We start from the raw sequence: 57,671 nt of genomic DNA on the forward strand, positions 1-57,671 counted from the left end.
GCCGCAGGTTCAAATCCTGCCCCCGCAACCAAAATCAACAAAATACCATTCAAACCCCGTAGAAAATCTACGGGGTTTTTTGACGTCTATAGCCAAAAATACAAATCAAGCCAGATCCCTACCCGGAAAAGCAATTCCGCGCGGATGGCCATTTCCAATCACGGATTTCGGGCATGTCTTCACCATGTTCGTGCACGTAGCGCTTGTGAAGCGCTAGTTTCTCCTCGAAATCGGCAATGAGAGGAGCGGCAACATCATTGCTGAGCGGCAACCGCCTGATTGCAGCGATTGCAAGATGAAAGCGGTCCAATCCATTCAACACGGTCATGTCAAAAGGCGTTGTTGTTGTTCCTCGTTCGATGAAACCGTGTACGTGGAAGTTCGGGTGATTGGCACGTTTATAGACAAGCCGGTGAATGAGGTAAGGATAGCCATGATAAGCGAAAATCACTGGTCGGTTGGTTGTGAAAATCTGGTCGAATTGGGTGTCGGCAATACCGTGCGAGTGATGTTGCTGTGATTGGAGAACCATCAGGTCCACGACATTGACTACCCGGATACGCAAATGTGGCAAGGATTGGCGCAGAAGATCGACCGCAGCAAGCGTTTCCATCGTCGGAACATCACCCGCACAGGCCATGACGATGTCGGGTTCCAGACCGTCCTCGGTTCCCGCCCACCGCCATATGCCGAGACCGGCTTCGCAGTGCTGTATGGCTTCATCCATCGTTAGCCACTGGGGTGCTGGTTGCTTTCCGGCAACGATAACGTTGATGCGGTTCCAGGTTTTCAGACAGTGGTCGCCAACCCACAGCAACGTATTGGCATCAGGCGGGAAATAGACACGGATGATATCGGCGCTCTTATTGGCGACAAGGTCGACAAAGCCGGGGTCCTGGTGGGAAAAGCCGTTGTGGTCCTGACGCCAGACGTGAGAAGTCAGGAGATAGTTGAGGGATGAGACAGGCTTGCGCCATTCCAGCCCACGCGCAACCTGTAGCCATTTCGCATGTTGGTTGAACATGGAATCAACGATGTGGATGAACGCTTCATAGCAGGAAAAGAAGCCATGTCTCCCGGTCAGGAGGTATCCTTCCAACCAGCCCTGGCATAGGTTTTCACTCAGTACTTCCATAACTCGTCCATCGGCTGAAAGATGATCGTCTATGTCTAGGGTTCTGGCCATCCAGACCCGGTCACTGGCTTCAAAGATCGCGCTGAGACGGTTCGAGGCGGTCTCATCTGGACCGAACACGCGAAAATTTGCCTCCGCCTCATTCAGCTTGAGTATGTCGCGGAGGTATTCGCCAAGTATTTTGGTGGACTGTGCGTCGGTTCCCCCTGGCTCAGTCACATCGACCGCATATTGACGAAAGTCGGGCGTATGCAATTCCTTGCGCAGCAATCCCCCATTTGCATGCGGATTGGCGCCCATGCGCGCTACACCTTTCGGCGCAAGCGCGCGTAGTTCAGGCTTCAGTGCACCTTTCTCGTCAAACAGGTCCTCTGGATCATAGCTTCTCATCCAGTCTTCGAGGATTCTGCGATGTGCATCATTCTCTCGACAATTCGCGACTGGGACCTGATGCGAGCGCCAGTAATTCTCGACGACGAGACCATCGACTTCTCTTGGACCGGTCCAGCCCTTTGGGCTGCGAAGAATGATCATTGGCCAACGGGGGCGTGCCGGCGATTTGACGTCGGCATTTGTTTTTATCTTCTCAATCTGCGTGAAGATCGTATCAAGTGTAGCAGCCATTTTCTGATGCATGGATTCAGGCTCGCTGCCCTCTACGAAGAATGGTTCATAGCCGTAACCTTTGAACAGGCTGGCCAGATCGTCGTCGGAAAGACGCGCAAGGACAGTGGGATTCGCGATCTTATATCCGTTCAGATGCAAGATCGGCAGCACGGCGCCATCGCGCGCAGGATTGAGAAACTTGTTGGAATGCCAAGAAGTTGCCAGCGTTCCCGTTTCCGCTTCACCATCGCCGACCACGCAAGCGACCACCAGATCGGGATTGTCGAACGCCGCGCCATAGGCATGGACCAGCGCGTAGCCCAGCTCACCGCCTTCATGGATGGAGCCCGGCGTTTCCGGTGCGACATGACTTGGTATGCCGCCCGGAAAGGAAAACTGCCGAAACAGTTTGCGTATGCCCGCTTCGTCCTCGCTGATGGCCGGATAAATCTCGGAGTAGGAGCCTTCGAGATAGGTGTTTGCCACCATGCCCGGACCGCCGTGACCAGGTCCGCATATGTAGATCACGTTGGCGTTTCTTTCCTGGATAATGCGATTAAGGTGCGCATAAATGAAGTTGAGACCGGGCGTCGTGCCCCAATGGCCCAGCAATCTTGGCTTGATGTGCTCAGGTTCCAAAGGTTTGCGCAGCAAGGGATTGTCCATCAGGTAAATCTGCCCCACGGAGAGATAGTTTGCGGCTCTCCAGTAACCATTGATCAGTGCAAGTTGCTGCGGCGACAAGGGGCCTTTGGCGATTTCGATACTCATGCTCTGTGTCCTTCGCTGCTGGTTGAACAGTCATGATGGGCATAGTTGACTGCGGTGTTCTGAATGGCTTCCAGTGTCTCCAAGGCAATGATCTGCTCTTCATCCGTGGCCAGCACAAATGCTGCGGGCGAACGAGATCGTTTCGTGATCTGAAAGGCATTGCCATTATTGGCGAAGGCGTCGACTTCAAAGCCGAGCCATCCGAGACGTTTGCATATAGCTTCACGGATCGCGGGTTGGTGTTCGCCGATACCTGCTGTGAAGATGAGCGCGTCGAGGCCGCCGAGCGTCGCAGCAAGCCGGCAGATTTCGCCAGCAATGCGCAACGTAAAGATGTTGAGAGCTTCCTGAGCCCGGACGTTGTCACTTGTCAGAAGATCACGCGTATCGCCGCTCGACCCGGACAGCCCAAGAAGCCCCGAGCGATGATAAAGCAGATCGGAGAGCTCACCCGCTCGCATGTCTTCCTGTTGCAGCAGATGAAGAAGCACACCAGGATCGAGGGCTCCACAACGGGTGGCCATTGGAATGCCGTCGAGCGTTGAAAAGCTCATGCTGGTGTCGACGCTTTTACCGTCGTCCATGGCGCATAGACTAGCTCCGCTTCCCAGATGAGCCGCAATGACCTTTCCACGGGCAAGCTCCGGCTCCTGCCGGGAGAAACTGGCAACAATCGATTTGTAGGACAAACCGTGGAAGCCATACCGCTTTATTCCGCGTTCGTGGAGATTGCGGGGAATTGCAAAGCGCCGGACCGTATCCGATATGCTCTGATGAAAAGCAGTATCGAAGGAAGCTGTTTGGGCGAGATGCGGAAAGAGCTTTCCGACTGCTTTGATCAGCATCACACTTTTAGGCTGGTGAAGCGGAGCGAAAATGGACAAGCGATCGATGGCATCGATGTGTTTGTCGTCCAGCAATACTGGCCCGGCGAATTGATCGCCGCCAAAGACAATACGATGGCCGACAGCGAGAATGTCAGCGGGATTGATCTGGGTAGAGAGTTTCGCAAACAGTTCTTCCAGAATGGTCACGATATTGTCGGTGCCCTTGGATGCCAAGGCAATGTCCAGCTTCCCGTTCTCGCCGCGCAATCGAAATGTCAAAGGCGATCCGTTCAGATCGATTTCGCCCCGCGACAGTTTTCGGATGTGCTGCCCGTCACAAGTGAACATGCCGATCTTCACAGTCGAAGAACCGGCATTGAACGTAACAAGCTGCTTTTCCACGCGACAACTCCCTTGCTCGTGGCCGATGCGGTACAAGATAGGGGAATGTTTGGGGTTGACGATATGTCTTGACGAGATCGTCAGACATATCTTTACACTGGATCTTGGGCCGGGAATTTCCGACGATAACGCGTCAAGGTTGGAAGAAACTTCTAATCTGCATCTTTATAGGGAACAAAATGGCTTTGGATTCATTTATTTCGAGCGTTTGTCTGGGAATCACCGGATGATTTGCTGTGTCCAAGTTTCCGGTTGTCGCAAACCGGCAGTTTTGGGGGCATATCGATTTTCAACGATTGGAGTTTATTATGGGGATTTTCGACAAGATTAAGAGCGCCATTTGGGGAGAGGCACAAGCGGCAACTCCTGCGACGGAAACGGCTGCACAGTCTGCGCCGGCACCGACCGCTTCATCTGCGGCGGCTGCTCCGGCGCCATCAGCATCTACTTCCGCTTCCTCGGACGCTGTCGACGTGGGTGCCATTCTGGACGCGGCCGTCGCCAAAAGCGGCCAGAAGCTCAATTGGAAGACTTCAATTGTCGATCTGATGAAAGCTCTTGGCCTCGACAGCAGCCTGGAACACCGCAAGGAACTTGCCAAGGAGCTAGGCTATACCGGCGATACGGGTGATTCAGCGACCATGAATATCTGGCTGCACAAGCAGGTAATTCAGAAGCTCAAGGATAGTGGCGGTAAAGTACCCGCCGGATTGTAATCAGGAGGGTTCCCGATGGGAAGCGCAGGAATAGGCTGGATTGCGGCAATTATCATCGGCGGTCTGGCCGGTTGGATTGCCTCCAATTTCATGAACAGCAATACCGGGATTTTTATGAATGTCATTCTCGGTATCATCGGCGCAGCCGTAGCGAGTTTTATCTTCGGATTTCTCGGTGTTTCGTTCGGCGGCTGGCTGGGCTATCTGATCGCGGGTTTTATCGGTGCTTGCATATTGATATGGTTAGGCCGATTGATAAGTTAGAAAAAGGCGCCGCGAGGCGCCTTTTTCTTCGCCGGGTTTAATTCCGTCCCGACGCTCTGCGCTGCCATGTGGCGCTTCCGATGTGGCTTCAAAAGCTAGAGGCGGCATGACGCCGCCCGGAAAGAAAATTTTCCCTTCCGAGATTGGCAGTGTTCCATTTCCACGAACCGCGCGGAAAACAGCATCCATCGAACCTGCGACCACAATCCAGATATGAGGCGGAATCGGTTGACGGGAATGCATTAATTGTTCAGTTTTTATTGACGTGGTATATAATGCAAAACCGAACAAAGCGATCCCGTACGGAGACCATATGGCGACTGAAGGACTTGGACAAACACTGGGGCCTGCTGTGGTTCTGCTCGCGGCTGGTGTTGTGGCGGTGCCGCTGTTTCGGAAACTGGGTCTCGGTTCGGTTCTGGGATATTTCGCTGCGGGTGCTCTGGTCGGGCCGTCCATTCTCGGGCTTTTCACCGATCCCGCAACGATCCTGCATTTTTCCGAACTTGGCGTGGTCATGTTCCTGTTCGTCATCGGACTTGAGATGCGCCCCGGTAAGCTATGGGCAATGCGCCAGCAGATATTCGGTTTGGGTCTTGCGCAGGTTCTGGGTTGCATTGCCCTTCTCACTGGCGCGGGCATTCTTCTGGGCCTGCCGCCGATAACAGCTCTGATTGCTGGCTCCGGTTTCGTGCTGTCCTCCACGGCCGTCATCATGTCAATTTTGCAGGAGCGGGGGGACATCGCTACGTCGGACGGCCAGAAGGCTGTCTCCATTCTTCTGCTCGAAGATCTGATGATTGTGCCGCTGCTGGCACTTGTCGCTTTCCTTTCGCCCTCTCAGCACGAATCGGGCGGAATCCAGGGTGTTGTGATAGCCTTGGGCGCAATTTGTCTGCTCATTGTTGTCGGACGTTGGCTGCTCGATCCCTTCTTCTCCCTGCTTGCCCGTGCAAGAGCACGTGAAGTCCTGACGGCTGGCGCGCTGATCGTGGTGCTTGGCGCGGCCCTGCTTATGGAAGCGAGTGGTCTTTCCATGGCGATGGGCGCCTTTCTGGCCGGTGTTATGCTGTCCGGTTCCAGTTACCGGCATCAGATCGAAAGCGATATTGAGCCGTTCAAGGGGCTCTTGATGGGGCTGTTCTTTCTGGCTGTTGGCATGTCGCTTGATCTTGGCGTGGTCGCATCGGACTGGCACTCGGTTCTCATTCTCCTTGTCGCCTACGTGGTTGCAAAGGCAATTGGTATTTATATCGTTGCCCGTATTTTTGGTTCCAGTCACCGTTCGGCGCTCGAACGGACGCTGCTTTTTGCTCAGGGCGGCGAGTTTGCCTTTGTGCTCTATACATCAGCGTTCGGGAACGGACTGATTTCGGCGCGTGACAATGCTTTGTTTTCAACCGTCATCATTCTGTCGATGGCTGTTACGCCATTCGTCCTTATTCTGGGTTCCCGGCTTCTGCGGGACGAAGCGCCATCCCTCGAAGGCATTGAATCGGCGCATAATCTCAAAGGCCGGGTGCTGATGATCGGCTTCGGACGTTTCGGGCAAATCGCATCGCAATTGCTGCTCGCGCAAAGATCGGATGTTTCTATTATCGAAGCCGACCCCAACCGTATCCGTGAAGCCGGGCGGTTCGGTTTCAAGATATTCTATGGCGATGGATCGCGGCTCGACATCTTGCATCATTCGGGTGCCGATGAGGCGGAAGTCATCATGGTTTGCGTGGACGACCGGAAGACAGCCAATCGCATCGTCGAGCTGGTCAAATCCCATTTTCCGGCAGCAAAGCTTATGGTGCGTTCGTATGATCGCACGCATTCCATCGAATTGTTGAAGGCGGGGGTGGATTTCGAGCTACGCGAAACATTCGAATCCGCGCTGCTTTTCGGAAAGGAAGCGCTTTGCGAGCTTGGGCTGGACGAGGTGGTTGCAGAGGATACGCTACGCGATATTCGCATGCGTGATGCCGAGCGGCTCACGGCACAGGTGCAGGGTGACATCTATTCCGGTGCCGATCAGCTACTGACCGGTGTTCCAGTTCCTGAACCTCTAACACCTCCCGGCAAGATTGCGAAAATCGCCCAGGACGAAAGTTCGGGCTGAATAATACTGGATCAAAGAATGCCCGGTTGCCTGTTTTCCAGTCGCCGGGCTGCAAAGGCTTTCGCGTCTCTTTTGGCATGTCTTTATCCCAAAACCGGTCGCCCTTTTTGGGAGACATGCTCTAGCCGAACTCGCGACTTCTAGCCGTTTTCCGGGTGCTGGAGGTCTCACTTGCACGCAGGATGAGGTTTGCCCCAACCAGAATTTTAACAGGCGGCTGAGGTTCCGCAGTGTTGATCAAGTCGTCGAGCACGGTGACTGCCAGATTTCCGATCTTCCGTTTGGATACGTCAACGGTTGTGAGACCCGGTTCCATGGTCGCGCTTTGAGGCAGATTATCGAAGCCAATCACTGAGACGTCGTCAGGAATACGAAGACCTTTGCCCTTCAATGCCCGAATGAAGCCATAGGCGATAATGTCGTTCGTGCAGAAATAACACTCAGCCAGATCAAGCCCTGAATGCAGCATTGCGCATGTATCGCGATGGGCGCCTTCATAGGTCGATTCAACCGAGAGAACGTCACGCTCCTGAACTTTCAGGTCCAGACGCCGCATATTCTTGAAAAATGCATCGCGGCGAAGACGGAAATTTGTGGTCTCCGTATGGCTGGCTACGAAGCCGATCCGCGAGAAGCCAAGCTGCTTGAAACGCGACAGAACCTTGTAGACGGCGTCCTCATTGTTCATATCGACGAAATTCGCTTCGATGACCTCATAAAACGTATCGATAAAGACGGTAGGCAAGCCAAGGCCTTGTATCATGTGTATATCAGCCGCCGAAAGCTCTGTGCCAAGAGCAATCACGCCGCGCACCGGCGACCCGGCAAGCGATTCTGCTACTGCACTGATTGGTTGACCGTCGAAGCTCACCACTTCCAGCGTATAGTTACGGCGCGTCGCTTCCGAGGACATGCCGTCAATATAGTCCGAGACAAAAACGCTGTGATCGCGATTGACCGTTTCTCCATGCTTGGCAATCTTCAGAAAGCGGATCGTCTCGCCGGTGCTTGGCGCGGTCTTTGATGCACGCGGAATATAATTCAGCCTGGAAACGGCCTCGAGGACGCGTGCGCGCGTTTCACCCGAAATTTCACCCTTGCCGTTGAGCACAAGAGAAACCGTTGCCGGAGAAACGCCGGCAGTCTCTGCGATGTCTCTGATCGTAAAAGACTTTTTCTTTTTCATATGCTCCGCACGATTACAGGAATTCGGTTGAGGACGCAGGCTCCGTGAACGAGAACATCTGCCAGTTGTATGGCATTTGCCCCCAGAAACTTCAAATCCGCAAGTCGCACCAGATTCAATATGTTGCCGGTTTAATTCTCAAATCAAGAACGAACCGGCCTCATTTTACCAACGTCATAAGGTTCATTTTATATGCCGATTTCTATCATATGTTTAGTAAACAATATGGTCGAGTATTAAACCGATTAAGATAAAATCGATCCACAGGCAACGGAATTTTGCCGACAATGCGCTTGACAGCCACACGGCTTCTCGTCAAATATTTAGTGAATAAGAATTTTGTTTACTAAACATGGCAGGAGGAGACCATGCAGAAAACAAGCAATCAGCTTGCTATGCTTGTTGTCATCAATCTCGGATTGTTCGTGCTTGGCGCGTATATTTCGGGTGGGTCATTTCTCTCCCTGTTTAATTTGCAGTCCATGGCAGGTCAGGTGCCTGAAATCGGACTTCTGGCAATTGGCGTGATGCTGGCAATGTGCGCTGGCAATGGCGGGATCGATCTTTCAGGTATCGCACTGGCCAATCTGGCCGGTGTGCTTTCCGCGGTTGTCGTCTCCATGTTCATTTCCAGCGCCGAGAATGAGCTCGGCTTCAGCCTCGCCTTCATCGGTCTGGCTTTGGTGATCGGCATTGCGGGCGGCATCATAAATGGCGTGCTGATTGCGCGTTTCAATATTACTCCGATCCTCTGCACGCTCGGCACGCAGATGGCGTTTACAGGACTTGCGGTTGTTGTTTCCGGCGGACGCGCGGTCATGGTCGGTAGCCCCGATCTTCTTTCGCGCATCGGCAACGACATGCTCTGGGCTGTTCCGATCAGCTTTCTCATCTTCATTGCCATAGCGGCGCTTATCGCTGCGGTCGTGCGCTTCACGCCCTATGGCTATTGGCTGATGCTGATGGGAACCAATCCGAAAGCCGCCGTTTTCGCCGGTTTCCCGCGCAACGGTGTTCTGATTGCCACATATGCGACCAGCGGTCTTTTGGCAGGGCTTGCAGGCGTCATCATTGCAGCACGCAACGTCAACGTGAAGTTCGACTATGGCAGCTCATATCTTCTGGTCGCCATTCTCATCGCCGTCATGGCCGGTGTTAAGCCGGAAGGTGGCTACGGCCGCGTGATCTGCGTGGTTCTGAGCGCTATCGCGTTGCAGCTTATGTCCAGCCTGCTCAACTTCGGCGGCCTATCCAACTTCGTCCGCGATTTTGCGTGGGGTCTGCTGCTGCTCGCCTTCCTCGCAGTCGGAAAATACGACATTGCGGGCTTCTTTACCCTTGGTAATCGCCAAAAGGGAAACATCGGTGCTCAACCCTCAGGCACCCGAACATAGACATTGGGGGAATGTTAGCGTGGAGGAAATCATGAAATCAGTAACGAAGAGACTGCTCGCTGGAACTGTTATTGGCGCAGCAATCGTCGCTGGCAGCGCAAGCGCGCTCGTCGCTCAGGAAAAGCCGGTTATCGCAACTGTCGTCAAGATCAGCGGTATTCCTTGGTTCGACCGCATGAACACTGGCGTTGAAGCCTATCAGAAGGCAAATCCTGACGTGGTTGCAACCCAGAGCGGACCGGCAACGGCAGATGCCGCGCAGCAGCTCCAGATTGTTCAGGATCTCGTAGCCAAGGGAGTCAACGCTCTCGCCGTCGTTCCGATGGACCCGGCAGTTCTCGAAGGCACCTTCAAGCGGGCCATGGAACGCGGTATCGTTGTTGTGACCCATGAGGCTGACAATCAGGTCAATACCATGGCTGACGTCGAAGCCTTCGATAATGCCGATTACGGCACGGCTCTCAATGAACGCCTGGCCGAATGCATGGGCAAGAGCGGCAAGTGGACGACTTTCGTTGGCTCGCTCGGCAGCCGCACGCATATGCAGTGGGTTGGCTCGGCTGAAGAAAATGCCAAAAAATACGCTGACATGCAGCTCGTCGATCCAAACAATGAATCCTTCGACGATGCTAATGGCACCTATGAAAAAGCCAAGGAAATCCTGCGCAAGCATCCTGATCTGAAGGGCTTTCAGACCTCTGCCGGTAACGACGTTCTCGGCGTTGGTCGTGCAATCGATGAAGCCGGCTTGAGCGGCAAGGTCTGCCTCGTCGGCACAGGTTTGCCAAATCCATCGGCGGATCTGCTTGAATCGGGTGCGATCACCGCAATCGGCTTCTGGGATCCGCAGAAAGCTGGCATGGCGATGAATGCGGTTGCCAAGCTTCTTCTCGAAAAAAAGGAAGTTAAGGACGGCACCGATCTTGGCGTTGAAGGCTACAACAGCGTTCGCGTGAAGAAGGGTGCAGGTGAAGGCCTCCTCGTTATCGGTAACGGCATGGTTATCGCAGACAAGGCTACCTACAAGGAACACCTGTTCTAAGAGCACCACAGCAGGCTGACTGGCCATCGCGTGCGTACGTCGTTCAGTCGCATGCGATGGTGTCAACAGCCCGGATGCTTTGCTGGATCCGGGCGCCTGAACCGAACCAACCATCAAAAACCAAGACATTGGCGGGCGGCATTTACAGCCAACCGGTCCTACAGCCAGCCCGGTCGCTTTTGCGAGCGGTGCGGCGACAAAGGAATTCAACGTGTCAACTACCACGACGAATGGGACGAGTAACGACCGGTCTCCGGATCGCTATCTCGAACTGCGGAACATCCACAAGCGGTTTGGCGGCGTTCATGCGTTGCGCGGCATCGACCTGACAATTGATCTTGGCCAGGCTTATCACCTGCTGGGCGAGAATGGCTGCGGCAAGAGCACCGTCATCAAGATCATGTCCGGCGCCCATGCGCCCAGCGAAGGCGAGATCATTCTGGATGGCAAAACCTATGCCGCGCTCAACCCGATCCAATCGCTCGCAGCCGGCATTGAGACAGTCTATCAGGATTTGTCGCTTATTCCCAATCTGACTGTTGCCGAAAACGTAGCGCTGAATGAGCAGCTTGTTGAAGGCAATGGCCGACTTTTCCGCAGCGTCAAGCGTTCGCAACTTCGTGAGACCGCAGAGCGCGCATTGAGTACGGTTGGCCTGCCGACCGACAAGGCATTTCTGAACACGATCGTTTCCGAGCTGCCGCTTGCCATGCGCCAGCTGGTTGCCATTTCCCGCGCCATTGCAACGCGCGCCAAGCTTGTCATCATGGATGAGCCGACCACATCACTGACCCGTCGCGAAGTGGACAATCTGATTGAGGTCGTCGAACGGCTGCGCGCAGAACGCGTCGCTGTACTTTTCGTGACCCATAAGCTCGACGAATGCTATCGCATAGGCGGCAATGCGGTTGTCTTCCGCGACGGCCAGTGCGTGGCGCAGGGGCCGATCGAAAACTACACCAAAAAGCAGCTTTCCGAACTGATGATCGGCCGGGAAATCGACGCCGAGCGCTATCGCACGGGACAACCAAGTGAAGCAGAACTGCTGAAACTCGATAAGCTCACAGCATACGGCTTCAAGGATATCGATTTTACGCTGCGTAAAGGTGAAATCCTTGGCATCACCGGCCTTGCCGATTCCGGCCGCAACGAGCTTGCCATGGCAATAACCGGCGTGGAGCCCGCCAATTCAGGCTCAATCCGCCTGGAAGGTGCGCTAACCGAAGTCAACAGCCCGGCGGAAGCTATTCTGCGCGGCATCGGCTACGTGCCGGAAGACCGGCTTGCAGAAGGCCTTTTCCTCGACAAGTCGATCTTTGAAAACGAGATCGCCCTGATCTTCAGAAAGCTCTGCAACCGTCTTGGCATTGTCGACCAGAAGCAGGGCCGCAACATCGCCGCTTCGCTGATGCAAGAGATGCGGCTGAACACGACCAATCTTGATCTGCCGGTTGGCGCACTTTCGGGCGGCAATCAGCAGCGTGTTCTGATCGGTCGCTGGCTCAGCATCGGGCCGAAGCTTCTGGTGCTGCATGGTCCGACCGTCGGCGTGGATGTGGGATCAAAAGACACGATTTACCGTGCAATTCAGGCACTGGCCGAAGCTGGCATGGGCCTCATCATCGTCAGCGATGACCTACCGGAGCTTCTACAGAATGCAGACCGCATTCTTGTCATGAACGCAGGCCGCATCGTTGCCGAATTTGATGCAGCACAGGCCACAGAAGATCAGCTCTATCAAGCCATGATGTCGTCGCAGAAGGAATATGCCCAATGAGTGCGTCGCAGTATCAGCAGGACGTGGGCCAAAATAATTGGGGGCCCACCCGATCCTTCAAGCTGGGTGACTTCATTCGCAGACGCCCGGAATCGATCACTTTCTTCCTGCTCGTGGCAATCTGCACGATTGTCTCGATCATCAACCCGGCATTCCTGCAAGCCTCGACACTGATCGATATTGGCCGTGCCAGTGTCGTGATGGGCCTGTTTGCGCTTGGCGTCTTCATCATTCTCGCCGCTGGTGGCATTGATGTTTCCTTTACGGCAATTGCCGCCACGACAGTCTATTCGCTGACGCTTCTGGTGCAGGCCTATATGCCGGAACTGCCAATCATCTTCATCATTTTGATGGCAATTGCAGGTGGTATTTTCCTCGGCGTTCTCAACGGTCTTCTGGTGCATTACCTCAATGTTCCATCACTGATCGTCACTATCGGCACGCAATATCTCTTCCGTGGCTTTCTGCTGGCCTTTGTCGGCACGGTCTGGATCATGTCACTGCCGCCGACAATGGCCGCATTTGGTCGCCTGCCGCTGTTCCAGCTTGAATCGGCAACGGGTGCCACCATCACCATGCCATTCTATTTTCTGGTGCTGCCTGCCGCTGCAATCCTGACATGGTGGATATTGAACCGCACTTTGATGGGCCGCGCGATTTTTGCGATGGGCGGCAACAGCCAGATCGCCAGCCGTCTCGGCTATAATCTGCGCGCGATCCATATTTTCCTGTTTGGCTATGCAGGTGGTCTGGCAGGGCTTGCAGGCATCATCCATGTCTGCGCCAATCGCCAGTCGAGCCCCTTCGATTTCGTGGGCACCGAAATCAGCGTCATCGCGGCTGTGGTTCTCGGTGGTGCGCGCATAACCGGCGGCACCGGAACCGTCATCGGCACCCTTCTCGGTGTGCTGCTCATCACCGTCATCAACAGTGTTCTGGTGCTCGTGGGCATTCCCAGCACGTGGCAGCGTCTTGTCGTGGGCTGCTTCATCTTGTTGGCTGCCGCCTTCTTCGTCACCCGTCAGCGCAAGAAATAACCCGATATTCTCAAGAGGAAACCATGAAGAAATTCCTGAACGATCCCGTCAATTTCGTGGATGAGATGCTTGAAGGCATCTATCGGGCGCATCCCGCGCTTACCTTTGTTGACAATGACAAGCGTTGCATGGTCACAGCCAATCCCAAAACCGGCAAGGTCGGCATTGCAACAGGCGGCGGCTCCGGCCATCTGCCATTATTCCTCGGCTATATCGGCGAAGGCATGATTGATGGCGCGGCTGTCGGCGGTGTTTTCCAGTCGCCTAGTTCTGAGCAGATGTATCAGGTAACTAAAGCCATCGATCAAGGTGCTGGCGTTCTCTACATCTACGGCAATTACAGCGGTGACATCATCAATTTCGATATGGCTGCAGAACTTGCCGATCTTGATGGCATAACCGTCAAGCAGGTTGTCGGCAATGATGACGTGGCTTCCTCGGTCGTGGGTGAAGAACACAAGCGTCGCGGCGTGGCCGGCATCTTCTTTGTTTACAAGGCAGCCGGTGCAGCAGCCGCCAACGGTCTATCACTTGATGAAGTGACACGTCTTGCTGACAAGGCACGCCTGCGCACCCGCACAATGGGCGTTGCACTTTCAAGCTGCGTTGTGCCGGAAATCGGTCACGCCACCTTCTCGATTGGCGAAGATGAAATGGAAATCGGCATGGGTATCCATGGCGAACCCGGCATCAGCCGAAAGAAGCTGGCCAGTGCTGACGCCGTTATCGACGAGCTGATGGAGCGCATTTTCGCCGAACAGGCTTATGCCGCGGGCGATGAAGTGGCGGTGCTGGTCAATGGTCTTGGCGGCACGCCGCTGGAAGAGCTTTATATCATGTTCCGTCGCGTTTCGCAGCTCTTTGATGAGCGTGGCGTCAAGGTCAAGCACGTCTGGATCGGTGAGTTCGCCACTTCCATGGAAATGGCTGGCGCATCGGTTTCCGTATTGCACCTCGATGAAGAACTGGAACCATTGATCGCAGCTTCCGCAAACACGCCATTCTTCAAGCATTTTGCAGGCTGAGGTCCGATCATGAACGTCATTAAAGCATCAGACCTGATCGATCTTTTCGACAATTGGAAGCAGCTTTTTGCAGAGCAGCGCGAGTTTCTTATCGCGCTGGACGGCAAGGTTGGTGACAGCGATCTTGGCATCACCATGAGCAAGGCATTCGCGAGCGCGGCTGAAGCTGTCCATGCGGAAGGCGAAGCCGCAGGCATCGCCAAGCTTTTGCGCACGGCTGGCGCCACCATGGCGCGCGTTGCTCCATCGACCATGGGTACGCTGACCGCAACCGGCTTCTTGCGCGCAAGCAAGGCATGCGACGGCCTCGATGCGCTGGGCACAACGGAGATCTCCGCTTTCTGGCGCGCCTATCGCGATGGCATTGCCGAGCGCGGTAAAGCCAAGGTGGGCGACAAGACGCTGCTCGACGTGCTGGACCCGATTGCTGTCACGCTTGAGGCACAAGCTGCGGCGGGTGCTTCACTGACAGATGCGCTTGCCGCCGCAGCCAAAGCCGCAGAAGATGCGCTGGAAGCGACCAAGACCATGGTTGCCCAGCACGGTAAGGCCGCAGCCTTTCAGGAAAAGACCATCGGTCTTCAGGATGCAGGTGCGACGGTTGGCATGCTGTTGATCACCAGCATGTCGGCTTTCGTTTCCGCGGGCTGACATAACCAGACGAATATTCACACGACAGATAGACAAAAGCCCCGAGCTGGCAGCTTGGGGCTTTTGCAATTATGGGCTTAGGCTGGTCAAAATATGCTTTAGTGCGACTTGGCCGCTGGATCAGGGCGTTCCGACAGGGATCTGGTTCAATAATGCAAACAGGATGGCTGAGAGGATTGCCGCAGCGGGGACAGTTACCACCCAGGCAGCGGCAATCGTCAGTGCGTGCGATCGGCGAACCAGCTTACGACGACGACGCTCTTCAACTGGAATAGCTTCCAATGGCAAGGCCTGACGGGCCTTTTTCAATCGACGTTCTGTGTCCCATTCCCGAAAGAACCCAACGCCAAAGATCGCGCCGATGGCAATATGGGTCGAACTTACAGGTAGCCCTAGTCGACTGGCCAGAATGACGGTGATTGCGGCCGAAAGTGACACACAATAAGCCCGCATCGGGTTCAGCTTGGTGATCTGGTTCCCAACCATTCGAATGAGCTTGGGGCCAAACAGACATAAGCCGAATGAAATGCCAAAAGCTCCGATCAGCATAACCCAGAGCGGGATCACGATGCCGTCGCCTAACGCGCCGGTCCGCGATGTCTGGACGATTGCCGCAAGCGGCCCGACAGCATTTGCCACATCATTTGCACCATGAGCAAAGCTGAGCAGTGCCGCCGAAACAACGAGAGGAATGCTGAACAGGACCTTGAGCGACTTGTTGCGATTTTCCAGGCCGTATGACTGGCGGCGAATGACCGGGATCAAAATTAGCCAGCTTCCAACACCGACAGCCAATCCACAAATCAGGGCGACCCCAACCGATACGTCGATTAATTGTTTTAGCCCCTTCATGATCAGATATGTCGCAAAGGTTCCCGCCATGAGACCAACAAGGATCGGCACCCATATGCGAGCAGCCGCAATCTTATCTGCGCGATAGACGATACGGGCTTTGATCAACCACAGGAAGCCAGCCGCGATGATCGCACCCATCACAGGGGAAATAACCCAGCTTGCCGCGATGGCCGCCATTTGAGACCAATTCACCGCCCCGAAGCCAGCCGCAACGATGCCCGCACCCATGACACCTCCGACCACCGCATGCGTGGTCGAAACGGGAGCGCCGATCCATGTCGCAAGATTGACCCAAAGCGCAGAAGCGAGCAGCGCTGCCATCATGGCCCAGATGAACATGATCGGCGTTGCCAGCGTATTCGGGGCAATGATGCCAGTCGCGACTGTGGAGACCACGTCAGCTCCGGCAATGAGGGCGCCAGCACTTTCAAACACCGCGGCAATAGCAATTGCGCCGCCCATGCTGAGAGCGTTGGCTCCGACAGCCGGTCCCATATTATTGGCGACGTCGTTGGCACCAATGTTCAAAGCCATGTAGGCGCCAAAAACGGCTGCGGCCACAACGATGAGCGTCTGACTGGTCTGGCCCAGCAGAACGGCAGTGCCAAGCCCGGCAAGTATGATGAAAACAAGAGCGATGCCCGGTGCCACAAGCGGACGCGAGACATAACTCGCTGCTGTTTCCAACTTTACGAAGCGACCCAAGTCCCGATCCAGAGTCTCCAGATGACGAGCTTCGAGATCTTCGTTTGCCATAATCTACTCTTGATTTTTTAACGCAGCGTACTGGTCAATACGGTCGCTTGGGAATGACCCATTTCAGAACTTTGGCCGGTGTTTAAATGCGGTCATTTGGAAAAGTCAATGATTCGAGTCTGCGCAGATCGGTAAAAGCCGACACGAAGGTCGCTATTTTACAGTTATAATCATTATGGTGCAGGCGAAATAGAGTAATAATATCAATATATTATTTGGGTGTTATTCGGATAATTCATGCGTGGCCCCTTTGTGGCAGCCAAACGATCAAGACCGTCGATTTCCGGCAACATAATTAGCGGATTGACGATCAAGCTGTGTTTCCCGCCTCCTGTTTGATGACCTTTGAAATCCCTTCTGACTGGATCGCGTTGAGCATGTCACGCAGCGCGGAACCGAACGGCCCCCCTGTAAGGGCTGCTGGGAGCACGTCGGGGCACACAGACGCGACCTGGCGAATTATTGCCTCCGAGGTATCGGTATCTGTCAGTTTGGCTTCGAGTGTGGCTGCTTTGGGATCATTCAATGGAACCGGGCGGCCGTCGTCTCCTCTTCGCACCAGATAGGCCAGCCACGCAGCGAGAGCAAATACGAAAGGCCTGTACGCTTCGCCCGATGCCAGAGCTTCCAGTGCCGGGGTCGTGATGCGCTGAGGGAGCTTCTGTGTTCCATCCATTGCAATCTGTGCCGTGGAATGAGCGATGGCTGGGTTGGCAAATCTCTCAGCGAGAGCCCCAGCATAGGCGTCGAGGTCGATCGAAGATCCCTTTACAGTCGTTGCAGCCGCAGCAAGGTGCCGACGGACTAGGGCAGCGTGCTCAGGGTCTGTCATGACGTCGCGGACAAAACTTTTTCCTGAAAGTTGGGCGCTATAGGCGATCATCGAGTGTGTCCCGTTAAGCATCCGCAGTTTCATATTTTCATATGGGGCGACATCGTCGACGAAAAAGACTCCGGCACCTTCCCATTCTGGTCGTCCCGCACAGAACTTGTCCTCAATTACCCACTGGCTGAAAGGTTCGGTTTCAACTGCGGCGTGATCTTCTCGCCCCGTCAATTCGGCGGCGAGTTTGGCGGTCTGCGCATTGGAAGCCGGCGTGATGCGGTCCACCATGGTTGAGGGGAAAGTTACGTTGTCCGCAATCCAGCGAGAGAGCTTCTCGCCACGAGTGTCGCGGGCAAAGGCCAATACTGCGTTACGCAATTTCTGTCCGTTATGGGAGAGATTATCGCAACTCATTACAGTGAAGGGTGGTAACCCCGAAGTCATACGGCGAGAAAGTGCTGCAACGATAAGACCGATCGCGCTTGTCGGGGCTTCTGGATCAGCGAGGTCAACAGCGATAGCGGGATGCTCGCGATCCAGCCTGCCGTCGCTGGTGATGCCATATCCTTTTTCCGTTACGGTCAAACTGACGATGCGACATCCGGGGGATGTCATTGCATTCATGGCATCTTGTCCGACTGTTGGACCGGAGAGTACCCGATCCAGCGCACCAATCACATGCGCTTGCGTTACCGGGCCGCGGGTAATCAGGGTGTAGCGTCCGTTTTGCGGGTTTAAACTGTCCGCAACAGCGGTCCCGCGCAGCGACACCCCTATCACGCGCCAGTCACCCCCCTTCTGTGCCAGGACGCTATCAGTATAGGACAGGAGGTGGGCACGAGCAAAATTGCCGAGCCCGATATGAACTATGCCGACTCCATGGTTTTCTGGAATATAATCGGGCCAGGTGGCGGCCGCGGCCTCATTCACTACTGGTGACAGGCGCATCACGGGTCGATCCTGACATTTGCATGGGAGAGGGCGGTCATGATTCCACGCAATTCAGCCAAGCCTTTCAGGCGCCCAATGGATGGATAACCCGGTTGAGCGCGACGCTTCAGATCATCGAGAATGTCCTGACCATGATCGGGACGCATCGGGATGCGCCAGTCAGCACGCCCTTCGGCCTTGCGTCGATTTTCCTCTGCGATAATGGCGGCAATCATAGCCACCATGTCCGTATGGCCTTCAAGATGAGCAGCCTCATGGAACGATCCGCCAAGTTGGGGTTCTTCAAGTGCGACGTTGCGCAGATGCAGGAAATGCACACGTTCACCCAGCCGCTTCATCATTCCCGGCAGATCATTATCGGCGCGTGCGCCGAGTGATCCGGTGCAAAGTGTAATGCCGTTCGCTGGAATATTTACCGCATCCATAACCGCCTTGTAATCGGCTTCGGTGGACATGATCCGTGGTAATCCGAGCAGTGGGAACGGCGGATCGTCTGGATGGCAGCACAGACGGACGCCAAGTTCTTCTGCAAGTGGACTTACCTCTGCCAGAAAGTCTATTAAATGGCTGCGCAGGCGCTCTGGCGAAATATTATCGTAATGAGCGAGATGCGCTTTCACATCGTCCATCGACATGTGTTCTGCAGCGCCTGGCAAGCCGAAAACGACATTGCCAGAAAGTTCAAGCCTCCGTTCCTCTGTCATTTCTGCAAAACGCTTGCTTGCCGCTTCAATCAGCTCAGGCTGATAGCTATCCCGCGCGTCTTTGCGTTCGAGTAGAAACAAGTCGAAGACTGCGAAGTCGAGGGCGTCGTAGCGCATGCAAGTTGCTCCGTTGGCCAATCGGTAGGCCAGGTCGGTGCGTGTCCAGTCGAGGATAGGCATAAAGTTGTAGCAGATGATCTCGATGCCAGCGTCACGCAGGTTTCGCATCGATATCTTCCAATTTGAGATATGAGTTTTCCAGTCGCCTGTCTGGCGTTTTATATCTTCCGAAACCGGGAGGCTTTCGACGACTTCCCATTTCAGTCCAGAAGGGGCGCCATTCTTCATTCGGGCGATTTCGATCTGCCGTTTTTCGATTTCGGCGGGCGACCAGACTGTGCCGGTGGCGACATGATGCAGCGCGGTGACAACGCCTTCCACACCTGCCTGCAGCATATCGTCAACGGACACAACGTCCTTGGGGCCAAACCAGCGCCAGGTCTGTTTCATTTATTCGTCTTTCTGTTTTCGATGCCAAACTTAAGCGTCAGCGAAACTAATCTGCACCTTGACGGAGCGGGAACGGTCCGTGGCCGCCTGAAAAGCGGACAAGGCATCGGCCACGGGAAGTGTTTTGGTGATGATCGGTCGCGGATCGATGGCCATCGACCCAATAAGGCGCACGGCCTCGGCAAATTCCGTATCGAAACGCTGCGACCCGACGAACTGGATTTCTTTGCCCACCATGACGTTGAGAGGCAGGGCAGTCTGACCTGCGACACCAACCTGCACAAGCGTACCGAGCGGTCGCAGGCACGAAATTGCATTGCCGATAGCTGGTGCCGCAGCCGAGCATTCAAATACCAGATCGACTTTGCCCTTGCCTTCCTGCCAGCGAGCGAGGCCCGTGGGGTCAGTTGCAATATTGACCGTGTGGTTCGCGCCCATCCGCGCAGCGATGGCCAGCGTCGCGTCCTGAATGTCGGTCACTATGATTTCCGAAGCACCACGTTGACGTGCAACAGCCACGCAGAGGGCACCGATCGGGCCTGCACCTGTCACCATCACAACCTTGCCAGCAAGGTTACCTGCAATCGCTTCGCCGCGATTGGCCGCGTGAAGGCAAACTGCCAGGGGCTCAGCGCAGGCTGCAGCCCGGGGGTCGATCCCCTCCGGGACAGGCAAGCACTGATCTGCCGCAATTACAATCCTGTCGCGGAACATGCCTTGTTCGTGCGGAAGATACATTGCCGACCCCTTGAAACGCATCGCACCGCAATGGCGCGGCAGGTCCTGCTGGCAAAAACTGCAGGTGCCGCACGGCTCCGAAGGGTTCATGGCAACGAGCTGTCCCAACACCAGCCCCGTCACTCCCTCGCCGAGGGCCTTGATGCGTCCAGAGGCTTCGTGACCAAGAATGATAGGTTCCCGGACACGGATAGTTCCAATCCCGCCTTCCAGCCAGTAATGCAGATCCGATCCACAGATCCCGCCCGCTTCGACTGCAACCAGAACTTCCTCTGGTCCTGGTGTTCCGACAGGCCGGCTTTCAATTCTGAGATCGTCTTGCGCATGAAGGCAAATAACACGCGTGTGCGACAATTCAGTCATTTCTACCTCACGGCATCAGTGTAGTGGGCAGCCAGGTTGCCAGAGGCGGCAGATAGCTGACCAATAAAAGGATGATCAGATTGGTGATAATATAGGGAATGATTGCCCTGATCACCGGCGAGAGCGGCAGCCGTGCAATATTGGACGCGACAAACAGGCAGACGCCGACCGGTGGGGTTGTCAGGCCGATCATCAGGTTAAGGACCGCAAAACAGGCAAAATGAAGGGGATCGATGCCGACCGCCGTAGCCAGAGCTTGCAAGGGTACGAAAAGAATGATCAGAGCCGCAATTGTCTCCATGAACATGCCGACGAATAGAAGCAGAATGTTGATCAACAAGATAACAAGAAACTTGTTGTCGGTGATCGAGAGAACAGCGTCGGCCAATGTCTGCGGGATACGCTCGGCCACGAGAATCCAGCCGAACACATTGGCAATGCCCACCAGAACGAGAATGCCAGCGGAACTGATCGCACTATCCACGATGATCTTGGGGATCCGGCTGACCGGCAGTTCTCTGTAGATGAATAGCCCCACTACGGCCGCATAGAGGCAAGCGACCACAGCCGTTTCTGTGGGCGTCGTGACGCCAATCAGCAGGCCGCCCACGATCAGTGCGGTCATTGCAATAGCCCAGATCGCGCCCGTGAACGACGACAGCAATTCCCGGGCACCCTTCCATTTCTCGCGGGGAAAGTTTTTCTTCCTGGCGATGAAATAGGTCGTCACCATCATGGCCAACCCCATCAGAAGCCCGGGAATGGCACCAGCCAGAAACAGTTTGCCAACCGAAAGGCCAGAGAGTGAGCCTACGATAATCATCGGTACGCTCGGTGGAATCATCGGGCCGACCGTCGATGAGGCGGCCGTGACGGCTGCAGAGAAATCGGCTGGATAACCGACCTTCTTCATGCCGGGGATCATCATGCCGCCAACGGACGCTACATCGGCAACGGCTGTTCCCGAAATGCCACCGAATAGCATCGAAGCCGCGATATTGGCTTGGGCCAGCCCGCCGCGCATCCAACCCACAAGGGCATTTGCAAAGCGAATGATCCGCTCCGTAATGCCGCCGGAATTCATAAGGTTTCCCGCCAGAATAAATCCCGGAATGCAGAGCAGCACAAAGCTATCCATTCCAGCATACATTTTCTGAGGAATGACCACCAACGGGATGTCGGCAAACAGAAGATAGGTCATCGAAGAAAGGCCCAACGTCACGGCTACAGGCAAGCCGATGGCAAGGCCCAGCACAAACGTGCCAAGAAGTAGGGTCAGACCCATCAGTTTTCCTCCGAGCTGGGGATAGGGCGCCCGTCATGATGGCCCGATAGCATTTCAATGATGCGCATCACGGCCCAGAGACCCAACGCGGCCAGAAGAACAAGCTGCGTTGCGTGGACGAAATCCATACGCCAGCCAAGAGAAGGGGCGGTCTGGCGGCTCCCGATCATAGTGTAGTCCCACGCGGCGGGCAGAAGAATAACTGCAAAAACCACTGTCAATGCAGCACTGGCAAGCCGCAATAGCCAAGGCATACGCCCAGGAAGGCTTTCGCAAAGAAGATCGACATTGACCATGTCGCCACTACGCAGCGCGAGACCTGCACCGAGCGCACCGATATAGAGAAGGCAAAATCTGGTGAGCTCCTCAGTCCAGACCGGAGCACTACTCAAGAACGTGCGGGCATAAACCTGTAACAGCACTGTGCCCATCAAAATGAGAAATGCTGCCAGTATCAGAAGGCGATATATGCCTTCCAACCCTTTGAACAGTTTTGTCATGGTATCCTCGACCTGCTGGCTGCCAGATTGACGTTGGGAGCCCTATTAGTCAGTCGTTGAAGACCTGCTCGACCAGTGGACGGATTTCCTGCGACACGGAGTTTATTACAGCGTCGCGCGCCTTGTCGGCGAAAGCGGCCTGATCCACTTCGACAAACTTCACGCCCCGGCCTTCGAGATCGGCCACGAGTGCTTTTTCGTCTTCTATGAACAGTTTGCGTTCATATGCCTGCGTAACTTGAGCAGCTTCCTTTAATGCAGTTTGATCGGCTTCAGAAAGCTTGCCCCAGCTCCGTTCTGATACTGCCAGATAAATCCATGAACGAACGTGCTCCGTCTTGTTGATGACTTTCTGCACTTCATAGAAGCCGCCGGATTTGAAAAGCGCGAGCGGGTTTTCCTGACCTTCGATGGTACCGTTCTGGAGCGAAGTGAAAACCTCGGAAAAGGCCATCGGGGTCGGGTTCGCACCTAGTGACTGCCACGCAGCGACAAAGATCGGCACATTCGGGACGCGGATCTTGAAACCTTTCAGGTCTTCCGGCTTTGTTATCTCGCGATTGGCTGAAAGGTTGCGCGGTCCGCGCGCGAAATAGGTCAGAGGGCGAATACCTGCCTTTTCGATGATTTCCGCCTCAATCTGCTTGCCGATCTCGCCAGATGCTATCTTGTCCATATGTTCAAGTGATTTGTATGCGTATGGCAGAGCGAGCAGAGCTGCTTTCGGTGCCCAGTTCTGCAGGCTTTCACCGGTGATGGTCATATCAGCAGTGCCGAGTTGCATTCCGTTGATGAGGTCGATTTCCTTGCCGAGCGATTCATTCGGGTAGACTTCGACTGCGACGCGTCCTTCGGTACGAGATTTGACCTCTTCTGCGAATTTCAGTGCAGCCTTGTGCCAGATATTCTCTTCATTAGCGAGATGGCCGAGTTTGAGCGTCACTTCTTGCGCTAGTGATGTCCCTCCCATAACGGCGAGAACGGCACAGGTTGCCGCCAGACGTGTAAGTTTCTGAAATTTCATTGTTTCCTCCTCTAGATGATGGCTTTTCTGTTGCTTCGCCCTATAGAAAATATTCGGGCCGTTCCTGTTCGATGACAGGCAGATCTTCCAGAATTCCTCGAAGATGCATACGTATTGATTGCTCGGCCTGGAGGGCATCACCTTTCGCAATCCCGTCGACTACCGCGCGATGCTGCGCGATGAGACGATCAACCGGGAAATGCATGCTGGAAAGAAACCGTACCCGGTCCATCTGGGCCTTCATCTCAACGACGACGCGCCAGGCTTTTCCTTTGTCGGCTCCCTCTGCAAGAGTTCGATGGAATATTTCGTCCGCCTCCATGAAATCCCGTGCAGATCCGCCGACAAGCTTTTCCTGACGAACGAGCTGGGCTCGCAGCTCGGTAACCAGCGTCTGATCTGAAGATTGGGCCAGGAGCTTAACGATGTCGGCTTCAACTGCTTCCCGAACGAAGCGCGCGTCCATTACAGCCTGAAGTGAAATTTTCGCTACAAAAGTGCCCCTCTGAGGTCGAACTTCGAGCAGCCCCTCATTGGCGAGCTTGATGAAGGCTTCGCGTACAGGCTGACGGCTGACCCCGTATTGCTTGGCCACGTCAGCCTCGGAAATGCGAACGCCAGGCGACAGCGCATTGTCAATAATGCCGGCCCGCAACGTGGCATAGAGCTGATCGACCACACTGACATGCTTCGGCTGCAATAACGGGTTTTGCATATTCTCACTCCTCCCAGATTTGATATACCATACTACCATACCAGTCAATGTCGGTACGTGTTCAGCATTAGTCGAAGCACATCTCGTCTGAAAACTGCTTCACACTTTTCGGGATGCGCTCTAAATTTAAGATGGTGCTTCGTGGGGTTTTCTTATCGACAGCCGCTGCTCATATCGGGCAATCTCCGGTCTTATTCGCGGTTACCGAGAAGGGAGTTTCTGTTTCGATTGAATCATCGAAAAGTACCCTATCTCTTTGTTTCTACGTCTGTCTTTATCCCAAAACCGATTTCCATTTTGGGAAGACGTAATTTAGCGGCATGGCGCAATATGAATTGGCTTTTCTTCCGCTCGCCCCAGTTCCATACATTTTTGATCGGAACAAAGCGTCCAGCCTCCGACCGTTTTGCCGGAGGCCGCTAGGACAATTTCACGACGCGGGGGAATCTGTGGGTGATAGACATACCAACCATTCTTAAGAACGGCATCCGCAGGTGGGTCCATCCCCGCGCCAGATCCTTTGATGCGGGCCTCTGACAAGACAAGACCTTGAGACGTGACATTCCAGTATTCCTGCCATGGCACTTTCTCAACGCTGTGCGTCCACGAGAGAACGAAACTCGTAGCGGCGACTTTCATAACGCCGCTAGCCGTTGCAATGCAGATCGCCATCAACCTGGTGTCGCGACTGCGGAAGGCCGCGATCTCCAGAAATGCCATGCAAGGAAAGTCGCACAGGCAGCAAAGCCTAACTCATCGCTATAGGGATACGTCGCGAGCATCAGCGCAATAGCGGCAAAAGCCCATATGCGCTCCCACCTGTTCAGCGGAGTTCGCAGATGCCCGATGGCTGCCGCGCCCCAAAGCAGGATGCTGAGCAACGCCTTGACCACCATATAGGCAAAGGCAGGCCAGAAACCGATGCTTTCGGAAAGAGGACCTCCCTCCTGAAGCATGATAACTGGCTCATAAACCGCAATGAAAGGTACAGCAAACCCCGCCACCGCAATGCGGATCGCTTGTATGCCGATCTTCATACCTGTCTCCCGCGCGATCGGTGCCGCCGCGAAAGCTGCAAGGGCGACGGGCGGAGTAAGATCAGCCATGATGCCGAAATAAAAGACGAACATGTGGGACACCAGAAGTGGCACTTCCAGATGCAACAGTGCGGGACCGGCAATTGACGATGTGATGATATAGTTTGGAATGGTCGGAATACCCATGCCGAGCACCAGACAGGCTAGCATGGTCAGTATCAGTGAGAAGAATAGCGAGTTTTCCCCAACACTGACGATTACGCGAGCGAAAGTCGAACCGGCTCCAGTGAGTGCAAGAATGCCGATGATGATGCCGACCAGAGCACAGGCAACGCCCACGGGAAGTGCATTTTTCGCGCCTTCGGCAAGGCTTTGAAGGCAAAGGCTTAGCGTTTCACTCCCGCCACGTACCAAAAAGTTTATCGCGACCAAAAGTGCAACGAGAGCGATAATGAGGGTAATCCCACGCAGGGCGTAACCAAAGATATTGAAGGTCGTGCCAAATGCTGCGGCGGACATGATACCGAGCGCCACCCAAAACAAGATTCGCAAAGGCATCGACATGCTACCGGATACCGGTACGCCGAGAATGATGAGAGCGGTCAGGCTGAGGCCCACCGTACCCGCAAAAAGTGGCGTATAGCCGGAGAACAGAAGCCATACCAACGCGACAAGGGGCAAAACCAGAAACCAACGCTTTCTGATTGCTTCAATCGCACTCGGCATTTCGCTTTTGTCGAGGCCTTTCATCTTGAGGCGACGGGCCTCAAGGTCGACCATAACGAAGACCGTTACGAAATAAAGAATAGCGGGCACGATTGCCGCTTTGAGAATCTCGACATAAGGCAGACCGAGCGTTTCAGCCATGATAAAGGCAACTGCGCCCATGACCGGCGGCATGATTTGACCACCCATCGAAGCCACCGCTTCGACGCCGCCAGCAAAAGCCGGGCGGAAACCGGAGCGTTTCATAAGCGGAATGGTGAAAGCGCCCGTGGTCACGACATTGGCCACACCAGAACCGTTGATCGTTCCCATCAGGGCAGAGGAAATCACCGAAACTTTTGCAGGGCCACCGCGGGATGCGCCCACCGTTCCCATCGCTATGTCGTTGAAGAGCTGGATCATGCCCGCACGTTCGAGAAATGCTCCGAATAGGATGAAAAGGAAGATATAGCTCGAAGAAACATAGATCGGCGTGCCGTAAATTCCTTCTGTTCCAAGGAACAGAACCTCAACAACCTGCTCGAAATCATATCCTCGGTGATTGAATGGCTGTGGCAAATATTGCCCGAACAAACCGTAAGCCAAAAAGACCGCGCAGATGAGCGGCAAGGTCCAGCCCATCATTTTTGTTCCCGCCCAGAAGACGAGAGCGACCATGAGAATGCCGATCACAATATCAAGGGTATTGGGTTCTCCCGCCCGTATCACAAGGTCTTCATAGAAAACCCAATGATAAAGACTGAGTACGAATGTAACGACAGCCACCAGCCAAAAAGCCGCTCGTTTGGCTGGTACCGTACTCGCGTTAGCGTAAAGACCGAAGAGAAGCAGAAGCAGAAATCCGACGTGAACGGAGCGGACAACCTGACTTGGCAAGGGGGAATAGGCGGAGGTCCAAAGCTGGAAAACTGAAAAAGCCACAGCGATGGCAAACAGGATTTTTGCGCCTGCGCCAGCACCCCAAGCGGGAATATGTTCAACCGATTCTGCGGCGCTGCTCTCGCTCTGCGTCATGAACAAACCTTCATAAGATCATGCTTTTTGAAACTAAAAGTCACGGCAACGACGTCGTCTGTGAGAACAAAGCGCCGTTTGCCAGAAAAAGGGCAGTACCCGAAAGTGTAAACCCGGGTTACTGCCCGTCGGGCTGAATGGCGTCAGCTTATTCGATGCCTTTTTCCTTGTAATAACGCAGCGCGCCCGGATGCACCGGCACAGGTGATACGATGGTGCCTTTGTCGAGCTTGATTGCCTTCGCCGAGGAGTGGGCGGCCGCTAGCTGGTCGAGATTCTCGAAGAGCCCCTTGGTCATCTGATATACCAGCTCATCATTCATATCGGGGCGGACAATCAGATAGTTGATGACGGAAGCCGTCACTACATCCTTATCCTGTCCCTTGTAGGTATTCGCCGGGATCGTGTTGACCTGATAAGGTGCTCCGATCTTTTCGATGACGTCTGCCGGAACTTCCACAACGTTGATGTCTACAGAGTTAGCAAGATCGCGTAGCGAGGCGACCCCAAGCCCGGAAGATTGCAAAGTTGCATCCAATTGGCGGTTTTTCATGAGTTCGACGGATTCTGCAAAGGGCAGATATTCGATCTTACCGAGATCGTCATAGGATAATCCGGCGGCTCCCAGAATAGTGCGGGCATTCAGCTCGGTCCCGGATTTCGGCGCGCCGACGGAAAGGCGCTTTCCCTTTAGATCGGCCAAGGTCTTGATGCCGGATTCCTTGGACGCGACGATCTGAACATAATTCGGATAAATCGCAGCAAGAGTGCTCAGGTTGGTGAGCTTCTTCTTGAAGCCTGCAGCCTCGTTGCCTTCATAGGCATCACGCAAGGAGTCGCCCAGCGTGAACGCCACTTCGCCGCGGCCGCTATTGATAAGATTGATATTCTCAATGGATGCTTTCGTGGCCTGAACGGAGGGACGCACATCTGGAATGTTCGAATAGATTTTTTCCATCGCAACGCCGAGCGGGTAATAGACACCGCTGGTGCCACCAGTCAGAATGTTTACAAACTCCTCTGCCTTGGCTTGCGCTACGGTGAAGACAAGCCCCAGTGCGGCAGCAACCGAAACTGTCGTTTTCCGATTAAAGATCTGCATATTTCCTCCTCAGTTCAATCCACTGCATTTCATTACGTCCTCCCACGGAATTGCGAAACGCTAACGCATTCTGGAGAAAATCCCAAACGTTTTTGGTCATGATTTCTCAGCTGGCTTCTCGAATATCTGTTTAGAACCAGAACCCCTAAGGCCAGGATTTACAGCGCAACGTGGCGCGTATTGTTCAGAATGGGCGTAAAGTCGGACTATCGCTGAATCGGCGGCCAGTGCTGATAGCTTCACAGTCATTCAGAGAAATCGAGGTCGTGCTCTTCCGGCCCCGGATAGCCGCTCAGCACGGGAAAAGGTTCAAGGCGAAACCGCATAGTAGATCTCGATGACTGACGTTGAGCAAACGCGCTGTTCGATATCTATCCCCATGTGCGATCAACTGTCTGAGCCTGGTCGATTGCCGAAACCTCTTTAACCAGCCAGTCACGGAAGAGCTGCAACGCCGGATTGGAGGCAATGTTCTCGTGACTGCATATAAACTTGTAGGATTCCCTAGGTTCGAAATATCGCTCGGACACGATTGCGAGGCTACCGTGCTGCACGTCGTTTTCGACCAGTGGGCGATGAGAAAAACCAATGCCCTGTCCAGAACGGGCGGCCGCCAACAGTGTATGCTGATCGTCAAAAAAGAGGTTTGAATTGGCGGTTAAATCACCAAGTCCGTGACGGGATAGCCATCTTTTCCAGTCATTTACGTCCCGATAATGCAGCCGGGGAACGTCAGGGGTTATCAGAAGATCTTCCGGGTTCATCACGTTGTCCAAAAGCGATGGACTGCAGACCGGAACCAATCTTTCTTTCAACAATTCGATGCTGTACATGCCCGCAGGCGGGTGCAGGCAATATTTTATCTGCGCATCTTCTCTATCCTGCGCGAGGGAATCTATATCGAGATTGTTCAGGTGAAGCTGGATGCCCGGGTTTTTCTTTAAGAAACCGGCAATCCTGCTCGCTATCACTTCCATTGCAAAGAAGGGGCCGGCACGAACCCTGAGAATTTGGGCCTTGTTGTCCTGTGCAATCAGTGTCGTAACCGCACTGATTTCATCGAAGGCTCGTGCACAGACTTCGGAAAGCAGAGCCCCTTCCGCAGTGACAGAGACGCCGCGTGGCCCACGAACAAGCAACTGGCAACCCAAAGCCTCCTCCAGAAGCTTGACTTGATGGCTCACGGCACCCTGGCTCACAGCAAGCTCTTCTGCGGCGGCCGTGAAGCTTTGGCAATGTGAAACCGCTTCAAAAGCTCGCAATGCTCTAAGACCGGGGAGTCGTCTTCGTCTAGACCGTGCAGTCATGTCGCTATGAATTTTTCTAATGGCATTGAATAGATCTTTTGCATTGATCGACTCTTAGCACAAGCATAATCGTGAACTAACAAAAACCGCCCCTGCGTATCTTTACTCAGATTCCGAACACTGGCGACAGTGCGTCGGTAGTGAACAGACAAGGGCGCATAAAAGGAGAACGAAAACGTGTTCAAGCAAGCAAGAATGGGAATTGTTGCCGCTTTTATCGCCGCGTGCGGTACCCTTGCAGCCCATGCCGAGGAAATTCGCATGGGAGCGGAAGGTGCATATGCTCCTTTCAACTATCTGGACCCGAACGGGCAGCTAAAGGGCTTTGATATCGACGTTGGCAACGCAATCTGTGAAAAACTGAAAGCTGATTGTGTATGGAGCGCCAACGAATGGAGCGGGATTATTCCTGCACTTCAGTCAAAGAAATTCGACATTATGGCCTCGTCGATGGCGATCACTGAATCGCGTATGCAACAGGTCAACTTTTCCGATCCCTATTACTACAACACCATGCGGTTTGTTGCCTTGAAGGAGCTTGGCCTGAAAGATGTGACGCCGGAGAGTGCCAAGGGCAAGGTAATCGGTACGCAGAGTGGTTCAATCGCAGTCGATGCTTTGCAGCGCTTTTTCCCGGATAATGATGTGAAGCTCTATCCAACACTGGAAGAAGCATTCTTGGATATCGAGAACGGCCGGATAGATCTTTTGCTTGAATCCAAGTTCGCGCTCAGTGATTGGATCAAGAAGGGCGCGGATTGCTGTGAATTTGTCGGCAACGAGTTTCTTCTGGACGGAACCCTTGGTGCCGGAATGGCCTTCCGCAAGGATGACGAAGAACTGCGTGCACGCGTCAACAAGGCACTGGCAGAGATTATCCAGGACGGCAGCTACGACAAGATCAGCGCCAAGTACTTTGATTTTGACATCAGAGAAAAGCCGAAGTTCGCGAGCGAAATCTTCGCGAAGTAGCCGCTTCCACCTCGGCTAAAGAGTACCTGATTTGAGGCACCACATCAGATCAGGTACTCACTGCGCGTGGGTGACCCGCCCCCGTCAATTCGCTTCAATTAATCCAGACTTATTATCGCCGACAAAGAAAGGTCGATCTGTGTCCTATCGTGTTGCGATCATCGAATTCATCAATGAAAGTAATACTTTCACGCACAATCGCACGAGTATGAGCGATTTTAGGGCGTCGCACTTTTTCATAGGCGATGAGATTCCGGCCAATTTCCGAGATACAGGCTCCGAGATCGGTGGCGCGATAAAGGTCGCGGATGAGAAAGGCTGGACGCCCGTCTACCTCACCGCAGCCCATGCGGAACCGAACGGACCGGTGCTTGAATCTGCGCGTAAAGAAATCACTGGCGAGTGCCTGCGGCGGCTGAAGGAAGCCGGGCCTGTTGACGGCATATTTGTAGCTCTGCACGGTGCCATGGTAACGGAGACGGATCAGGACGGTGACTGCCAGTTCCTGCGGGAAATTCGGTCCGTGATCGGATATCAAGTCCCCATTGCAGTCACTCTCGACCTTCACGCGAATATTTTCGACGAACTGGCTGATCTGGCGCAGATTGCTGTTTCATTCCGAACCTATCCCCATATCGATATGCACGAGGTCGGAGTCGAAGCCTGTTCGTTGTTGGATCAGGCGATGAAAGGGGAAATTGAACCCGCCTTGGCCATTGCACGTCCACCGATGCTTATTGGCTGTGATGACGGTCGCACAACAGATAACGGTCCGATGTGCCGCCTTCTGGAAAGTGCGGCGCATGAGATGCAGAAACCGGGTATACTGAATGTGGCGATCAATGCCGGGTTTACCGATGCTGATGTATGGGCCGCCGGGCCAAGCGTCATAATAACTTTCGATGGTAAGACCGCCGACCGTCAAACCGCCAGCGATGTCGCGGGCAAGATATGTGATGAAATCTGGGCCTATAAGGACCAGTGGGCCAAGCCGACACCTCTTGATGAATGCATCCGGCAATTGAAAGAGGCTCGAAGCACTGAAGGCACGATCGTCGTTGCTGATTTCTCTGACAATCCTGGCTCCGGCGCCTACAGCGATTGCACCGCGCTCATCTCGGCGATGCTTGAGGCCGGTGTAACCAATGCCGCCGCAGGAGCGCTTCTCGACCCTGAAGCCGTGGCTGAGATTGCAACCAAGGCGATTGGCGAGACTATTACAGTGACGATTGGCGGCAAGTCCGATCCAACGATCGGGGGCGGTCCTTTGACTGTAACCGGCAAAGTCATGTCTGTCAGCGATGGCACTTTTGTTTTTGAAGGCCCGATGTTTACAGGCTTGCCGGGAACAACCGGGAAGGCGGTGTGTCTGCGTGTGGACGGAATCGATATCATGATCGTATCGGAACGCATGCAGATGCTCGATCAGAACATTTTTCGTATCGTCGGCATTGAACCGAAGGAAAAATCCGTTCTAGCGGTGAAATCAATGCAGCATTTCAAAGGCGCGTTTGGTCCGATCGCAAGCCATACTATCGTTACCGATGCTGGCGGTTTGAGTTCGCCGGATCTGTCGAGGCGGACTTATTCCCGTTTGCGGCGGCCTGTTTTCCCATTGGACATGTTTGCGGATCAGCATCAGTAAAAGCGCTGACGATTCCATTGGACTTTTGACAGCGAACAGGGAATTTAATTCGGTCGAGGGGACAATCTGGATGACGTTGGGTCATCGGCAAACTCTTGCACCAGTTGGATCAATTGAGCTCAAGGATGGAGTAAACGATGCGCGCAGCGCCAATTTTCGCCGGGTTGAAAATCGAAGCGGCTGAAATACGCATGATACGCCTGCCGCTTCTCGTTCCGTTCGTGATCTCAACCGGCACGATGACCGAAAAAATCATTCCGATCCTCACTCTGCGAGCCGAAGGGCTGGAGGGCTATGCCGAAGGCGTGATGGATCCGTTGCCGGATTATCTGGAGGAAACCATCTCCGGTTCGCTGTCATTCCTTCGCGATGTCCTACTGCCGCAGATCGTGGGAAAACGCTTTACTGGTCCGGCGGATCTGTGCGCAATCCTTGATCCGTGGCGCGGACATAAAATGAGCAAGGCCATGGTGGAAATGGCCGTCTGGGACCTATGGGCGAAAGCGCTTAACCTTCCGTTGAGTGTTGCGCTTGGAGGCGTTCGAGATTCTATAGACGTGGGCGTCAGCCTTGGCATTGCCGATATTCCAACCACGGTTGATCGCGTCGCGGCTTCCCTCGATGCCGGTTACAAGCGCGTTAAGCTGAAGATCAAGCGCGGTCATGATCTCGACATGATTCAGGCGGTACGTGAGCGTTTTCCAGAAGCCAAGCTGACGGTAGACGCCAATACCGATTACCGGCTCTCCGACCTGCCGCTTTTGAAGGCGATGGATGCTTTTGCGCTGGATTATATCGAGCAACCGCTTGCATTCGACGACATTACTGATCACGTACGTGTGCAGGAAAAGCTGCTGACTGCGATTTGCCTGGATGAAAGCATCCGATCTGCGGTGGATGCACGCAAGGCGCTTGTCGCGGGTGCATGCCGCGTCATCAACATCAAGGTGGGGCGTGTCGGCGGGCACAGCGCGTCGCGCGCAATTCATGATGTCTGCGCGGCCTTTGATGTGCCAGTATGGTGTGGCGGGATGCTGGAAGCTGGCATCGGTCGGGCGCATAATATTCACCTGTCAGCATTGCCGAATTTCACAAAACCGGGGGACACATCGTCTGCCAGCCGCTATTTCCCGCGTGATATCGTCAACGAGCCGCTAGAAGCGGCCAATGGCCAAATGGCCGTTCCCAAGAATGGTCCGGGCATCGGTGTGACCCTTGACCACGCATTTCTCGATACGGTCACCAGCCATCGCGAGGATTTCGTCGCATGAGCGAAATATTGATCCGTGAACTCGCGTCGTTAGCCGAGATGAAGAGTTCGGAGGAGGTGCAGCGGTTGGTATGGGGAGAAGATGATCCTGTCGATGCCTCAGACTTGTTGCTTGCGATCCAACACGAAGGGGGTCTTGTCGCCGGGGCGTTTGATGGCGCGAAGATGATTGGCTTCATCTTCGGCTTCCCGAGCGCCACGCCGGGTATTCAGCACTCTCACCGTCTGGCTGTTCTGCCTGAAGCCAGAGGATTGAGGCTCGGCGCGCGAATGAAGTGGTTCCAGCGCGATTGGTGTCTTGCGAGAGGCATCACCCATGTTCGCTGGACCTATGATCCGATCCGGGCGGTCAATGCCAGTCTGAACATTGCAAGCCTCGGCGCAACGTCGTCTACCTATCATGTCAACTATTACGGGCCTATGGTCGGCATTAACTCCGGCTTGCCTTCGGACAGAATCGTGGCTGACTGGCAATTGGACGATCCAGATGTAGAAGCTCGATCTCAAGGCCAGAAACCTGAGCTCAGGGCTGATGCTCAAAGCGTGAAAATACCGGCTGACATCGATCATCTGCTTGCAACTGATCCGGCAGCGGCGATGCATGCGCGGTTGTCACTGCGCGAAAAGCTTGTGACTGCCTTCGACCAAGGTAAGCGTATTGTTGGCTTTGACCTCCAGGCCACTGCATACTTGTTGGTGTAAGCCGCTGGCTGAAACTGGAAGCAAATTAGTCCTTGGGAAGCTGTCTTCTGGTCCATTCAGCTTCAGGAATGGCGCTTCCGATATTATAGCTGAAAGCATCGATCACCATCGTTTCTGCATTAGCCTTGCAAATGAAGTCGATTGCATACCATTTGCGCTGGCTGCGGAATGCACCGTCGCTGACCGTCAGGCCAGTCGCTGAAACAGAGCCGCCTTCACGCGCCAGCATGTCTGGAAAGGCGCCGGGTTTATGGCGGCGCACTTGTTCAAGCGCCTCGATACCGCAAATCTGGATTATCCGGTCTTTCGGTGCAAGCTTTCCCAGCGCCTGTTTCACGCGAGGATCCGAAATGGCATCCTTCGAATAGATTTCGCGTGCTCGCGTCAGTCTTTTGGCCGGCCTCGCCGGTTTGGAAGCATCAGTCTTTGGCTCGTGCTTTTCTATCGCGATTTGCCCGGTCAGTTCCGTCTTCTCTGTGGAAGAATTTCCGTTAGCCTGCTCAACGCCCGTCTCCAGATGAGCATCGGAAGCCTTCTCCGCTTTCTTTGTTTCTTCAGGTGTGGTGGGTGGTCGCTCCTGCGCCGGCGGCGTCTTCACGTCCTGCTTCGCAGTCGCGGATTCAAACGCCTGCGGTTGCGGCGAAGGGGGCGCTAGTTCCGGCGTCTTCGGAGCCTCTGGCTGTGGCGTCTTTTCTGGACGCGGTGGTCGTACCAGCTCCACATTGACGCTTTGTTCCGACGCTGGCGATGGAAGATTTGGAAGGCGAAACAGAAGAAGCAATGCCAGCATCAGATGCAGGGCCACCGATGCTGGTAAACCCCAACCGGGCTCTTGCAAAACTCTTCTGGTGAACTGCAACATGGCTCCAACGATCAGAGACTCGAAGGCTGCAATCTAGAGGCCGATGTTCGGCCTGTCGATAATTTCACGCAGGGCAAAACTGGAATTGATCTTTACGACATGCGGCAGGGCCGAGAGCCAATCGCGATGGATACGCTCGTAATCCTCAAGATCGCGCGCCGCAACGCGCAGAATATAGTCATACTCACCCGACATCAGATAACAGACCAGAACATTGGGGCAACGCTTCACAGCTGCCTCAAACTCGGCCAGCGTCTTGGCGAATTGTCCCGAAAGCGAAATGTGGACAATCGCAATCATCCGGTATTCGAGCGCCTTCTGTGACAGGCGGGCATGATAGCCCGCAATCACACCGCTCTTTTCCAGAATGTCGAGGCGGCGCGAACAGGCTGAAGGCGACAGCCCAACCTTCTCCGCAAGCTCCGCATTGGTGATGCGCGCAGTTGCCTGCAATGTCCTGAGAATTGCAAGATCGATAGGATCAAGATTGCTCATTCGAAGAACCTTCGACAAAGAGGGCAACATGCACAATAATTCACTAAAAAACCCAGACAGGCAAATCTTCTTTGCAAGGACATTGCAAGCGGCAGATGTTCTCATTTTCGGATCGACAACGACCCACGGCAAGTGGGCAAAAAATGAGAGGAACGCGTATGCGTGTCGGTTGCCCGAAGGAAATCAAGAACCATGAATATCGTGTCGGATTAACTCCCGCTGCAGTTCGTGAATATGTGGCTCATGGTCACGAAGTCTGGATTGAAACAAAGGCAGGTGCCGGTATTGGTGCTGATGATGCGAGTTACATCGCCGCTGGCGCTAAAATTGCCGCTTCCGCAACAGAAATTTTCGAGAAGTGCGACATGATCGTTAAGGTCAAGGAGCCGCAGCCTACCGAATGGGTGCAGCTTCGCGAAGGTCAGCTTCTCTACACTTATCTCCATCTTGCCCCTGACCCGGATCAGACCAAGGGGCTCCTTGCGTCTGGCGTGACGGCAATTGCCTACGAAACCGTAACGGATGATCGCGGTGGACTGCCGTTGCTTGCTCCGATGTCGGAAGTGGCTGGCCGTCTGTCTATACAGGCTGGTGCGACGGCGTTGCAAAAAGCAAATGGCGGTCTCGGCATTCTGCTGGGTGGTGTTCCGGGTGTGCTTCCGGCAAAAGTAACGATCATCGGCGGTGGCGTTGTAGGACTTCATGCCGCGAGGATGGCGGCGGGCCTCGGCGCCGATGTATCCATTCTGGATCGCTCGCTGCCGCGTCTGCGCCAGCTCGACGATATATTCAACGGCCGTGTTCATACTCGCTATTCTAGCATTCAGGCGCTCGAAGATGAGGTTTTCTCTGCAGATCTCGTCATCGGCGCGGTGTTAATCCCCGGTGCGGCAGCTCCAAAACTCGTTACCCATGAAATGTTGTCCGGCATGAAAAATGGGGCGGTTATTGTCGACGTGGCCATCGATCAGGGCGGCTGTTTCGAGACCTCCCACGCAACGACGCATTCCGATCCCACTTACGAAGTGGACGGGATCGTCCATTACTGCGTTGCCAATATGCCAGGCGCGGTTCCGGTGACCTCTGCGCATGCCCTCAACAACGCGACCCTTTATTACGGTCTGGCGCTTGCCGACCGGGGTTTGAGGGCAATTGCCGAAGACAAGCATCTTCGCAATGGTCTGAATGTTCACAAGGGCCGCATCACCAACAAACCAGTTGCGGAAGCGCTGGGCTATGAAGCTTTCCCCCCGGAAAGCGTTTTGAACGTGGCGTGAAACTTTGCAAGGCGGTAGCGGGCAGCCGCAGCCGCCTTCGCTGCTTTCAGGATGGGGGGCTGTGGACAAGCAGCGGCGGTACGGATTGACAAGCTGTCCAGACAGTCTATAACCATAAATGCAGACTGAAGATTTAAGACCATCTGCAAGGGTGGTCTTATTGCGTCTGGAATCCGGATAAGTCCTCTTGCAGATGTCATAGCGACGTTGGGAGGACGCCGTAATGCACGGAAGCAAAATAGCCCTAAGGGGCGTGCCGGATATAATTTCCTATATCGATGCGAATGACGGTATCCGAGGCCGCGCCGGTATCATCTGGTGGCTTGCCCTCGGAGGGCTTTTCCTTGATGCCTTCGCCAATTCGGCGTTGAGCGCCGGGCTTGGGCCGATGACACGCGATCTGGGGCTGGATGCCGCACAGGTCGCGCTGATGACATCCTTCGCCTCTTGGGTATCGATTGCGTTCAACCCGATCGGCGGCTGGATCGCTGACCGTTGGGGCCGTATGCGCCCGCTGGTCTTCGCAAAGTTCATCGCGCTTATCGGTGCGGTGCTGGTAATGACGGCTCATTCCTATGAAGTCATTCTTCTGGGGCGCTTCTTCGTGGGCGCTGCCTACGGTATTGATTTTGCCATCGCCATGGCTGTGCTTGCCGAATTTACGCCTGCGCGTCTGCGTAGCCGTCTCAACACTTGGCAAGGTATCTGGTACACTGCCGTTTGTACAAACGTACTGCTAGCCATGCTGTTCTACAGCTGGGACGTGGGGGACTCGATCTGGCGCTATTCTGTCGCAGCTACCGGTATCTTCGCCTTCGCGATCATGCTGCTGCAGATGGTGTTCATGGTTGAAAGCCCGATCTGGCTTGCCCGCAAGGAAAGGCTTGAAGAGGCCGCGCGCGCGATGACCCGTATCTATCATCGTGATTTCGTTGCAGCTCTGCCGGAAGATCGCTTGCCGGTTCTTAATCAGGCCCGCCGTGGCATTGCCAATGTTGCGCTGATTTTCCGCGGGATCTATCTGCCGCGCACCATTCTTGCCGCAACCGTACAGATCGGGCAGTCGATCCAGTATTTCGCCGTGGGCTGGTACCTACCGCTCATCAGTGCGGCGCTCTTTGGCAAGGATTTCCTCTATGCGATGATGGGCACGCTGGTGTTTAACGTATTCGGCATCATTGGCGGCTTTTCTTCGCCGGTCATCGGGCGCGTACTTGGCTTGCGCAAGGCTTCCGCCATCGGTTTTGGTGCGGTCTTCGTAATGCTGGTCATCATGGGCCTATTCCATGACACCATGCCGACCTGGCTTGCGGTGATCGTGCCTTCTCTGTTCATCCTCTTCCATTCCGGTGGCCCGGGTGCAAACGGCAAGAGCCTGTCATCGCTCTCGTTCCGCAGCGAACTGCGTGCAGGCGCCAACGGCATCATCGGCGCGCTTGGTGCTATGGGGGCGGCCCTCGGCCTGCTCGTGTTCCCGATCTTCCGTGAGACCTACGGCCTCGGCACGACATTCCTGATCCTGTCGGTCGTACCTCTGGTTGCCTGCATCATCTGCTCAGTCATTCAGTGGGACCCGACCCGTACCAAGGTCAGCCCGGACGACGAGCCGAATGCACCGCAATTCGAAGGCGACCGCTGATAACGGAGGATAATGTGAACGGACGCAGACAGGCCATTCTGGCCATTGATGAAGGAACGTCCGGAACCCGGGCCGCGCTTGTCGCGGCCGACGGTTCGGTCTCTTCGGTCAATTACACCACGCTTGCAGTCTCTTCTCCGCGTCATAACGTGGTGGAACAGGACGCCGATGTTCTTTTGCAAAAGACCATCGAAGTATGCGCCAAGACGATTACCGCAGCGCGCGATGCTGGCGTGGAGATCGCCGCGATGGCAATCGCTACCCAACGCGCGACTGGTGTACTGTGGGATACTCAAACCGGACGCGCGCTCGTTCCGGCCATGGTCTGGCAGGATTCGCGCTATGCTGAAGAGTTGAAGCCGCTCGGGACCATCTGGGACGCAAAACTCGTGTCGCTCGCAGGGCGTCCGGTTGGAGGGCGGGCAATCTATCTATGGGCCGCGCGCCATATGCAGGATACTCCTGCCGTGCGCGAGGCATGGAGGGCGAAAAGGCTTGCCTTTGGCACGGTCGACACCTGGTTGCTCTGGAATCTTTCCGAAGAGCGCAAAGCGGTCACTACGCCGACCAATGCTACCTCCGCCGGTGCCTATATACTCGCTGAACACCGCTATTTCACCGACTGGGTGGAGGCGCAGGATTTTCCCCTCGAACTGTTACCCGAACTGAAACAGGACGCCGACGATTTTGGTTATACGCGGCAGGACATTCTGGGTATCCGTGTGCCGATCAAGGCGTCATGCGGCGATCAGCTTGGCGGTCTGGTCGGTCTTGGTTGTCACGATGCGGGGCAGGCCATGTGCGTGCATGGTACGGGCAGCTTCGTCGATCTTGTGATCGGAAAGCAGACGCCGAAAAATCCCGGCCTCTATGAAGCAACATTCACCATGACAGCTTGGCGCAGCGAGAATCTCTCGCATTTCGCGGTAGAAACCTACGCCGCCACAACAGGATCGGCGCTCAATTGGCTCTGCAATGAAATGCGCTGGTTCGAGAATGCGAAGGAGATCAGCGAACTCGCTGCAACAGTGCCGTTTTCTAATGGTCTGTTCTTCATGCCGACCCTGACGGGACTGCGGCAGCCGAGCATCGTCCCAGATGGGCGGGCCTCATTGACAGGGCTCTCAATGGCACACAGCCGCGCCCATCTTGCTCATGCCATATTGGAGGGCATCGCCCATTCGGTCGTTTCTTGTGCGGAGGCGAGTGCGGAAGTGGCGGGTGTACCGGTGCGGGAAGTGGTTGCAGGTGGAGGGCTTTCGTCCAGCGATACGCTGCTTCAGCTCCAGGCCGATCTCAGTGGTGTGCCGGTGCGGCGCATGGCGGATCAGGATCGCGCGAGCCTGCGGGGTACTGCCTTTTTGGCAGGTAGTGACGGCTTGCTCTGGAGCAACCTTGCGGAAGCTCGCGCAACGCTGCCCGAAGGCAATCTTTTTATCCCGAAGATCAGCGATGCGGAACGGCAGGATCGTAGAGCGCGATGGCACTCCCTCACGGATGAAGAAGTCGCACGCGTTCGGTCGGGTCACTATTATTAAACAGGAGTTGAAATGCTGAATCTGCGCTCCCGGCGCGCGGACAAGGATCGCGCCCGGATGATCCGCACCGAGCCGCTGCGGCTGAACCGGTCGGAACAGGAAGACCGCCTTGCTACTGAAACTTACGACATTCTGATCGTTGGCGGTGGCGTGACCGGTGCTTACTGCGCCTTCGATGCAAGTCTGCGCGGCTTTCGCGTGGCGCTGGTCGAGAAGGATGATTTTGCATCCGGCACGTCATCGAAATCCTCGAAGATGGTGCATGGTGGCTTGCGTTATATTGAACAGGGCAACCTTGGCCTTGTCCGACATTCTCTGCTGGAGCGGCAGCGCCTGCGCCGCAATGCCAGCCATCTGGTGCAGCGCCTGCCTTTTCTTTTCCCTATTCTGGAGCGGGATGGGGTGTTCGATGCACGCTTCGCCAAGGCGTTTGAAGGTTTGCTGTGGACCTATGATCTGGCTGGCGGCTGGCGTGAAGGTATCCTGCACCAGAAGCTGACCGCCGCGGAAGTGTTAGCGCATTGTCCAACCTTCAAGGACGAATATTTGCGTGGCGGTCTCATGTATTTCGATGCCCGTGTTGATGACGCGCGCCTCACTTTGGCGCTCGCCCGTTCGGCTGCGTTTTACGGGGCCACAATCCTAAACCATACTAAGGTTGCGGAAATTACCCGCAGTTCGGGTCGGGTAGATGGCGCTGTCGTTCATACCGTGGAAGACAAGGAAATCCGGGTGAGCGCCAAGACAGTCATAATGGCGACCGGCGTATGGCTGCGCGACTGGATGGGGCTTGGTAGGGATGGCGAGAAGCCGTTGCACGTCCGCCCGGCAAAAGGCGTTCATGTCGCGATCCCATGGTTGAAAATTCGCAACGACTGCACCGTGACGGTGCCGGTTCCGGGGCGCAGCCGCCGCGCGACCATCACGCGCTGGGGCAATGTCTCCTATCTCGGCACGACCGATGAGGATTATCAAGGCGACCTCGACGACGTATATTGCACGCGCCGCGAGCTTGATTTCCTGATCGAAGGTGCGTGCAGCGCGCTCAATATCGATCTGACACCGGATGATGTCGTCGGCAGCATTGCCGGATGCCGTCCGCTGGTAGCCGCTTCGTCTGGCGGCAGCACCATGGACGTCAAACGGGATCATTCCGTGCATGTTGCATCTGATGGCCTTGTCACGATTGTGGGCGGCAAGCTGACGACTTCGCGCCATATGGCCGAGCAGACGGTGGATGCGGCTGCAAAAGTTTTGGGTGATCGCCGTCGCTGTACCACGAAAAAGGCATTTCTGCTGGGGGCAGCCGGTTACGACGCACAGGCAATCGTGGCCTCTGGTGGCATGGAGGCGCATCTGGGCGAACGCTATGGCACGGAATCGCGTTTCGTCAGCGATCTGATGGCTGAACGTCCTGAACTCGCTGAACCGGTTGTGGAAGGACTGCCCTATACAGGCGGTGAAGTTGTCTACGCCGCCCGGCACGAGCTTGCCCGGACAATCGATGACGTGTTGTCGCGTCGTATGCGTGCCCGACTGATGGCGCGCGATGCCTCCACTCGTGCCGCCGCGAAAGTCGGCGCTTTGCTGGGTGAGGAGCTTGGTCTCCCCCAGGCCGAAATTGACCGTCAGGTTGCCGCCTATGTGGCCGCGACCGAAAAAGAAAAATCCATTCTCACAGGAGCTAACTGAATATGATCAGCAAGGAAGCCATCAAGCGCGGTTACAATCGCGGGAATTATGTCGTCGGCGCACCGACCCAGCCGCATTATGCCGGCAGCATCAAGGAAGTTGGCACCGAGGCCGATCTGGCGCAGAACGCTGTGGCAGTAGACGCGGCTCTAGTTGAAAAGCTGCGGGGCGTTGCAGACGAAGTTCTCACAGCGCGCGAAGACCTCGTCGTGAATACGCGCGACTGGTGGGCGCGCACGATGGTCGCGGAAACGGGCGGAAAGCCTGCAACGGTTGACGGTGTATTCGTTCGCGTTTCGACGGTGGAGCAGGTTCAAGCTGTCATGCGCCTGGCGCATGAAGCCAAGGTTCCGGTTACGGTTTCTGCCGGGCGCTCCAATGTTACGGGCGCTGCGCTGCCGCTGCGCGGCGGTATCGTGCTCGATGTCTGCAGTCTCAACCGTTTTGTCAGTTTCGATGCGAACAGCCAGATCGTTGAAGTTGAAGCTGGCATGTTCGGTGATATTTTTGAGGAAATGATCCAGCGCGACTTTGGCATGACCATGGGGCATTGGCCGTCCTCGTTCGGTATCAGCACCGTGGGCGGCTGGATCGCCTGCCGCGGCGCGGGCCAACTTTCCACGCGCTATGGCAAGATTGAGGATATGGTCTATGGCATGGAAGTCGTGCTTGCCGATGGATCGCTTGTGACGGTTGGCAACTATGCCCGCGCGGCAATCGGCCCCGATCTACAGCAGATGTTCATCGGCTCGGAAGGCACACTCGGAATCATCGTGAAGGCGCGCCTGAAACTGCATCGTCTGCCGGACTATGCCCGTGCGATTGCCTATGGGTTCAAAAGCTTTGCAATTGGTCTGGAAGCCTGCCGCCGCATCATGCAGGGCGGCGCCAATCCCGCAGCACTGCGTCTTTACGACGAGCTGGAAAGCGGTGTGCAGTTCGGCCTGCCGGAAAGCAACGTGCTGCTGATCGCCGATGAAGGCGCTCAGGAAATGGTAGATGCCGTGATGGCGATCAGCGAGAAGGTTTGCGCCGAACTCGGCGACAAGCTCGATGGTGACACGATCTTCGAAAAGTGGCTCGACACGCGCTATCTGACCGGCAAGAGCGCTGAAGGCTTCAAGCGCAGCCCGGGCTTTGTTGCCGATACGCTGGAAATGACGGGATGCTGGCGCGATCTGCCTGCGATCTACGACGAGGTCGTCGCTGCAATCAATGCAGTGCCGGGGACGCTGGCCGGTTCGGCGCATCAGTCGCATGCCTATGTCGACGGCGCCTGCCTCTATTTCTCGCTGCGTGGCGACGTGGAAGTGGAAAAGCGCGCCGAATGGTATCGTGCTGCTTGGGATGCTGCCAATGCCGTTCTAATCAAGTATGGTGCAGCCTTGAGCCATCACCACGGCGTCGGACTGCTCCGCGCGCCTTACATGAAGGACGCTCTGGGTTCTGCGTTTCCTCTCCTTGAAACGGTGAAAAAGGCGCTCGACCCGGACAATCTGCTTAACCCCGGCAAGCTCGGTCTTTCGCTCGACATGCCAAGAGACGGAAAATGATGGAATGACATTGGACAGAACGATCGGCGAGCGACTCTTGCGGGCACCAGTCATGGCGACGCTCTACGGCGTGGACAATCTCCAGGCATTTCTGGATAGCAAAGCGGAAGTGGGGATCGTTGCCAACATCGCCTTGCGCCACGTGGCGGAAGTACTCAATGCGCTCAAGAAAAGCAACAAGCTGATCGTTCTGAACATCGACAGTTGCGAAGGTCTGTCGCAGGACAAAGGCGCCATCGAATTCCTTGCCGAAATAGGTATTTCGGTTCTGCTGTCGACCCGCGTTCCAACCATTCAGAAGGCTGCGCAATGCGGTCTTCTGACCATGCAGAAGGTCTTCGTGACAGACCGCTCCACCTGGCCGCGCAGCCTGAAGGCGATTTCGCAAAGCGCGCCCAATCTGGTGCAGATTATGCCGTCGCCTATGCTGGGTTATCTCTCGGTGGAGGATAAGCGCCGCTTGCCGCCTATAGTGGCGTCAGGTTTCATCTGTAACGAAAGTGACGTTGGTACAGCAATGACACATGGCGCAATCGCAGTCTCTTCGAGCAACAAGTCACTTTGGAATTATTCGGGTGCTGCGGCCTTGCGCGGGAAGGGAAAAGGTTAGATTAGGCTGCAATTCGTTTCCAACAAGGAATTTCCGTGCAGCTTAAATTTTCGCCGTCAGCATTGTGTTTCACGTTGATAATCTTGGCGCTTCTCGCTCTGCTGGCGACCTTGGGGGCGGGATTGGGCTGGATCAGAAGCTTTGCCGGGGATGCGTTCGCCGTTATCTTTGTCTATGCGTTGCTTAGAAGCTGCATTGACGGAAACCGCCTGCTGCTGACTTTGATCGCGTTTCTGACCGGGGTGGTGGTGGAAACAGGTCAATATCTCGCAAAGCAGTTCGATATCGTGATCGGAAATCCGGCTCTGCGCATTATCCTCGGGGCGACACCGGATTGGCTGGATGTTCTGGCTTATGCGATAGGAGCCGGAATTGTGGTCATATATCTGTTGGTGCGACGACAGGTCGAGACATTAAGCTAATTTATCTAATTTGTTGTGTGGTCTTGTTTTGAACAAGATGTGCACCTATGTCGCTGTCATGGCATTGCTTAAGAGCGCTGGAACGCGTCTGTCGCTCGCAATAGCCTCCATCGCTTTATGCTTTTGACCACGGATGTACTGGCACTGGTAGGAAAGCGATGATCAGGAAGGTCGGTGCGTTTTCGCCCCGGCCTTTTTTGTTGTCTGCCGTTTCCGAGAATAAAATGGAACGGCCTGCCTGGAGATTTCAGCAGGCCGTTCCGCTAAAAATTAAGCAGCGAGTGCTTCGTCTTCCGAGGTCGGGACTTCGGAAATCGTCTTCAGAACCTGCGAAGCGATCTGGTATGGGCAGCCCTGCGAGTTAGGGCGGCGATCTTCCAGATAACCGCGATACCCATCCCTGATAAACGAGTGTGGAACCCGGATCGAAGCACCGCGATCGGCTACGCCGTAGGAGAACTTGTTCCACGGGGCGGTCTCATGCTTGCCGGTCAGGCGCATATGGTTGTCTGGGCCATAAACGTCGATATGGTCCTGAAGGTTCTTGTCGAACTGCGCCATCAGCGCTTCGAAATACTCCTTGCCGCCCACTTCACGCATATATTTGGTCGAGAAGTTGCAATGCATGCCCGAGCCGTTCCAGTCGGTATCGCCGAGCGGCTTGCAGTGGAATTCAATATCGATTTCATACTGTTCGCAGAGGCGAAGCAGCAGGTAGCGGGCCATCCAGATCTGGTCGGCGGCGTTTTTGGAACCCTTGCCGAAAATCTGGAATTCCCACTGGCCCTTGGCCACTTCCGCATTGATGCCTTCGTGGTTGATGCCGGCGTCGAGGCAGAGATCGAGATGTTCCTCGACGATCTTGCGGGCGATGGAGCCGACATTCTTGTAGCCGACGCCAGTGTAATATGGCCCCTGCGGGGCAGGGAAACCCTGTTCTGGGAAACCGAGCGGACGGCCATCCTTGTAGAAGAAATACTCCTGCTCGAAACCGAACCATGCATCGTCGTCTTCGAGGATCGTTGCGCGGCTGTTGGATGGGTGCGGCGTGACGCCATCCGGCATCATGACTTCACACATTACGAGAACGCCGTTCTTGCGCGCAGGATCGGGATAGATCGCGACAGGCTTCAATACGCAATCCGAGCTGCGGCCTTCGGCCTGCATCGTTGATGAACCGTCGAAACCCCAAAGCGGTAGCTGTTCAAGCGTCGGGAAAGCATCGAATTCCTTGATCTGCGTCTTACCGCGCAGGTTCGCCGCTGGCGTGCATCCATCGAGCCAAATGTATTCGAGCTTGTACTTGGTCATTGCTAGTCTCTCTATCATCCTCGGTTGATCGATCACCACCAGTCATGCGGTGTCGCGCGGCTCGGTGTTCGATGTAATAGAAGCAAAGACTGTGCCAGTTTTGATCTTGACCTATTTCGAGGCGGCAAGGGCATATGGGATGAGATGGACAAGATTCCTGCGCTGAAAGACGGTGAATTTCTGCTCAAAAAATGGGCAGCAGATTACAATTTCATCACGGTGGGAATACGGGTTGCATCACGCAGGTATTATGTTGCCAGCCAAGCCCACAAACTCCGGCAATCTTGGGCATAAAGCAAAATCGAACAGGCGGACAGAATAAGTCGTTGGACGCTTCGGTCGCCATTCTTCACCTTACGGTCAAACAAAAGGGGAGTGACTGATGGCACGTTCGATCAACAGAAAATCGGCTTTGCTGGCGAGCTTAGCGTGGAGTGTTTCGGCGATGACTGTTTTCGCGGCCAATGCTGCGGAAATCACCGTGATGGGTTATCGCGGCGCGTTCCAGGACAATTACGTCAAGGCTGTCATCGAACCGTTCCAGAAGGAACATCCCGATATCAAGGTCACTTATTACGGCGTGCAGAATGCTGCGACATCACTTGGCAATATGCGCGCCCAGAAATCCTCGCCCCAGACGGATGCAGTGATCTACGATCTCTCGGTCGCCAAGATTGCTGATGAGGAAGGATTGGTCGAGAAGCTCAATGTGGCATCGCTCAAGAATTATGCAGATGTAGCCGATCTTGGCAAGGAGCTCGCTGGCGCCGCAATACCGATCACATATGACACGCTTTCGCTTCTTTATAACCACGATGCAGTTGCGCACGGTGCACCGAATAGTTGGGAAGCGCTCTGGGACAAGCAGCAGAATGGCAAGGTCATTATTCCGGCGCAGGGCGGTGGCGATATTCAGGCCATCCTGCTTACAATCATCTCGAACCGTCTCGCGGGTGAAGACGACTATGCGAAGACTGTGCAGCCAGGCGTTGAAAAGCTGGTGGAACTGGCGCCTGCCGTGCAGACATGGGAACCGAAGCCCGATGCTTATACGCTGGTTGCAAACGGCACGGCGACCTTGTCCATCGGTTATAATGCCCGGGCTCAGTTCTATTTCGATCAGACTGGCGGAAAGCTTCAGTCAGTTGGGCCGAAAGAAGGCACGGCTGCGCAAGTGAACGTGATCAGTGCGATTGCCAATGGCAAGAACATGGAGGCGACGAAAACCTTCATCGATTACGCGATAGGCCCCGAGGCTCAGGCCCGTTTCGCAGAGATCATGTTTTATGCCCCCTCGAACACGAAAGCCGACGTGAACGACGAAACGAAAAAACGCATTCCTTTCATGGACCCGGCCCAACGTGAAAAGTTAATCCCGGTTGACTGGATGACAATCGGCGATATGCGTGACCAACTGCTCAATCCCTGGCGTCGTCAGATCATTCCGGCTGGTCGATAAAGCCCTACCTCACCCTGAAATTAACGCTTCCGCCCCGTTTTTCCAGGGCGGTAACGCCCCCTCACAGGTTTCGATATGGTAGCAGAAAGCTCATTTCTACAATTGAAGGCCCTTACCAAGCTTTACGGCAACAACTACCGGGCAGTGGACGATCTTCATCTCGACTTGCCGCGCGGAAAACTGCTCGGCCTCTTGGGCCCGTCCGGTTGCGGCAAGACGACGACATTGCGCATGATTGCCGGTCTCGCATCGATCTCGGATGGAAACATCCTGATCGACGGAAACGACATTTCGCACAGGCCACCCCACCAACGCGATATTGGTCTGGTTTTCCAGAACTATGCTCTTTTCCCGCACATGACTGTCGCCGAGAATGTCGCTTTCGGTCTCGATATGCGCAAGGTCGGCAAGGCGGAAGCGAAGAAGCGCGTCGAAGAGGCGCTCGAAATGGTGCGGCTTCCCGGATACGGATCACGCAAGCCCAAGGAAATGTCCGGCGGTCAGCAGCAGCGCGTGGCACTGGCGCGCGCACTGGTCATCCGTCCGCGTATTCTGCTGCTCGATGAGCCCCTGTCCAATCTGGATGCAAAGCTGCGCGACGACATGCGGATCGAAATCCGCGAGATTCAGAAGCGTCTCGATATTACGACGGTTTTCGTCACGCATGATCAGGTTGAAGCACTAACAATGTGCGATGTCGTGGGCGTGATGGATAGTGGCAAGCTAGCACAGCTTGGTTCACCGGAAGAAATCTATGAAAAGCCGTCCTCCCTGTTTGTGGCTAAGTTCGTCGGTCGCGCCAATGTCCACAATTGCGAGATCGTCAATGAAAACGTCTGCCGTCTCGGCAGTGGCACCTATCGCTGCAACACGCACGGAAAGTCACGTGGATCAGGACAGATCGCCATCCGTCCGCATCGTATCAATCTCACGCCCAACCGCGATCGCAATCTTGTCAGCGTCGTAACCAACAGCGCCCACGGTGTGGTTGAGCGCACGACCTATATCGGCGATATCGTTCAATATGACATAGAGATCGAGGGCGCTTGCCTTAAAGTAGAGGTGCCGACCGCGAGCGCGGGGCATGCATTCCATACGGGCGACAGGTTGCTTTGCGAATGGAAACCGGAAGACATGCTGGTGTTCGGGAGCTGATGTCATGACAGCGATTACATCGACCGATATTATTCCAGCGAAGCCATCAAAACGCAGACGCTACAGTCTCGTGGCCGTTGCGCTTCTTCTACCGATGGCCTTGATCAATCTTATCGCCTTCATCGCACCGGTTGCGCATCTGGCGCAGATATCCTTTCTACAGAGCGAAAGCGGTGGTGTTCTGACGGAGCGCTATACGTTTGAAAACTATGTCAATTTCTTCACCGACAGTTTCAACTGGGGGCTGGTGTTCAATTCGCTCTGGCTGAGCGCGTTCATCACGCTGGCAACGCTCATCTGTGCCTATCCCATTGCGCTTTTCCTGCACCGTGTTTCGCCAGTCTGGCGCAACTTCCTTTTCGTGGTCACGGTCTCACCGCTGCTCGTCAGCAGCGTGGTGCGCACTTATGGCTGGATGGTGCTTCTCGGCGATCAGGGGCTCATTAATGGCGCCTTGGTGAACCTCGGTATCATTTCCTCTCCCATCAGGCTCGTCAACAATACTCTCGGCGTGTTCATCGGTATGGTTGAAATCCTGATCCCTTATATGGCGCTGTCGCTGATCGCCGGTTTTGGACGACTGAACGCCTCGCTTGAAGAGGCTGCGGCATCACTCGGCGCCAATGCCTTCACGCGGTTTCGCCGGATCATCCTGCCGCTCACTTTGCCGGGTATCGCCCTTGGCTGCCTGCTTTGCTTCGTTTTGGCTATCAGCTCCTTCATCACGCCAAAATTGCTTGGTGGCGGGCGTGTGTTCCTGCTGGCGACGGAAATCTACGACCAGGCAGTGATCCAGCTTGAATGGCCGCGCGCTGCCGCAACTTCCGTCATTGTCCTGATCATCTTCGGTCTCGCCTTGATGGTCTACTCCCGTATCGCACGTCGCATCGATTGATTGGCAAAGGAGAAACGAGATGATTGGTTCAACTTCATTGCCATTTCGCGTTACGGTCGGGCTGCTCTATCTGTTTCTGCTGGCTCCCATTCTGGTCGTCGTGCCGCTATCGTTCAGCAACGACAACTATCTCACTTTTCCGCCGCAGAGCTGGGGCGTGCGGTGGTATGCAGAAATGCTGCACCATGAAACACTCATTCAGGCGTTCTGGATCAGCCTTGGCATTGCGTCGGTCGTGACAGTTCTTTCGCTTCTTGCAGGCATCCCGGCTGCCTATGCGATCCGCCGCTACCAGTTCCGTGGACGCGAAGCGGTGCTGAATCTCTTCACCGCGCCGCTGCTTCTGCCGTCCATCGTGCTTGGTCTCGCCATTCTGCTGGTCTTCGTGCGGCTGGAACTGCTCGGCACATTCACCGGTCTGGTGATCGCCCATCTGATCGTGACGACGCCTTACGTCATCCGCATCATGATAACCGCGTTCTCGACCCTTCCGCCATCTGTCGAAGAGGCCGCCACGATGCTGGGCGCGTCACCTTTCACCGTGTTCCGTCGTATCACCTTGCCGTTGATGATGCCGGGTCTGGTGGCAAGTGCGGCATTGTCTTTCCTTCTGTCTTTCGACGAGGTGGTGATCTCGCTCTTCATCACCGGCCCACGCATGACGACGCTGCCGGTGGAAATCTTCAACTATGTCGAAAGCCGAACCGACCCGATGACCGCTTCCATCTCGGTCGTGCTTATCGCGGCGACGCTTCTCATCGTTTTCGTCATCGAACGCACGCTTGGGTTGTCTCGCACAATCGGCAAATAACCTCCCAACTGAAAGTGATCGCAAGCATGGAAAATATCGCCCTCTGGATGTCACAACCGCATTTCAGTTATCTCGAAATTGCCAGGACCTGCGGCTTCTCGTCCTTCGTCTTGGAACTTGAACACGGAACCTTCGATCTGTCGACGCTGGACCAGTTTCTGGCTTTTACCAAGGCGCACGGTCTCTTAACCTTGACCAAGGTGCTGGCACCGACGCCTGAGGCCATTCAGCAGGCGCTGGACTTTGGGTCGGATGGCGTCATCGTTCCGCACATTCTCGGCGTGGATCATGCGCATCAAGTTACGAAAGCTGCAAAGTACCCGCTGGTTGGTACGCGTTCTTATACTGGCGGTCGCATTTTCGGCTATAACCGCCCGGCGACGGACGCCTTCGATAAAGAGAACAAGCGCACCAAATGCTTCGCGATGATCGAGACGGCGGAAAGCCTGGCCGATGTTGAGAAAATCGTTGCGCTCGAGACGGTCGACGGCTTGTTTCCTGGCCCTTCGGATCTAGCGCTCGCGCGCGGCCGGGGAGCCTATGCATTCAATGATGATGACAAGGCGGATCTGCGTCGCTGCGCGGCCGCTGCGCGCGCTGCCGGAAAATCATGGATCATGCCCGCCTGGACCGAAGCCGAACGGCGCTTCGCTCAAGACGAGGGAGCGGCGATGCTGGTCGTCGCCACCCAGAACATGACGCTTCGCCAGGGCATGCTTTCGACCGTAAACATGCTCAAAAGCGAAGCTCTGGTTGCCTGATTATTCCTGGACTGAATACCCACTCATTTGCTGGAGGAAAAAAATGAAGATCAGCCTGATCCAAACGAGCCCGCAGACTGACAAGGCAGAAAACCTGCGTATAACGCGGGAATTGATGGAAGACGCCATGCGCGCGGATTCACCGGACCTGATCGTGCTGCCCGAATATTTCGAATATTATGGTGGCAGTCCCGAGGACAAGCTTGCCGCTGCGGAGAGTGTTCCCGGCGGTCCTGCCTACAGGATGGCGCAGGACTTTGCCCGTGAGCACGAGGTGTTCGTCCATGCCGGAACCTTGATGGAAAAGGTTCCAAACGAAAAACGCATCTACAACTCCACCTTCGTCTTCAACCGCAAAGGCAAGGAGATCGCGCATTATCGCAAGATCCATATGTTCGACATCGTTGGACCAGATGGGATGGCCTATAAGGAATCCGCGACCGTCAAGCCCGGTGAGAATGTCGTTGTCTATGACCTCGAAGGGTTCAAGATTGGTTGCGCGATCTGCTACGACATCCGCTTTGCCGAACTTTATCTGGAGCTGGAAAAGGCAGGCGCCGATGTCATCGTACTTCCTGCCGCGTTCACGCTGCAAACCGGCAAAGATCATTGGGAAGTGCTGGCGCGTGCCCGAGCCATCGAAACCCAGACCTATTTTGCCGCTTGCGGCCAGACGGGCAGTACGGTCTCGAATGGCGAGCGGCGTTATACCTATGGTCACTCGCTGGTCTGCGATCCATGGGGGCATGTCGTGGCGCGCGCATCAGATGGCGTCGGCTTTGTAACGGCACGCATCGAGCGCACGCAGATTGAGCGTGTGCGATCACTCATCCCCATGGTCAACCATCGCCGTATCGGCAAGCAGTTGCAAGCGTGTGCATAGGAGGCGCTCATGTACACGATCAATCCCATGCCGGAACAGATTCCTGCCGGTGATCTCCAGCTTCTGTCGGGGGTAGAGACGGCCACCGTCGGACATTGGCGTTTCTTCGGCTTCATGCACCGCTCCATCCAACCGCTCCTTCCGAAGCGCCGTGTGGTCGGCACTGCCGTCACCATCGCTATACCAGGACCGGATTCCACTTTGCTTCATCACGTAACCGGAATGCTCCGCCCCGGCGATATCTTGGTGGTGGACCGAATGGGTGACGACCGCTATGCGTGCTGGGGTGGTGGTGTGACCATTGCTGCGAAGGCCTCCGGTGCAGTAGCCGGCATTGTGGATGGTCCTTGCACGGATCTGACGGAAATTGAGGATTCCGATTTTCCGATGTGGGCGAGGGGGATTTCCCCTATCACCACCCGGCTTTATGATTTGGGAGGTGGCATCAACATTCCGGTGTCCTGCGGGGGGGTCGTCGTCAATCCCGGTGATGCCATTCTCGCCGATGAGAGCGGGGTTCTGGTCCTGCCACCAGACGAAGTGAACGCGGTCGCCTCACGTGCGCTCGACATACAGGACAAAGGCAAGGCGCGCGAGGCTTCGGTGAAAGCTGGTCTCAAGCTCGGTGACGTGTCTGGTGCCACCAAGAAAATTCTCGCGCACGCGGGAAGCTGATCTGATGCGGGCCAGTTCCGACCGGCCCCGATCATTTGTGGGCTGGAATATGACGATTCTCTTATTTTCATCCCGTAAGTGTCTTAGAAGGAAAAGACGAATCTGGTTACCCGAAGCGCAATAAGGGACCTCAAGAAATACAGGCGCGCGGGTGATTGAAATGGGAAGGAACACGCCCGTCTATGAATATCCGTTTTCTGGAAACGGTGATCTGGTTGTCGGAACTGCGTAATTTCCGGGCGACGGCGGCTCGCCTCAACATGACGCCAGCGGCAATATCCAATCGCATCGGCGCCATGGAGCAGGAATTGGGTTTCCGGCTCTTCGACCGCGATGCCCGCGACGTAAATCTGACGGTCGAAGGCGAAGCTTTTGTTGAAGGTGCGCGCGATGTCGTGCGCCGTTACCATAACTTGGTGGAAAGCCTGAGCCCGCAAAATGGGCTTGAGGGAACACTGAAGATCGGCATTGTTCCTAGCCTCGCGATGACCATATTGCCAGGCATCCTCGATATTGTCCGTCAGCGCTACCCGCAAATACGCATCTCGATCACGACCTCGTCTTCAAAAGGGATCGTGCAGAAGCTGGAGCAGCGGGAGCTGGATATCGTTTTTGCCATCAAGCCCGTGCCTTCGCCCAACTTGCGTATCGTCGACATATGTACTTTCGGCATGTTTTGGATATCACGCAGCAATCAGTTTCCCGGGGGAGCCGAGGACGTTCTGTCACGCGATGATCTGCTCGGCTGCAACCTCATTTCCTATGAAAGCGGTTCCTATAACTATCAGCAGATCATCAATTATTTCACGGAGGAGCGCCTCAAGGATGCGACCGTCCACTACTCCAATTCCCTTACCACGACGATCAACATGATTTCGGCAGGTGTCGGAATTTCCGTCATTCCTCCGGTAGTGATCCAGAAAGAGCTTCGGACGGGAGAACTGCAGGTGCTGAACACCAATGCCGTTTTTCCGGCTACGAGCTATAGCGCGATTTGTATGGAGAGCGCAGCAACGCGCCTGGTCACGCTTGTGGCCAATATAGCCCGCGAAGCCGGGCGCAATTTCAGCGAAAATTTCAGCGATAGTCTAGCTTATCAGGATTAGGATCGTTCTGTTATGCCGGTGTCTGGCTCTTAGGCGAAAATCATCATTGCAACTCATCACTCCAATGAAGGAGTAAGGCAGTCCCCAACCAGATAGCGCGAATTCGCTGGCAAGTTGACGCCAAACCACATCATTTCTGGTGTGCTACGCGGTCAGTCAAGTTATCGTGTTATTTCTTATGGGTCTCGATCCAGGTAATGCCAACGACGACAGCACTGACGGCCAGGATAGCTGTTATCTCAATCCAAAAAATCAACTGCATGGCGATATCCTCCAGCATGGTTAACAAACAACTAATGAAAAGGTTCATTCGCTAGGATGTTGTTCATGCTCCTCTCTACGGAGCCAGCTGATCAGGTCAATGCCGCGATCGCATGAGCGGAGGCACGGGGGCGGCGCTATCCAAATGACTTCATGCGCGATTTCTGCGTCCTTGGATATCACGACAACAGGTCTGTGGCTCTTGCTAGGCTTCACGTCCCGCCAGAGGAATTGTCGCTATTTTCGGTTCACATGGTGTTGCCGCTACGGCAAGTTGACGCCAATAGCCGGTCGGCACAATAGGCCGACCGACCAAGCTTGCGCGCAGGCTTTATTTCTGCCAGCTCTTGACCAGTTCGTCGTAATTGACGGTGACCGGCTTCTCCTTCTCGTTTTCGATTTTCAGTTGAGGAGCGAGGTTGCCCTTGGAAACGGCATCCTTGTTCCAATACTCAATATCGTGTTCCTCGGCGAGTTTTGGCCCGATGTCGCCCTGAACCCCTGCGCGCTCCAGACGCGAGAGAACTTTTTCTTGTTCGGCGCAAAGCGAATCCATTGCTTCTTGCGCCGTTTTTGCACCCGACGACGCATCGCCGATCGCTTGCCACCATAGCTGAGCCAGCTTGGGATAGTCAGGAACGTTGGTGCCGGTTGGTGACCACTGCACTCGAGCCGGAGAACGATAGAATTCGACCAGACCGCCGAGTTTTGGTGCGCGATCCGTGAAGCTCGGGTGATGGATCGTTGAATCACGGATGAAAGTTAGCCCCACATGGCTCTTTTTCACATCGACCGTCTTGGAGGTGACGAACTGTGCATATAGCCAAGCGGCCTTGGCGCGATCATCCGGTGTGGACTTCATCAGTGTCCAGGAACCGACATCCTGATAGCCAAGCTTCATGCCGTCCTTCCAGTAAACACCGTGCGGGGAAGGAGCAACGCGCCATTTTGGCGTTCCATCCTCGTTCACAACCGGAAGGCCAGGTTTCGCCATATCGGCGGTGAAAGCGGTGTACCAGAATATCTGCTGGGCGATGTTGCCCTGTGAGGGAACGGGCCCCGATTCAGAGAAGGTCATGCCCTGGGCCTCCGCCGGAGCATAGGCCTTGATCCAGTCGAGGTATTTCTGGATAGCGTAGACTGAAGCCGGTCCGTTGGTGTCGCCGCCGCGTGCTACGCACGAACCGACCGGACGAGATTGGTCATCGACCTTGATGCCCCATTCGTCGACCGGCAGACCGTTGGGCAGGCCCTTGTCCCCATTACCGGCCATGGAAAGCCACGCATCGGTAAAGCGCCAGCCCAGTGAGGGGTCCTTCTTGCCATAGTCCATATGGCCGTAAACCTTCTTGCCGTCAACTTCACGACCGGTGAAGAACTCGGCAATATCCTCATATGCCGACCAGTTGACCGGAACGCCAAGGTCATAACCGTACTTGGCTTTGAAATCGGCCTTGTTCTTTTCGTCGTTAAACCAGTCGTAACGAAACCAATAAAGGTTCGCGAATTGCTGGTCGGGAAGCTGATAGAGCTTCTTATCCGGTGCGGTCGTGAACTTGCTGCCGATGAAATCATCGAGATCGAGGCCCGGATTGGTAACCTCCTTGCCTTCATTGGCCATGAAGTCGGTGAGGTTGCGGACCTGCTGATACCGCCAGTGCGTTCCAATCAGGTCGGAGTCGTTGACCCAGCCGTCATAAAGGTTCTGGCCGGTCTGCATCTGTGTCTGGATTTTTTCGACGACGTCCCCTTCCTGAATGAGGTCGTGCGTGACCTTTATGCCTGTGATGGCGGTAAATGCGGGCGCCAGCACCTTGGATTCATAATCGTGGGTGGTCAGGGACTCAGAAACAACCTTGATGTCCATGCCCTGGAAAGGCTTGGCGGCATCGATGAACCATTGCATTTCCTTTTCCTGATCGGCGCGCGAAAGGGATGAAAGCTCACCGATTTCCTTGTCGAGAAATTGCTTTGCCTCGTCCATTCCCGCTGAAGCGGCGCCTGTCATTGCCAGCACGATGAGTGCCGTAGTTGTCATTAGATGCCGTCGCATGTTGATCCTCCCAAAGCTTGCGAGTGCATATCGACTTTCGGGCACGGTATGTCCCCCGAGCCCACTACTGCATGAAGCGGAGATATTCCGCTTCGGACTTCTTATACAAAGCGGAACACGCCAATGGCGTAGACCACTGAAAGGGCTACAGCCCACCATAGGTTTGGACCAACCAGTCCAAGCCATGCCAGATTGATGAATGCGCTGCCGAGCAGCGAGACGAATAAACGGTCACCGCGTGTCGTCTCGAACCCCAGGATACCGTTGCGTGGTGCCCCTCCGCGGGAAGCATATTCCCATACGCCCATGCCAAGGAGCAGGGCGGCAATACTGCAGAAAAAAGTTGCGGTTTGCCAAGTCCAGGCCATCCATGAGAAATCAGGCATATGAAACATGTCACACCCTCCCCAACGCGAAGCCCTTGGCGATGTAATTTCGGACAAACCAGATCACCAGCGCGCCGGGTATCAGTGTGAGAACACCGGCTGCAGCAAGGAGGCCCCAGTCCATTCCTGCAGCCGATACGGTGCGTGTCATCGTGGCTGCGATGGGCTTTGCGTCTGTGGTCGTGAGGGTGCGTGCTATCAACAACTCGACCCATGAGAACATGAAGCAGAAGAAGGCTGCCACCCCGATGCCGGACGCGATCAGGGGCATAAAAATTTTCACAAAGAATTTTGGAAACGAATAGCCATCAATATAGGCTGTCTCGTCTATTTCTTTCGGTACGCCGGACATGAAGCCTTCCAGAATCCACACCGCCAGCGGCACGTTGAAAAGACAATGCGCCAGTGCAACCGCGATATGCGTATCAATGAGCCCGAATGCTGAATAGAGTTGGAAGAACGGCAAGGCGAACACCGCTGGAGGCGCCATGCGGTTTGTCAGGAGCCAGAAGAACAGGTGTTTGTCCCCCAGGAAGCGGTAACGCGAAAATGCATAAGCCGCAGGTAGCGCTACCGCAACCGAGATTACCATATTCATGACCACATAGATGATCGAGTTGATATAGCCTGAATACCAGGCGGAGTCGGTGAATATGGCGCGATAGTTCTGAAGTGTTGGCTCATGCGGAAACAGCGTCAGCGACGTCAGTATCTCCTGATTGGTCTTGAAGCTCATATTGATGAGCCAGTAGATCGGTACCAGAAGCAATATGATGTAGATGGTCGGTATCAGCCAGCCGAGCCGTGAAGTTTCGCGTCTGCTTGATCGCCGCCTGGCAGTGTTTGCAACCGGCGTAATCGCATCCACGCCGCCCACAGAGGCTCCTTGTACGACATTCATCTTACATCTCCTGATCGTGGCTGGTCATGACGGTGTAGAACACCCATGACAGCAGCAGGATGATAAGGAAGTAGATCAGTGACATGGCTGCCGCTGGTCCCAGATCGAACTGTCCCAGCGCCATCTTGACCAGATCGATCGACAGAAATGTAGTTGAATTGCCTGGCCCACCGCCGGTGACCACGAATGGCTCAGTATAGATCATGAAACTATCCATGAAACGGAGCAGAACAGCGATCAACAGAACACGTTTCATCTTTGGCAGTTGGATGTAACGGAATACTGAAAATCGTGACGCTCCATCAATCCGAGCTGCTTGATAATAGGCATCGGGAATGGATACGAGGCTCGCATAGCACAGCAATACCACCAGGCTGGTCCAGTGCCACACGTCCATGATAATGATCGTTACCCATGCGTCGAACGGATCGTTGACGTAGTTGTAATCCAATCCCAGCCAATTGGCGTAATAGCCGAGCAAGCCGATGTCGCTGCGTCCAAAGACCTGCCAGATCGTGCCGACGACGTTCCACGGGATCAGCAGGGGTAGCGCCATCGTAACGAGGCATACCGGTACCCAGAACCCCTTTTTGGGCATGTTGAGCGCAATCAGGATACCGAGAGGTATCTGAATGGCCAGAACGATGAACGAAAAAATGAGGTTGCGCCCGAGTGCGTTCCAGAAACGACCGGAGTGAAGAATCTGTTCAAACCAGTCCGTTCCAGCCCAGAAAAACTGATTATTGCCGAACGTATCCTGTACTGAATAATTCACCACGGTCATTAGCGGTATGACGGCGGAAAAGGCGACCAGCACCAACACAGGTAGGACCATGAACCAGGCTTTGTTGTTCCAGCTCTTCTCCATGGTCAGCTCTCCATCCCCACACGCCAGGAATCCGCAAATATTCCGATTGCCTTGGGATCGAAGGTCACGTGCGGTTCGGTTGGAATCTCGCCATCCTCACCGATCACTACGGCCAG

At 55.0% G+C, this 57,671-nt stretch carries 52 protein-coding genes (1 of these 52 running past the window's edge); 28 read left to right on the top strand and 24 right to left on the bottom strand.

The window, feature by feature from the left end; genetic code table 11:
• Positions 1–118: 118 nt before the first annotated feature.
• Positions 119–2,512 carry a phosphoketolase family protein gene (locus tag FJQ48_RS02265; protein ID WP_139973600.1) on the bottom strand — a complete coding sequence of 798 codons (2,394 nt, stop codon included), beginning with the start codon at positions 2,510–2,512 and terminating at the stop codon, positions 119–121.
• Positions 2,509–3,741 carry an acetate/propionate family kinase gene (locus tag FJQ48_RS02270; RefSeq protein ID WP_139973601.1) on the bottom strand — a complete coding sequence of 411 codons (1,233 nt, stop codon included), beginning with the start codon at positions 3,739–3,741 and terminating at the stop codon, positions 2,509–2,511. Before FJQ48_RS02270 ends, FJQ48_RS02265 begins: the two co-directional genes overlap by 4 nt.
• A 308-nt stretch (positions 3,742–4,049) precedes the next feature.
• On the opposite strand from FJQ48_RS02270, the gene FJQ48_RS02275 reads away from it, so the two are divergent.
• On the top strand, positions 4,050–4,457 hold the full coding sequence (locus tag FJQ48_RS02275) for a DUF3597 domain-containing protein (protein ID WP_139973602.1): 408 nt from the start codon (positions 4,050–4,052) through the stop codon (positions 4,455–4,457).
• 15 nt (positions 4,458–4,472) lie between these two features.
• On the top strand, positions 4,473–4,721 hold the full coding sequence (locus FJQ48_RS02280; RefSeq protein ID WP_139973603.1) for a GlsB/YeaQ/YmgE family stress response membrane protein: 249 nt from the start codon (positions 4,473–4,475) through the stop codon (positions 4,719–4,721).
• On the opposite strand, the gene FJQ48_RS02285 is transcribed toward FJQ48_RS02280, so the two are convergent.
• Positions 4,701–5,012 carry a hypothetical protein gene (locus FJQ48_RS02285; RefSeq protein WP_139973604.1) on the bottom strand — a complete coding sequence of 104 codons (312 nt, stop codon included), beginning with the start codon at positions 5,010–5,012 and terminating at the stop codon, positions 4,701–4,703. The two genes, FJQ48_RS02280 and FJQ48_RS02285, sit on opposite strands and share 21 nt — an antisense overlap.
• Before the next feature lie 22 nt (positions 5,013–5,034).
• Between FJQ48_RS02285 and FJQ48_RS02290 the strand changes: the two genes are divergently transcribed.
• Positions 5,035–6,828, top strand: coding sequence for a monovalent cation:proton antiporter-2 (CPA2) family protein (locus tag FJQ48_RS02290; protein ID WP_139973605.1), 1,794 nt, complete (start codon positions 5,035–5,037; stop codon positions 6,826–6,828).
• A gap of 121 nt (positions 6,829–6,949) precedes the next feature.
• On the opposite strand, the gene FJQ48_RS02295 is transcribed toward FJQ48_RS02290, so the two are convergent.
• Positions 6,950–8,014, bottom strand: coding sequence for a LacI family DNA-binding transcriptional regulator (locus FJQ48_RS02295; RefSeq protein WP_139973606.1), 1,065 nt, complete (start codon positions 8,012–8,014; stop codon positions 6,950–6,952).
• Between the two features lie 368 nt (positions 8,015–8,382).
• Here FJQ48_RS02295 and FJQ48_RS02300 point away from each other — a divergent pair, with 368 nt between their 5' ends.
• From FJQ48_RS02300 to FJQ48_RS02325, 6 genes are all read left to right on the top strand, one after another.
• Positions 8,383–9,408: an ABC transporter permease gene (locus FJQ48_RS02300; protein WP_139973607.1), complete on the top strand. Its 1,026-nt coding sequence runs from the start codon at positions 8,383–8,385 to the stop codon at positions 9,406–9,408.
• Positions 9,409–9,439: 31 nt separating this feature from the next.
• Positions 9,440–10,450, top strand: coding sequence for a substrate-binding domain-containing protein (locus tag FJQ48_RS02305; protein WP_139973608.1), 1,011 nt, complete (start codon positions 9,440–9,442; stop codon positions 10,448–10,450).
• Between the two features lie 211 nt (positions 10,451–10,661).
• Entirely contained in the window at positions 10,662–12,227 is a 1,566-nt protein-coding gene (locus FJQ48_RS02310; protein ID WP_139973609.1) for a sugar ABC transporter ATP-binding protein, read from the top strand.
• Positions 12,224–13,264: an ABC transporter permease gene (locus FJQ48_RS02315; RefSeq protein ID WP_139973610.1), complete on the top strand. Its 1,041-nt coding sequence runs from the start codon at positions 12,224–12,226 to the stop codon at positions 13,262–13,264. The genes FJQ48_RS02310 and FJQ48_RS02315 overlap by 4 nt, the downstream gene beginning before the upstream one ends.
• A gap of 23 nt (positions 13,265–13,287) precedes the next feature.
• Complete coding sequence (locus tag FJQ48_RS02320) at positions 13,288–14,289, top strand: dihydroxyacetone kinase subunit DhaK (RefSeq protein WP_139973611.1); 1,002 nt, start codon at positions 13,288–13,290, stop codon at positions 14,287–14,289.
• Between the two features lie 9 nt (positions 14,290–14,298).
• Positions 14,299–14,940, top strand: coding sequence for a dihydroxyacetone kinase subunit L (locus FJQ48_RS02325; protein ID WP_139973612.1), 642 nt, complete (start codon positions 14,299–14,301; stop codon positions 14,938–14,940).
• Between the two features lie 120 nt (positions 14,941–15,060).
• Here FJQ48_RS02325 and FJQ48_RS02330 read toward each other — a convergent pair whose 3' ends face one another.
• The 12 genes from FJQ48_RS02330 to FJQ48_RS02385 form a co-directional block, all read right to left on the bottom strand.
• Positions 15,061–16,551 (bottom strand): inorganic phosphate transporter, encoded by a 1,491-nt coding sequence (locus FJQ48_RS02330; RefSeq protein ID WP_139973613.1) that lies wholly within the window; start codon positions 16,549–16,551, stop codon positions 15,061–15,063.
• A gap of 310 nt (positions 16,552–16,861) precedes the next feature.
• Positions 16,862–18,325: a mannitol dehydrogenase family protein gene (locus FJQ48_RS02335; RefSeq protein ID WP_247870280.1), complete on the bottom strand. Its 1,464-nt coding sequence runs from the start codon at positions 18,323–18,325 to the stop codon at positions 16,862–16,864.
• Positions 18,325–19,542 (bottom strand): mannonate dehydratase, encoded by a 1,218-nt coding sequence (uxuA, locus tag FJQ48_RS02340; protein WP_139973615.1) that lies wholly within the window; start codon positions 19,540–19,542, stop codon positions 18,325–18,327. Before uxuA ends, FJQ48_RS02335 begins: the two co-directional genes overlap by 1 nt.
• A 30-nt stretch (positions 19,543–19,572) precedes the next feature.
• The gene (locus tag FJQ48_RS02345) at positions 19,573–20,643 is read right to left on the bottom strand and encodes an L-idonate 5-dehydrogenase (protein WP_139973616.1); all 1,071 of its coding nucleotides are present in this window, start codon (positions 20,641–20,643) and stop codon (positions 19,573–19,575) included.
• A gap of 7 nt (positions 20,644–20,650) precedes the next feature.
• A complete protein-coding gene (locus FJQ48_RS02350) occupies positions 20,651–21,928 on the bottom strand; it encodes a TRAP transporter large permease (RefSeq protein ID WP_139973617.1) in 1,278 nt (425 codons plus the stop codon).
• Positions 21,928–22,428 carry a TRAP transporter small permease gene (locus tag FJQ48_RS02355; RefSeq protein ID WP_139973618.1) on the bottom strand — a complete coding sequence of 167 codons (501 nt, stop codon included), beginning with the start codon at positions 22,426–22,428 and terminating at the stop codon, positions 21,928–21,930. The genes FJQ48_RS02350 and FJQ48_RS02355 overlap by 1 nt, the downstream gene beginning before the upstream one ends.
• A gap of 49 nt (positions 22,429–22,477) precedes the next feature.
• Entirely contained in the window at positions 22,478–23,452 is a 975-nt protein-coding gene (locus FJQ48_RS02360; protein WP_139973619.1) for a TRAP transporter substrate-binding protein, read from the bottom strand.
• Between the two features lie 40 nt (positions 23,453–23,492).
• Positions 23,493–24,167 carry a GntR family transcriptional regulator gene (locus FJQ48_RS02365; protein ID WP_139973620.1) on the bottom strand — a complete coding sequence of 225 codons (675 nt, stop codon included), beginning with the start codon at positions 24,165–24,167 and terminating at the stop codon, positions 23,493–23,495.
• A 312-nt stretch (positions 24,168–24,479) separates the two neighbouring features.
• Positions 24,480–24,839 (bottom strand): DUF1850 domain-containing protein, encoded by a 360-nt coding sequence (locus FJQ48_RS02370; RefSeq protein ID WP_139973700.1) that lies wholly within the window; start codon positions 24,837–24,839, stop codon positions 24,480–24,482.
• Positions 24,839–26,944 (bottom strand): TRAP transporter permease, encoded by a 2,106-nt coding sequence (locus FJQ48_RS02375; RefSeq protein WP_139973621.1) that lies wholly within the window; start codon positions 26,942–26,944, stop codon positions 24,839–24,841. The genes FJQ48_RS02370 and FJQ48_RS02375 overlap by 1 nt, the downstream gene beginning before the upstream one ends.
• Positions 26,945–27,092: 148 nt before the next feature.
• Positions 27,093–28,046, bottom strand: a complete 954-nt coding sequence (locus FJQ48_RS02380) for a TAXI family TRAP transporter solute-binding subunit (protein ID WP_139973622.1) — start codon at positions 28,044–28,046, stop codon at positions 27,093–27,095.
• A 371-nt stretch (positions 28,047–28,417) separates the two neighbouring features.
• Positions 28,418–29,353, bottom strand: a complete 936-nt coding sequence (locus FJQ48_RS02385) for a LysR family transcriptional regulator (protein ID WP_139973623.1) — start codon at positions 29,351–29,353, stop codon at positions 28,418–28,420.
• Positions 29,354–29,548: 195 nt separating this feature from the next.
• Between FJQ48_RS02385 and FJQ48_RS02390 the strand changes: the two genes are divergently transcribed.
• From FJQ48_RS02390 to FJQ48_RS02405, 4 genes are all read left to right on the top strand, one after another.
• Positions 29,549–30,325 carry an ABC transporter substrate-binding protein gene (locus tag FJQ48_RS02390; protein WP_139973701.1) on the top strand — a complete coding sequence of 259 codons (777 nt, stop codon included), beginning with the start codon at positions 29,549–29,551 and terminating at the stop codon, positions 30,323–30,325.
• Between the two features lie 139 nt (positions 30,326–30,464).
• Positions 30,465–31,970, top strand: a complete 1,506-nt coding sequence (locus FJQ48_RS02395; RefSeq protein ID WP_139973624.1) for a M81 family metallopeptidase — start codon at positions 30,465–30,467, stop codon at positions 31,968–31,970.
• Between the two features lie 137 nt (positions 31,971–32,107).
• Positions 32,108–33,241 (top strand): o-succinylbenzoate synthase, encoded by a 1,134-nt coding sequence (gene menC, locus FJQ48_RS02400; protein ID WP_139973625.1) that lies wholly within the window; start codon positions 32,108–32,110, stop codon positions 33,239–33,241.
• Positions 33,238–33,942, top strand: coding sequence for a GNAT family N-acetyltransferase (locus FJQ48_RS02405; RefSeq protein WP_139973626.1), 705 nt, complete (start codon positions 33,238–33,240; stop codon positions 33,940–33,942). The genes menC and FJQ48_RS02405 overlap by 4 nt, the downstream gene beginning before the upstream one ends.
• A gap of 25 nt (positions 33,943–33,967) precedes the next feature.
• Here the strand turns inward: FJQ48_RS02405 and FJQ48_RS02410 are convergent, their stop codons facing one another.
• On the bottom strand, positions 33,968–34,804 hold the full coding sequence (locus FJQ48_RS02410; RefSeq protein ID WP_139973627.1) for a DUF930 domain-containing protein: 837 nt from the start codon (positions 34,802–34,804) through the stop codon (positions 33,968–33,970).
• 33 nt (positions 34,805–34,837) lie between these two features.
• A complete protein-coding gene (locus FJQ48_RS02415; RefSeq protein WP_139973628.1) occupies positions 34,838–35,299 on the bottom strand; it encodes an Lrp/AsnC family transcriptional regulator in 462 nt (153 codons plus the stop codon).
• Positions 35,300–35,457: 158 nt separating this feature from the next.
• Here FJQ48_RS02415 and ald point away from each other — a divergent pair, with 158 nt between their 5' ends.
• The 7 genes from ald (at position 35,458) to FJQ48_RS02450 (ending at position 44,030) form a co-directional block, all read left to right on the top strand.
• Positions 35,458–36,576 carry an alanine dehydrogenase gene (gene ald / locus FJQ48_RS02420; protein ID WP_139973702.1) on the top strand — a complete coding sequence of 373 codons (1,119 nt, stop codon included), beginning with the start codon at positions 35,458–35,460 and terminating at the stop codon, positions 36,574–36,576.
• 223 nt (positions 36,577–36,799) lie between these two features.
• Positions 36,800–38,215, top strand: a complete 1,416-nt coding sequence (locus FJQ48_RS02425; protein ID WP_139973629.1) for an MFS transporter — start codon at positions 36,800–36,802, stop codon at positions 38,213–38,215.
• A gap of 14 nt (positions 38,216–38,229) precedes the next feature.
• Positions 38,230–39,753, top strand: a complete 1,524-nt coding sequence (locus FJQ48_RS02430) for an FGGY family carbohydrate kinase (protein WP_139973630.1) — start codon at positions 38,230–38,232, stop codon at positions 39,751–39,753.
• A 12-nt stretch (positions 39,754–39,765) separates the two neighbouring features.
• On the top strand, positions 39,766–41,445 hold the full coding sequence (locus FJQ48_RS02435; RefSeq protein WP_139973631.1) for a glycerol-3-phosphate dehydrogenase/oxidase: 1,680 nt from the start codon (positions 39,766–39,768) through the stop codon (positions 41,443–41,445).
• 2 nt (positions 41,446–41,447) lie between these two features.
• Positions 41,448–42,998 carry an FAD-binding oxidoreductase gene (locus FJQ48_RS02440; RefSeq protein ID WP_139973632.1) on the top strand — a complete coding sequence of 517 codons (1,551 nt, stop codon included), beginning with the start codon at positions 41,448–41,450 and terminating at the stop codon, positions 42,996–42,998.
• A 4-nt stretch (positions 42,999–43,002) separates the two neighbouring features.
• Positions 43,003–43,608: a glycerol-3-phosphate responsive antiterminator gene (locus FJQ48_RS02445; RefSeq protein ID WP_139973633.1), complete on the top strand. Its 606-nt coding sequence runs from the start codon at positions 43,003–43,005 to the stop codon at positions 43,606–43,608.
• A gap of 35 nt (positions 43,609–43,643) precedes the next feature.
• Positions 43,644–44,030 (top strand): DUF2809 domain-containing protein, encoded by a 387-nt coding sequence (locus FJQ48_RS02450; protein ID WP_139973634.1) that lies wholly within the window; start codon positions 43,644–43,646, stop codon positions 44,028–44,030.
• 270 nt (positions 44,031–44,300) lie between these two features.
• Here FJQ48_RS02450 and FJQ48_RS02455 read toward each other — a convergent pair whose 3' ends face one another.
• Complete coding sequence (locus tag FJQ48_RS02455; protein WP_139973635.1) at positions 44,301–45,341, bottom strand: glutamine synthetase beta-grasp domain-containing protein; 1,041 nt, start codon at positions 45,339–45,341, stop codon at positions 44,301–44,303.
• Positions 45,342–45,723: 382 nt separating this feature from the next.
• Between FJQ48_RS02455 and FJQ48_RS02460 the strand changes: the two genes are divergently transcribed.
• From FJQ48_RS02460 to FJQ48_RS02495, 8 genes are all read left to right on the top strand, one after another.
• Positions 45,724–46,800, top strand: a complete 1,077-nt coding sequence (locus FJQ48_RS02460; RefSeq protein WP_139973636.1) for an extracellular solute-binding protein — start codon at positions 45,724–45,726, stop codon at positions 46,798–46,800.
• Positions 46,801–46,875: 75 nt separating this feature from the next.
• On the top strand, positions 46,876–47,955 hold the full coding sequence (locus FJQ48_RS02465; protein WP_139973637.1) for an ABC transporter ATP-binding protein: 1,080 nt from the start codon (positions 46,876–46,878) through the stop codon (positions 47,953–47,955).
• A gap of 4 nt (positions 47,956–47,959) precedes the next feature.
• A complete protein-coding gene (locus FJQ48_RS02470; RefSeq protein ID WP_139973638.1) occupies positions 47,960–48,850 on the top strand; it encodes an ABC transporter permease in 891 nt (296 codons plus the stop codon).
• Positions 48,851–48,869: 19 nt separating this feature from the next.
• A complete protein-coding gene (locus FJQ48_RS02475) occupies positions 48,870–49,661 on the top strand; it encodes an ABC transporter permease (protein WP_139973639.1) in 792 nt (263 codons plus the stop codon).
• 26 nt (positions 49,662–49,687) lie between these two features.
• Positions 49,688–50,422, top strand: a complete 735-nt coding sequence (locus FJQ48_RS02480) for an aldolase/citrate lyase family protein (protein ID WP_139973640.1) — start codon at positions 49,688–49,690, stop codon at positions 50,420–50,422.
• 43 nt (positions 50,423–50,465) lie between these two features.
• On the top strand, positions 50,466–51,305 hold the full coding sequence (locus FJQ48_RS02485; protein ID WP_139973641.1) for a carbon-nitrogen hydrolase family protein: 840 nt from the start codon (positions 50,466–50,468) through the stop codon (positions 51,303–51,305).
• Positions 51,306–51,314: 9 nt separating this feature from the next.
• On the top strand, positions 51,315–51,980 hold the full coding sequence (locus FJQ48_RS02490) for an RraA family protein (RefSeq protein WP_139973642.1): 666 nt from the start codon (positions 51,315–51,317) through the stop codon (positions 51,978–51,980).
• Positions 51,981–52,162: 182 nt separating this feature from the next.
• The gene (locus FJQ48_RS02495; RefSeq protein WP_139973643.1) at positions 52,163–53,086 is read left to right on the top strand and encodes a LysR family transcriptional regulator; all 924 of its coding nucleotides are present in this window, start codon (positions 52,163–52,165) and stop codon (positions 53,084–53,086) included.
• A 592-nt stretch (positions 53,087–53,678) separates the two neighbouring features.
• Here the strand turns inward: FJQ48_RS02495 and FJQ48_RS02500 are convergent.
• From FJQ48_RS02500 to FJQ48_RS02520, 5 genes are all read right to left on the bottom strand, one after another.
• Positions 53,679–55,400, bottom strand: coding sequence for an ABC transporter substrate-binding protein (locus FJQ48_RS02500; RefSeq protein WP_139973644.1), 1,722 nt, complete (start codon positions 55,398–55,400; stop codon positions 53,679–53,681).
• 101 nt (positions 55,401–55,501) lie between these two features.
• Entirely contained in the window at positions 55,502–55,795 is a 294-nt protein-coding gene (locus FJQ48_RS02505; RefSeq protein ID WP_139973645.1) for a DUF2160 domain-containing protein, read from the bottom strand.
• Position 55,796: 1 nt separating this feature from the next.
• Positions 55,797–56,687 (bottom strand): carbohydrate ABC transporter permease, encoded by an 891-nt coding sequence (locus FJQ48_RS02510; protein ID WP_139973646.1) that lies wholly within the window; start codon positions 56,685–56,687, stop codon positions 55,797–55,799.
• A 1-nt stretch (position 56,688) separates the two neighbouring features.
• Positions 56,689–57,555, bottom strand: coding sequence for a sugar ABC transporter permease (locus tag FJQ48_RS02515; protein WP_139973647.1), 867 nt, complete (start codon positions 57,553–57,555; stop codon positions 56,689–56,691).
• 2 nt (positions 57,556–57,557) lie between these two features.
• Positions 57,558–57,671 carry the final stretch of an ABC transporter ATP-binding protein gene (locus FJQ48_RS02520; protein WP_139973648.1) on the bottom strand. The gene runs 957 nt beyond the window's last position, so only the last 114 of its 1,071 coding nucleotides appear in the window; its start codon lies beyond the right edge, outside the window — the gene reads right to left on this strand; it ends in the stop codon at positions 57,558–57,560.

Origin of the sequence: Ochrobactrum sp. CGA5, from assembly GCF_006345815.1 — a bacterium.
Taxonomy (GTDB): domain Bacteria; phylum Pseudomonadota; class Alphaproteobacteria; order Rhizobiales; family Rhizobiaceae; genus Brucella.

Excerpts from the sequence above, each read along its gene's own strand:
- FJQ48_RS02345 (WP_139973616.1), bottom strand. The coding sequence starts at position 20,643 with ATGACTGAATTGTCGCACACGCGTGTTATTTGCCTTCATGCGCAAGAC.
- FJQ48_RS02380 (WP_139973622.1), bottom strand. The coding sequence starts at position 28,046 with ATGCAGATCTTTAATCGGAAAACGACAGTTTCGGTTGCTGCCGCACTG.
- FJQ48_RS02435 (WP_139973631.1), top strand. The coding sequence starts at position 39,766 with ATGCTGAATCTGCGCTCCCGGCGCGCGGACAAGGATCGCGCCCGGATG.
- FJQ48_RS02320 (WP_139973611.1), top strand. The coding sequence starts at position 13,288 with ATGAAGAAATTCCTGAACGATCCCGTCAATTTCGTGGATGAGATGCTT.
- FJQ48_RS02280 (WP_139973603.1), top strand. The coding sequence starts at position 4,473 with ATGGGAAGCGCAGGAATAGGCTGGATTGCGGCAATTATCATCGGCGGT.
- uxuA (WP_139973615.1), bottom strand. The coding sequence starts at position 19,542 with ATGAAACAGACCTGGCGCTGGTTTGGCCCCAAGGACGTTGTGTCCGTT.
- FJQ48_RS02475 (WP_139973639.1), top strand. The coding sequence starts at position 48,870 with ATGATTGGTTCAACTTCATTGCCATTTCGCGTTACGGTCGGGCTGCTC.
- FJQ48_RS02500 (WP_139973644.1), bottom strand. The coding sequence starts at position 55,400 with ATGCGACGGCATCTAATGACAACTACGGCACTCATCGTGCTGGCAATG.
- FJQ48_RS02335 (WP_247870280.1), bottom strand. The coding sequence starts at position 18,325 with ATGCGCCTGTCACCAGTAGTGAATGAGGCCGCGGCCGCCACCTGGCCC.
- FJQ48_RS02480 (WP_139973640.1), top strand. The coding sequence starts at position 49,688 with ATGGAAAATATCGCCCTCTGGATGTCACAACCGCATTTCAGTTATCTC.
- FJQ48_RS02425 (WP_139973629.1), top strand. The coding sequence starts at position 36,800 with ATGCACGGAAGCAAAATAGCCCTAAGGGGCGTGCCGGATATAATTTCC.
- FJQ48_RS02515 (WP_139973647.1), bottom strand. The coding sequence starts at position 57,555 with ATGGAGAAGAGCTGGAACAACAAAGCCTGGTTCATGGTCCTACCTGTG.
- FJQ48_RS02485 (WP_139973641.1), top strand. The coding sequence starts at position 50,466 with ATGAAGATCAGCCTGATCCAAACGAGCCCGCAGACTGACAAGGCAGAA.
- FJQ48_RS02470 (WP_139973638.1), top strand. The coding sequence starts at position 47,960 with ATGACAGCGATTACATCGACCGATATTATTCCAGCGAAGCCATCAAAA.
- FJQ48_RS02460 (WP_139973636.1), top strand. The coding sequence starts at position 45,724 with ATGGCACGTTCGATCAACAGAAAATCGGCTTTGCTGGCGAGCTTAGCG.
- FJQ48_RS02365 (WP_139973620.1), bottom strand. The coding sequence starts at position 24,167 with ATGCAAAACCCGTTATTGCAGCCGAAGCATGTCAGTGTGGTCGATCAG.
- FJQ48_RS02265 (WP_139973600.1), bottom strand. The coding sequence starts at position 2,512 with ATGAGTATCGAAATCGCCAAAGGCCCCTTGTCGCCGCAGCAACTTGCA.
- FJQ48_RS02300 (WP_139973607.1), top strand. The coding sequence starts at position 8,383 with ATGCAGAAAACAAGCAATCAGCTTGCTATGCTTGTTGTCATCAATCTC.
- menC (WP_139973625.1), top strand. The coding sequence starts at position 32,108 with ATGCGCGCAGCGCCAATTTTCGCCGGGTTGAAAATCGAAGCGGCTGAA.
- ald (WP_139973702.1), top strand. The coding sequence starts at position 35,458 with ATGCGTGTCGGTTGCCCGAAGGAAATCAAGAACCATGAATATCGTGTC.
- FJQ48_RS02325 (WP_139973612.1), top strand. The coding sequence starts at position 14,299 with ATGAACGTCATTAAAGCATCAGACCTGATCGATCTTTTCGACAATTGG.
- FJQ48_RS02455 (WP_139973635.1), bottom strand. The coding sequence starts at position 45,341 with ATGACCAAGTACAAGCTCGAATACATTTGGCTCGATGGATGCACGCCA.
- FJQ48_RS02440 (WP_139973632.1), top strand. The coding sequence starts at position 41,448 with ATGATCAGCAAGGAAGCCATCAAGCGCGGTTACAATCGCGGGAATTAT.
- FJQ48_RS02510 (WP_139973646.1), bottom strand. The coding sequence starts at position 56,687 with ATGAATGTCGTACAAGGAGCCTCTGTGGGCGGCGTGGATGCGATTACG.
- FJQ48_RS02315 (WP_139973610.1), top strand. The coding sequence starts at position 12,224 with ATGAGTGCGTCGCAGTATCAGCAGGACGTGGGCCAAAATAATTGGGGG.
- FJQ48_RS02330 (WP_139973613.1), bottom strand. The coding sequence starts at position 16,551 with ATGGCAAACGAAGATCTCGAAGCTCGTCATCTGGAGACTCTGGATCGG.
- FJQ48_RS02355 (WP_139973618.1), bottom strand. The coding sequence starts at position 22,428 with ATGACAAAACTGTTCAAAGGGTTGGAAGGCATATATCGCCTTCTGATA.
- FJQ48_RS02505 (WP_139973645.1), bottom strand. The coding sequence starts at position 55,795 with ATGTTTCATATGCCTGATTTCTCATGGATGGCCTGGACTTGGCAAACC.
- FJQ48_RS02390 (WP_139973701.1), top strand. The coding sequence starts at position 29,549 with ATGGGAATTGTTGCCGCTTTTATCGCCGCGTGCGGTACCCTTGCAGCC.
- FJQ48_RS02305 (WP_139973608.1), top strand. The coding sequence starts at position 9,440 with ATGAAATCAGTAACGAAGAGACTGCTCGCTGGAACTGTTATTGGCGCA.
- FJQ48_RS02410 (WP_139973627.1), bottom strand. The coding sequence starts at position 34,804 with ATGTTGCAGTTCACCAGAAGAGTTTTGCAAGAGCCCGGTTGGGGTTTA.
- FJQ48_RS02360 (WP_139973619.1), bottom strand. The coding sequence starts at position 23,452 with ATGAAATTTCAGAAACTTACACGTCTGGCGGCAACCTGTGCCGTTCTC.
- FJQ48_RS02405 (WP_139973626.1), top strand. The coding sequence starts at position 33,238 with ATGAGCGAAATATTGATCCGTGAACTCGCGTCGTTAGCCGAGATGAAG.
- FJQ48_RS02445 (WP_139973633.1), top strand. The coding sequence starts at position 43,003 with ATGACATTGGACAGAACGATCGGCGAGCGACTCTTGCGGGCACCAGTC.
- FJQ48_RS02415 (WP_139973628.1), bottom strand. The coding sequence starts at position 35,299 with ATGAGCAATCTTGATCCTATCGATCTTGCAATTCTCAGGACATTGCAG.
- FJQ48_RS02465 (WP_139973637.1), top strand. The coding sequence starts at position 46,876 with ATGGTAGCAGAAAGCTCATTTCTACAATTGAAGGCCCTTACCAAGCTT.
- FJQ48_RS02375 (WP_139973621.1), bottom strand. The coding sequence starts at position 26,944 with ATGACGCAGAGCGAGAGCAGCGCCGCAGAATCGGTTGAACATATTCCC.
- FJQ48_RS02370 (WP_139973700.1), bottom strand. The coding sequence starts at position 24,839 with ATGGCGATCTGCATTGCAACGGCTAGCGGCGTTATGAAAGTCGCCGCT.
- FJQ48_RS02385 (WP_139973623.1), bottom strand. The coding sequence starts at position 29,353 with ATGACTGCACGGTCTAGACGAAGACGACTCCCCGGTCTTAGAGCATTG.
- FJQ48_RS02350 (WP_139973617.1), bottom strand. The coding sequence starts at position 21,928 with ATGGGTCTGACCCTACTTCTTGGCACGTTTGTGCTGGGCCTTGCCATC.
- FJQ48_RS02495 (WP_139973643.1), top strand. The coding sequence starts at position 52,163 with ATGAATATCCGTTTTCTGGAAACGGTGATCTGGTTGTCGGAACTGCGT.
- FJQ48_RS02275 (WP_139973602.1), top strand. The coding sequence starts at position 4,050 with ATGGGGATTTTCGACAAGATTAAGAGCGCCATTTGGGGAGAGGCACAA.
- FJQ48_RS02295 (WP_139973606.1), bottom strand. The coding sequence starts at position 8,014 with ATGAAAAAGAAAAAGTCTTTTACGATCAGAGACATCGCAGAGACTGCC.
- FJQ48_RS02490 (WP_139973642.1), top strand. The coding sequence starts at position 51,315 with ATGTACACGATCAATCCCATGCCGGAACAGATTCCTGCCGGTGATCTC.
- FJQ48_RS02290 (WP_139973605.1), top strand. The coding sequence starts at position 5,035 with ATGGCGACTGAAGGACTTGGACAAACACTGGGGCCTGCTGTGGTTCTG.